The following is a 48,832-nucleotide window of genomic DNA, read 5'->3' as shown; positions in this document are numbered from 1 at the left end:
CTCCTTCCAGGAGAGGGAGCCGGTCGCGCTTCACGCCGATACGTCGGTTCTCATTGTACGGATCTCGGAAGAGACCGTTGCACGTGGAAAAGCCCGAATCAGACGTGATCGCGACCCACCACCGCGGCCAGAATGCTTTGCAGCACACCGTCGAGGGTGTCCCGGATGTCGGTGTTGCCAATTCGAATGACCTGAAATCCGGCGGCTTCGATTACCCGCGTTCGCTCCGCATCGCGATCGCGTTCAGCGGGACTGCCATGGGTCGCGCCATCGACCTCGACGACCAGCTTCGCTTTCAAACAGGCGAAGTCCACGACGAACCGATCGATGGGATGCTGTCGGCGGAATTTCCAGCCGTTCAATCTGGCCCCACGGAGAACCGTCCAGAGCTTAGCTTCCGCGCCCGTCGTGGTTCGTCGGAGGGACGTGGCGCGGTTCACCATTCGCTCCCATTCGCATTCCCGCTCGTCTTCGAATCGCGTGGCATGCGGAACAGTATGGCCACTCGATTGCCCCTCGTCCCAGACGCCAGAGTCTCCTCACGTCGCGCGGGCAGCACGGGTCCCCTCTTCTGGAAGGAAAGGGACAGGGTGAGGTGTGTGCCTTGTCCGGAGAGTTCGCACACCTCACCCCAACCCTCTCCTTCCAGGAGAGGGGGCCTGTCGTGCTTCACGCCGGCCCGATGGGGCCATGGAGGCGTCGCATGAACGTCTCAGCCCCGTTCATCCGCCGGCCCATCGCCACGGTTCTACTCACCCTGGGCGTGCTGCTCGCCGGGATCTTCGCGTTCCTGAAGCTGCCGGTGGCACCCCTGCCGCAGGTGGATTTCCCCGTGATCCTCGTGCAGGCGTCGATGCCGGGCGCCAGCCCCGAGACCATGGCGACGACGGTGGCGGCCCCCCTGGAGCGGCGGCTGGGCGCCATCGCGGACGTCAACGAGATGACGTCGACGAGTTCGGTCGGCTCCGTGCGCATCGTCCTGCTGTTCGGCCTCAACCGCGACATCGACGGGGCGGCCCGCGACGTCCAGGCGGCCATCAACGCCGCCCGCGCCGATCTGCCGACGGCGCTGCGCCAGAACCCCACCTACCGGAAGTTCAACCCGGCCGATTCGCCGATCCTGATCCTGGCGCTCACCTCCGACACTCTGTCGCCGGGCCAGCTCTACGATTCCGCCGCGACGGTGGTGCAGCAGAAGATGTCCCAGCTGCCGGGGGTGGGCAACGTCGACATCGGCGGCTCGTCGCTCCCGGCCGTGCGGGTGGAGCTCGATCCCACCGCCCTGTTCAACTACGGCATCGGTCTGGAGGGCATCCGGGCGGCCCTCGCTTCCGCGAACGCCAATTCGCCCAAAGGCGCCATCGAGACGGATACCCGCCACTACCAGCTCTACGCCAACGACCAGGGCCGGGTGGCGGCCGATTACCGCGACATCGTCGTGGCCTATCGCAACGGCGCGGCCGTGCGCCTCACCGATGTCGGCGAGGTGCTCGATTCCGTCGAGGACAAACGCAATCTCGGCCTCGTCAACGGCAAGCCGGGCGTGATCCTGTTCATCTACAAGCAGCCCGGCTCCAACGTCGTCGAGACCATCAAGGGCCTGAAGGCGGCGATCCCCCAGGTCCAGGCGGCGCTGCCGGGCGACATCGACCTCATGGTGACGGGCGACCGCAGCGCCACCATCCGGGCGTCGCTGGCCGAGACCGAGGACACCCTGCTCATCGCCGTCGGCCTCGTCATCTTCGTGGTGTTCATCTTCCTGCGTTCGGGCCGCGCGACGCTGATCCCGGCGGTGGCGGTGCCGATCTCCATCGTCGGCACCTTCTCGGCGATGTATCTCCTCGATTACAGCCTCAACATCCTCTCCCTCATGGCGCTCATCATCGCCACGGGCTTCGTCGTCGACGACGCCATCGTGGTGCTGGAGAACATCCAGCGCCACATCGAGCAGGGCAAGGCGCGGGTGGAGGCGGCGTTGCTCGGCGCCAGCGAAGTCGGCTTCACCGTCATCTCCATGAGCCTGTCGCTGGTGGCGGTGTTCCTCCCGATCCTGCTCATGGGCGGCATCGTCGGGCGCCTGTTCCAGGAATTCGCCGTCACCCTGTCGCTCGCGATCCTCATCTCCCTGGTGCTGTCGCTGACCACCACGCCGATGATGTGCGCGCTGCTCTTGAAGCCGGAGACGCACGATCCGGCGCGGCGCCAGAATTTTTTCCTGCGCGACCTCGAATCCGGCTTCGATGCGATGCTCGCCGCCTACGAGCGCACCCTGCGCATCGCGCTGCGCCACCGTCGCCTCGTGGTGCTCAGCCTCCTCGCGACCGTGGGGCTCAACGTCTACCTCTACGTCATCGTGCCGAAGGGCTTCTTTCCCGAGCAGGACACCGGGCAGATGATGGGCGGCATCCAGGCCGACCAGCGCATCTCGTTCCAGGCGATGAAGCAGAAGCTCGAACAGGCCACCGCCATCGTGCAGGCGGACCCGGCGGTGGACAGCGTCGTCGGCTTCACGGGCGGCCGGGCCACCAACTCGGCCAACGTCTTCGTGGGCCTGAAGCCCAAGGCCGAGCGCGATCCCATCGAGCAGGTGATGACCCGCCTGCGCCCGAAGCTCTCCCGGGTGGCCGGCGCCCGGCTCTACCTGTTCCCGCGCCAGGACCTGCGCATGGGCGGGCGCCAGAGCTTCGCCACCTACCAGTACACCCTGCAGGGCGACACGGCGGAGGAACTCTACGCCGCCGCCCCGAAGCTGATGCAGGCGCTCCAGAAGAATCCGATCTTCACCGACGTCTCGTCGGACCAGCAGGAGGGCGGTCTGGAAAGCCGCCTCGTCATCGATCGGGCGACCGCCTTCCGCTACGGCCTGACGCCGGACAAGATCGACAACACCCTCTACGACGCCTTCGGCCAGCGTCAGGTCTCGACCATCTACAACCCGCTCAACCAGTATCACGTCGTCATGGAGGTGGCCCCGCGCTACCTCCAGAGCCCCGACACCCTGAAGCTCCTCTACGTCTCGACCTCGGGCGGCAAGGCCAGGGGCTCGGCCACCACCAACGCGGTGGCCGGCACCGTGGCGGCGGCGGACGGCACCGTGAACACCAACGCGGCGGGCAACACCGCGACGGCCGGAGCCACGACCGACACCGCCACGGCCGCCGCCCTCGCGGGGGATTCCGCCCGCAACGCCGCCGCCAACGCCATCGCGGGCGGCAAGGGCGGCGCCTCGTCGAGCGCCCCCGTCTCCGCCGCCAAGGAGACCATGATCCCGCTCTCGGCCTTCGCCCGCCTCGAGACCGGCAACGCCCCCGTGCAGGTGAGCCACCAGGGTCTGTTCGTCGCCACCACCATTTCGTTCAACTTGAGCCCGGGCAACAGCCTGTCGGACGCGACGGCCGCCATCGAGCAGGCGATGACGGACCTGCGCCTGCCGGCCACCATCCACGGCGAATTCGCCGGCGGGGCCAAGAGCTTCCAGGAATCCTCGTCGCGCCAGCCCCTGCTGATCCTGGCGGCGCTGGTGGCCGTCTACACGATCCTCGGCATCCTCTACGAGAGCTTCGTCCACCCGCTGACGATCCTCTCGACCCTGCCGTCGGCGGGCATCGGCGCGCTCCTGGCGCTCCTGGTGTCGGGCACGGAATTCACCGTCATCGCCCTCATCGCGGTGTTCCTGCTCATCGGCATCGTGAAGAAGAACGCCATCATGATGATCGACTTCGCCCTCGACGCGGAGCGCACCCGCGGGCTGAACCCCCGGGACGCCATCTTCGAGGCCTGCCTCTTGCGCTTCCGGCCGATCATGATGACAACGCTCGCGGCCATGCTCGGCGCGCTGCCCCTCATCCTCGCGGGCGGGGAGGGGTCCGAACTGCGCCGCCCCCTCGGCATTGCCATCGTCGGCGGACTCATCGTGAGCCAGATCCTGACCCTCTACACCACCCCCGTCGTCTACCTGTACCTCGACCGCCTGCGCCGGCGCGCGCCGGCGGCCGGCGCGGCCCTGAGCCCGGCCGAATGAGCGTGGGTGGTCTGGCCGTGGAATTGTCAGTGGCGGGTCGTGCGCAGGAAAACCCTCCCCCCTCCCCCGCAGGGGGGGGAGGGAAGGGGGCGTCGCGTCTCACGGCCCTGCTGTTCCTCGCCACCACGGTCTCCGGCTGCATGGTCGGCCCGGACTATTCCCGCCCCTCCGTCGAGACCCCGCTCGCCTTCAAGGAGGGCGGCGCCCGCGAGGACAGCGCCGCCTATGTCGCGAGCCGCAAGGGATGGCGTCCGGTCGCCCCCAATGACGGCGCCGAGCGCGGTGACTGGTGGCGGGTGTTCAAGGATCCCGCCCTGGACCGGCTGATCCGCCTCGTCGACGTCGACAATCAGTCCCTACGGGCTCAGGTCGCCGCCTACGAGCAGGCCCGCGGCTTCGTCGCCCAGGCCCGCGCCGCCCTGTTCCCCACGGTGATCGGCGCACCCAGCATCGCGCGCACCGGTACGGGCGGAACGGCCCGCACCACCGTCTCCCTCCAGGGTCAGGCGAGCTGGGAACTCGACCTGTTCGGCCGTATCCGGCGCAACATCGAGAGCGAGGTCGCCACCGCCCAGGCGAGTGCCGCGGATCTCGCCCTGGTGCGCCTCACCATCCAGTCCGAGGTGGCGACGAACTACTTGAGCCTGCGCTATCAGGACTCGCTCCAGCGCGTCCTCGACGAGAACATCGCCGGCTTCAAGAAGAGTCTGGCCATCACCGAGAACCAGTATTCGGCCGGCGTCGCGGCACGCTCCGACGTCATCACCGCCCAGACCCTGCTGCAGACGACCCAGGCCCAGGCCATCGCCGTCGGCCTGCAGCGGGCGATCTTCGAGCACGCCATCGCCACCCTGGTCGGGCGCCCGCCCTCGGAACTGTCCCTGCCCGTGGCGCCGCTGGCCGCGCGTCCGCCCGCCGTGCCGGTCGGCATTCCCTCGACCCTGCTGGAGCGCCGGCCCGACGTCGCCCAGGCCGAGCGGACCGTGCAGGCCCAGAGCGAACTCATCGGTGTCGCGGTGGCGGCGTTCTATCCCACGCTCACCCTCTCGGCCTCGGGTGGCATCTCGGGACTGACCTCGAACGGCGTGTTCTCGGCGGCCAACCAGGTCTGGTCCGTCGCGGCCGCCGGTACGGAAGTGTTCTACGACGGTGGCGCCCGCGCGGCGGCCCTGCGCATCACCCGCGCGGCCTACGATGCGGCGGTGGCCAATTACCGCCAGACCGTGCTCACGGCCTTCGGCGAGGTCGAGAACGGGCTGTCCGGCGTGCGCATCCTCGCCCGCCAGCAGGCGGCGCAGGACGAGGCCGTGGCCTCCGCCCGGCGCGGCGTCGAGATCACGCTGAACGAGTACCGGGCCGGGACCCAGAACTATACCACCGTGGTGACCGCCCAGTCCCTCGCCCTCAACAACGAGGTCACGGCCCTCCAGATCCGCCTCAACCGCTTCACGACCGCCGTGGCGCTGATCCGGGCGCTTGGGGGCGGCTGGGACGTGCGCAGCCTGCCCACCGGAGACGACCTCCGGGACACCCGCCTGCCCGTCGATTCCGGACAGGCCGTCCGCACGGACGAGTGATCTGGATCGCCGTTCGCGCGCGGGGGGATTTCGATGGGACGCGCCGCGGCGGACGAAGTGGCCGCCGACGAGTCCACGAATGCAACCCAAGTTTGTAATTTATCTTGCGTGGGTAGTATAAGTTCTTGCTAAAGCAAAATCACGGGTTCGTGAAGCCTTAACCAGTATAGGTTATTGAGGGGCGGATACCCCTCAGCGAGATACTAGTATGTTCCGCAGATCGACATACACCGAGGCGCAAGCGAAGCTCGATGCCCTCGACCGCTCGCTGGCGATCATCGAGTTCACGCTGGATGGGACGATCCTGTCGGCGAACGAAAACTTCCTGGCGGTCATCGGATACACCCTCGCCGAGCTCAAGGGCCGCAAACACAGCCTCTTCGTCGAGGACAACGTGGCTGCGGGAGCCGACTACAAGGCGTTCTGGGACCAGTTGCGGAGCGGCAAGCACGTCGCCGGCGAGTTCATGCGCCTCGACAAGGCCAAGCGCCGGGTCTGGCTCGAGGCGACCTACAACCCGGTCTACGACGCGGCGGGCAAGCCCGTGAAGGTGGTGAAGTTCGCCTCCGACATCACAGCCAAGAAGAACGAGACCAGCCGCCTGCTGACGATGATCGACGACATGCCCGTCGCCGTCATGACGGCGGATCCGAAGAACGAATTCCGGATCAACTATTTCAACACCACCTCGCGCAAGACCCTCAGCACCATCGAACGCCATCTGCCGATCAAGGTCAGCGAGATGATGGGCTCGTCGTTCGACGTGTTCCACAAGAACCCGCACCACCAGCGCAGCATGCTGGCCGACGACAGCCGCCTGCCGCACCGCACGAAGATCAAGGTCGGGCCCGAGACCCTCGACCTCCAGGTGTCGGCGATCAAGGATCCTGAAGGGCGCTACATCGGCCCGATGCTCACCTGGTCGGTGGTGACGGCGCAGGTCGCCATGGCGACGGAGGTCTCCCGCGTGGTGGAGGCCCTCGGCATGGCCATCGGAGACATGCAGCAATCGGCCGAGGGGCTGACCCGCTCCGCCGACGAGGCGAGCGCCCGCGCCTCGTCGGTCGCCGCCGGGTCCGAACAGATGACGAGCGCCATCGGGGAGATTTCCGGTCAGGTCGGCGGCGTCTCGGAACGCGCCCGCCAGATCGCCACCCAGGCCGCCGCCACGGATGCCACGGTGCGCCTGCTCGCCGAGAACGCCACGAAGGTCGATGCCGTCGTCGGGATGATCAAGTCCATCGCCGATCAGACCAATCTGCTGGCCCTCAACGCCACCATCGAGGCGGCCCGTGCCGGCGCCGCCGGCCGGGGCTTCGCCGTGGTCGCGAGCGAGGTGAAGGCCCTGGCGGCGCAGACCGCGAAGGCCACGGACGAGATCACCCAGCAGGTCGCCGCCATCCAGGGCGCCACGGGGGACGCGGTTTCGGCCATCGGCATGATCACCGCCGCCGTGGGCGAACTCTCGGGCCTCACGCTCGCCATGGCGGGGGCCGTCGAGGAGCAGGCGGCCTCGACCCAGGAGATGTCGGGTAACGTCGCGGGCGTCTCGTCGGCGGCCTCGGCCACCGGTCAGCTCGCCGAGGCGGTGCGCACCATCGCCGAGCAGCTCGCCCAGCACTCGGCCGGCCTCGACGCGACCATGACGCGCTTCCTCAAAGCGAGCTGAGGCGGCATCGCGCGGACCCTGGACGCCTCATACGGGTAACCCCGCATCAGCGCGGCGGAACGCGGGTCCCTTCTCTTTCCCGGCCGGGCGCTCGCCGAGCGAACCCGGACCCGAAGGGCCGCGCCGGAGGCGTGCAATCCAAATCTGCCAACAGTCTAAAGTCTGGCGGAGCCCGTGTTTCTCGATCCCGGGTTCCGCTTCGCGGCCCCGGGATGACGGCGCGCCAAGAGACGGCATCCGCTAGGCTGGAGGGAATGGACGGAGCGCGCGGCGTACCCGGCGTCTGCTTCCGGAGCGGTCCACGCATTCCGGAACGGGGTGCGACGCAGTCGGTTGACGTGCCGTTCCGTGCGCGGGCCAGCGCCGGAACCACGAAGCGAGAGACCGCCGCGATGCGCACCGAACCCGCCTCCGACACGCCGCCGCCGAGCGACAGCCCCGCCGCGCCGCCCTGCACCCTGGTGATCTTCGGCGCCTCCGGCGACCTGACCAAGCGCCTGCTGATGCCGGCCCTCTACAACCTCTCGGCCGGCAAGCTCCTGCCGGAAGGATTCCGCATCGTCGGCGTCGACCACAACGAAAACACCGATGCGGGCTGGCGCCAAAGCCTCGGCGAGACCCTGCAGTCCTTCACCACCGACCACACCGCCGAGTTCCACCCCGACCATATCGACGCCGATGCCTGGGGCTTCGTGCGCGAGCGCCTCCACTTCCGGCAGGGCGATTTCTCCGACGCCGCCACCTTTAAAGACCTGGCGGGGACGCTCCACGGCAACGTGGTGTTTTACCTCGCCGTCTCGGCGCGGTTCTTCGGTCCCATCGTCGAGCAGCTCGGGGCGGCCGGGCTCCTGAAGCAGGCGGACGGCGCCTTCCGCCGGGTGGTGGTGGAGAAGCCCTTCGGCAGCGATCTCGCCTCCGCCCGGGCCCTCAACGCAACGCTGCTGGCCCAGGGCGACGAGAGCCAGTTCTTCCGCATCGATCACTTCCTCGGCAAGGAAACGGTCCAGAGCATCCTGGCGCTTCGCTTCGCCAACGGGCTGCTCGAGCCGGTCTGGCGTGCCGAGCATGTCTCCGCCATCGAGATCACCGCCGCCGAGACCATCGGGGTCGAGGCGCGCGGCGCGTTCTACGAGCCGACGGGCGCCTTGCGCGACATGGTGCCGAACCACCTGTTCCAGCTCCTGTGCATGGTCGCCATGGAGGCGCCCGAGAGCCTCGACGCGGAGGCCGTCCGCGACGCCAAGGGGCGGGTCCTCGCCGCGATCCGGCCGATCCCACCGGGGGACGCCGTGCGCGGCCAGTACACGGCCGGAACCGAATTCGGAGACGTCGTGGCCGGCTATCGCGACGAGCCGAACGTGGCCGAAGCTTCGCGCACCGAGACCTACGTCGCTCTCAAGCTCACCATCGATACGCCGCGCTGGGCCGGCGTGCCGTTCTACCTGCGCACGGGCAAGCGCCTCGCCGACCGGGTGACCGAGATCGCCGTGCATTTCCGCCCACCGGCGCAGTCCCCGTTCCGGGCCGGGCCGGGCGCCGACCCCGCGCCCGATCTCCTGCGCCTGCGCATCGACCCCGAGCAGGGTATGAGCATCGGCCTGAACGCCAAGCGTCCGGGCCCCGAGATGCGCCTCGGACGCGTCGTCGCCGCGTTCGAATACGGCGACTTCTTCCACGAGACCCCGAGCGTCGGCTACGAGACCCTGCTGTACGATTGCATGACCGGGGACGCGACCCTGTTCCAGCGCGCCGACGGCATCGAGGCGGCCTGGGCCGCCGTCGAGCCCCTGCTCCAGGCGTGGCGGGACGCGCCCGTGGCGTTCTACGCCGCCGGCAGCGACGGTCCGGAGGAGGCGGCACGCCTCCTCGCCCGCGACGGCAATGCCTGGTTACCGCTCGGCAAGGACTGAGCGCGCCTCGGCCCGGCCCTTGCCCCGGGGGGCTTTCTTCGGGGCGGTGCCGGGGCCGACCGCCCGCGCGGGCACGAGGTCGCGCAGGTCGTCGTGGTGGAGGAGTTCGATGTTCGTGGCCGCCGCGAGCTTGCGCGCCGCCGGCGTGAAGCCGGCATTCGATACCACCGCCGCCCGGTCGCCCGACCAGTAGCGCAGGGCGGCGGCGACCTCCTGCACGGCGGCGTTGCCCACGGGTTTGCCGTAGCGCTTGCACTGCACGACGAGGCGGATGCCGCCGTGCTCGGCGACGATGTCGGCGCCCTGGTCGCCGCTGGCCCGGGTCGGCCGCGCGTTCCACCCCGCCTCGCGCAGGCGCTCCGTGCAGAATCGCTCGTAGGCGATGCCGTCCTCCGGGGCCTCGTCGATGTCGGGCAGCGGATGGGCGGCGGCGATGCGCTCGATGGTGGTCAGGATCGTGTCCCAGAGGGCGTCCCCCTCCTCGCCGTAGCCCCGCGCGTCCAGGGCCGGCAGGACCGTGCGCTCGGCGAAGTATTCCCGCTCGCGCACCCAGCCGTCGTCGATGCGGTTGCCGTAGGCGTCGACGAAGCATTCCTGCCGCCGCCGCAGGGCCAGGGTGGCGGCGTGGGCCCGGATGGTGGCGCGCACGAGGCGGCGGATGCGCCGGGGTCGGTCGAGACGGTGCAGGCCGATGAGCGCGAGGCATGCCCCCGTCGCGGCGAGAGCCGGGCCGCCGTACACGAACGCGGCGGCGCCTCCCGCGAGGCTGGTCCAGAACAGGCGTGCGACGAGGCTCGACCGGCCCGGCATGGAGAGAGATCCCGGCGCGGCTGCCGGGACGCCATGGCCGGGCTGCCATGGCCGGTCCGGGCCGCATCGCGAAAACCGTAAGCGCGCGATCGTTGCGCGATCTCTAACGGCTCGGGGCGTCCTGCATTCGGCGGTGGACAGGCCCTCCGGGCGCGTCCACCGTCGCGGCGATCAGGCGTCGGCGGCGACGCGCGGACGGCGGCCGCGAGGCGCGGCGGCCGGCTTGGCTTCCGGCACGGGGTCGGGCTGCTTCCGGCGTTGCTGGCCGAGGCCCATGTTCTTGGCCAGTTCCGAACGGGCGGCCGCATAGTTCGGCGCAACCATCGGATAGTCGCTCGGCAGGCTCCACTTGGCGCGATACTGGTCGGGCGTCATGTCGTAGCGCGTGCGCAGGTGGCGCTTGAGCGACTTGAACTTCTTCCCGTCCTCCAAGCAGACGAGATAGTCCGGCGTGATCGAGCGCTTGACCGAGATGGCGGGCGTCAGCGGCTCGCTCTTCTCTTCCACGACGGGCGTCTTCAGACGTCCGAGGGTCGCGTGAACGGACGCGATGAGGTTCGGAAGTTCGACGGCCGGCACGGAGTTGTTGCTGACGAATGCGGACACGATGTCCGCCGCAAGCTCGATGTAGTCCGTCACTGCCTCGTCGTCCGCCTTCATGTTCAACCCCCGTTGGCGCTCTGCGCTGAATTTTGTCGATCCACGACGTCTTACCGTCATGGTCGCTCGAACTAGTCAAAAAAACGTGACTTCAGGGCTACTATGACGCCGCAAGCAAAAGTTCAAGTGGCATGGACCTGTTCGGTGATGGCGGCGGCTTTGACTACCTAAGCGAAATACCACAACGCCATGTGGGAGATTGCCCAAGGATGCGGGCTGATCATCGCTCGGCATCGAGCGATCGGTGCGAAGTGAATTCAGATCAGCCCACGGCCCCCACTAGCCGGACACGCGATTTTCATCGCGAGATCAAAGGAGTTATTATTTTTTGTCGAGAAACGAATTAAATTTCATTCATTGTCATAATCACGTCGAAAGCCGAGACCGAATCGGTCCGACTCACGGTTGCACGAGCCCGTCCGCGCGGGAGCGGGGGCCGTAGGTCTTGAAGCGCTCCACCGTCCGGGCGATCTCGTCGTCGGGCAGGATGATGGGGGCGCCGACCTGCAGGGCGATGGCGTATTGCCGGGCGAGGGTCTCCATCTCCACGGCGAGCCACAGGGCCTTCTCCAGGGTCGGCCCCGTGGCGATCATGCCGTGGTTGGCGAGCAGGCACCCGCCCCGCCCCTCCAGGGCCTCGAGGGCGTGGGCCGAGAGGGCGTCCGTGCCGTAGGGCGCGTAGGGCGCACAGCGAATCGTCGGCCCGCCCACGGCGGCGATCATGTAGTGCACCGCCGGGATCATGCGTCCGCACAGGGCGAAGGCCGTGCAGTAGGTCGGATGGGCGTGCACCACGGCGCCGATCTCGGGGCGCCGCGCGAGGATGTCCCGGTGGAAGCGCCATTCCGACGACGGCGCCAGCCGGTGCTCCCAGGTGCCCGTGAAGGTCATGGGCACGATGTCCTCGGCCCGCAGCGCCTCGGCCGGGATCCCCGTGGGACTGACGAGGAAGCCCGCCCCGTGCCGCACCGAGACGTTGCCGGACGTGCCCTGACTGAGGCCGAGGGTGATGAGATCGCGCATGGCGGCCACGACCGAGTCGGCGGCCCGATTTTCGTCCGAGCCGGGCAAATGGGGGTTGTGTTGCATGAGATAAGCTCCAGACCTGTGGGGCGGGCGCCGCCGGGCGAATCCGTTCCGGAGCGCCCTTGACGGCTCCGGCGATCCGCGAAAGCTGCGCGCCCATGAGTACATACCGGTTCGATGCGCTGCTCGCGCCCCGCACCCTCGCGGTGGTGGGGTTGGAGGGGGCTGGCGCGGCCCTCGGCATCGCCTGTCTCCACAATCTCGTCCGGGCCAAGCCCGGCCGTGCGGTCTGGGTTGTCAATCCGCAGAAGTCCCTCGATTCCGACGATGTCCTCTGCGTCGATAACATAGATCAATGTCGCGAGACACCCGACCTCGTGATCATCGCCGCCGAGCCGGCGGATCTCGTCGCCTGGGTCGCCGCCGCCGGGCGCCGGGGCGCGGCCGCCGCCCTGATCCTCACCCCCGACGTGCCGCCGGAATGCTGTGAGGCCGTGCGGACGGAGGCGCGCCGCCACGGCCTGCGCCTCCTCGGCCCCGGCAGCATCGGCCTCGCCGTGCCCCCGGCCGACCTCGATGCCAGCCTCCTGGCCCAGGCGCCGAAGGCCGGCGACCTCGCCCTCGTCTCGCAATCGGGCAGCGTGGCGGCCGGCATCGTCGCCTGGGCGGCCCGGCGCGCCGTCGGGTTCTCGGCCGTCCTGTCCCTCGGCACCGCCTGCGACATCGACATCGCCGACGCCCTCGACCATTTCGCCGCCGACTTTCACACCCGCGCGATCCTGCTCTCGCTGGACACGATTCCCGACGCGCGCAAGTTCATGTCCGCCGCCCGCGCGGCCGCCCGCGCCAAGCCCGTGGTGGTGCTGCGCGCCGGGCGCCACCGGGCGGCTCCCCGCGCCATCGTCACCCACACGGGGGCGCTCGCCCGGCCGGACGCCGTCTACGAGGCCGCGTTCCGCCGCGCCGGCCTCCTCAGCGTCGATAGCCTGGATGCCATGTTCGCCGCCGTGGAGACCCTCGGGCGCCAGCGCCCGTTCCCCGGCCACCGCCTCGCGATTCTCGGCAACGGGCGCGGCATCGCGGCGCTCGCCGCCGACCGCCTCGCCGACCGGGGCGGCACCCTGGCGCAGAACAGCCCGGTGGAACTCGGCATCGCCGCCGGGCCGGAGGCCTTCGCCGCCGCCCTCGAACCCCTGCTCACCGAGCCCGGCCACGACGCCGTGCTGGCCGTCCACGTCCCCACCGCCAACTCCGGCAGCGCCGAGACGGCGGCGGCGCTGGCCGAGACCGTGGCGCGGGTGCGCAAGACCAGTGCAGGGATGGGCGGCCAGCGCAAGAAACCGATCTTCGTCGCGCAGATCGGCGACGACCCCGAGGCGGCGGCCCGCCTCGCCGCCGCCGGCATTCCGGGCTTCGCCACCGAAGCCGACGCCGTCGAGGGGTTCCTGCACCTCGTGCGCTACCGCGAGGCCCAGGACGACCTCATGCGCACCCCGGATTCCCTGCCGCGCGACTTCTCGCCCGATGTCGCGGCCGCCCGCGCCATCGTGGCCCGCGCCGTGGAAGCCGGCCAGACCTGGCTCGATCCCGTCGCCGTCGCCGGCCTGCTCGCCGCCTACCGCATCGATAGTGCGCCCCTGACCCTCGCCCCCGACGCCGATGGCGCCGCCACCGCCGCCTGGCCGATCATCGCCGCCGGCGGTGCCGTCGCCCTGAAGGTGGTCTCGCCCGACATCGTCCACAAATCCGACGTCGGCGGGGTTCGCCTCGATCTCACCTCGGAGGCCGATGTCCGGGCGGCCGCCGCCGACATTCTCCGCCGCGCCCGGCGCCTCAGGCCGGATGCGCGCATCACCGGCTTCGCCGTGCAGCCGATGATCCGCCGGGGCCAGCAGCGCGAACTCATCGCCGGGCTTGCCGAGGACCCGACCTTCGGGCCCGTGGTGGTGTTCGGGCGCGGCGGCACCGCCGTCGAGGTCATCGACGACCGGGCGCTCGCCCTCCCGCCCCTCGACCTGCGTCTGGCCTCCGAACTCATCGACCGCACCCGCGTCGCCCGGCGCCTCGCCGCCTACCGCGACGTCCCGGCCGTGGACCGCCACGCCGTCGCCCTGGTCCTCGTCAAGCTTGCCCAGCTCGCCGCCGATTGCCCGGAGGTGCGCGAACTCGACATCAACCCCCTGCTCGCCGATGCCGGCGGCACCCTGGCCCTCGACGCCCGCGTGCTGGTGGCGCCCGTGCCCGCCCGCGCGGCCGCGCACCCGCGTTTCGCCATCCGCCCCTATCCCGTGGAGTGGGAGCGCCGCCTCACCCTCAAGGGCGAGGCGATCCACGTGCGCCCCGTGCGGCCGGAGGACGAGGCCCTGTTCCTCACCTTCTTCCAGTCGGTCAGCGCCGAGGATCTGCGCCTGCGCTTCTTCGCCCCCGTGCGCGACTTCAACCACGCCTTCCTGGCAAAACTCACCCAGCTCGACTACGCCCGCGCCATCGCGTTCGTGGCCCTCGACGCCGCCGGCCGCATGCTCGGCGCCGTGCGCCTCCACGCCGACGCCAACCACGACACCGGCGAGTACGCCATCCTCATCCACGGCGACCGCCGCGGCACCGGGCTGGGCCTCGCCCTCATGAGCCTGATGATCGACTGGGCCAAGGCGGAAGGGATTTCGCGGGTGGAGGGGACGGTTCTGCGAGAGAATCGCCCGATGTTGGCCGTGTGCCGGCAGCTTGGGTTTACGGTGAAGCCGGACAAGGAGGATGGGGGAGTGATGAAGGTGGCGTTGGATATTAGGCGCTGAGATTGCTCTGCAAAACGCGGTTCACATAAATTTTTTGTAAATCCTCACTCACTCGGATCGATGCCAAATGATATAAATCTAGAGCTTTTGAATAATTCTCCGAATTGCTTGTGGGGACAATGCTGTCAGGAGGAGAGCTGGATGACTTAGCTGACGGGCGTTGGGTTGAAGCTTGGTCTCCGTTCTGAGCCAAAATCTGGGTCGTTATCAGGGAGTTGCTGGCTTCCGACAAATTTGCCTTTTGTGTGAGCTGGAAATATTCCACGGTCCCGCCGTTTAGCTCCTGAAGTTGTTTAACTCGAGCATTCATCGTCGCGATGCCGTCTTCGCCCTCAACAGGCGTATCTGAAACGCGTGTGCCGACTAACCTCGCAGTTACCCCGTTCGCAAAGACTCGGGCGATCAGTTTTCCGTCTTTCCTGAGATCTGCATATTTGTTCCACGTAGGATCGGATGTGTCGATTGGAATCGGAGCAGGCTTCCTTTTGGCCGGCGAGTCTTGCAATGTCGCGATTGTTTCATCCGATGACTTATTTGTTGAAGATATATTAGATTGAGATTGTGCAGGAAAATTCGGTGTGAGGGCGGAGATCATGAGTTGGTCATCCATCTTCAAGGGATAAAATTCGATATAAGGCCATCTTGTACTAGTTTTTATAATTGGCGTCTTAATCGGGCTATCTTTGTTTTAAATCGCGGTCGCGCGCGGGGAAAAATAAGGTCATCTCAAAATGAATCATCTAGATTTTATTGTAGGCAATCTTCATTGTAGTGAAAAATCATGATTTATATAAAAAAGATGATAGTTCGTCGCGCAGTCGTGTCCGTCGCTAAATTTCTGCTGCGCCGCCGGATGTGGAGCGAAAACAGCAATAATCGGTAATTTATGAGCGACCTCATTCTACTGACGCTCTATTGTTTCGGTGGTGCGTGAAATGCGCGTCCTTGCCACTGCCAGGAGAGGGGGCGTTACATCCACTACAATCGAAGCCATAGAGCGGAAATAGGTTAGGCGATTTCCGACTCGGTTGTAGGGAAGCTTTTAGAAAAATAAAATTTGATAAGCTCCGGATATGAATATCGAGAGGATGATTGGTTTTTGTTTTGGTTCAGAAGTTGCGCTGTGACCAGGGAGTCGCTGGTTTTTGACTGGCTCGCCGTCCGGGTATCCTGAAGATACTCCACCGTTCCACCGTGAAGTTCCTGCATCTGCTTGAGGCGCGTATTCGCCAGCGTGATTCCGTGCCCGTCCGCTTTGAGGTCATCCGGAACCTGCGTGCCGTTCGGTGTCTCGAGCAGGCCGCTCGTATACAGGGTGGCAATGACTTGGCCGTTTTTCTTGAGGACGGCATACCGCTTCGACGGATCGTTGTCCGCATCGACTTGGCCTGGAGGGGGCGGAGACGGGGCTTTCGACAGTTCTCGCCACACCGCGATTTCCTCGTCCGACATCTTCCTCACATTTGGGGCGTCGGATAGTTTTAGAAATGGGCCTTCGACTTTGAGTCCGCCGTCCATGATTTGATTTCCCGTTTTCAAGGAATGAAAAGCGCGAAGACTGGAAAACCAATCTCGTGATGATGATGAATTTCTGGATTGCAAGCGTCCTCATCGGCTGAGCGAAAATTGTCCAGTCTGGTCTGAACTGGTTTCGCTAAGCCCCTGTGGCGGACGGCAATCTCGACTGAATCGGTCTTCGCGATCGCCGCCCATTGTTGGATCGGCAGCCCAGTATTTGTGGCGCGTTAAGGTTAAGGTTGTATTGATTCGCGATGCAACTGCCGGCGTCGCCGACGACGAAGGCGCTCGCGAGAGATCCGATCGTGCTGGGCCGAATTCGGTTGATCCGTCTCGTCCGTGCCGAGTGCGCGTCGTTCTCATCCCACGCGGAGTCGTCACAGGTGACGTAATGAACTGCTGAAGGTCTCCGGGCTCTGGCGGCGCAGGGGTCTCGGAATTTTCGCCATGCTGGCCTCGCTCAAAGAAACAGCAGGTCACCGCGTTCGGTGCCGGGTTTGCTAAATCTCCACGAAGCGCGTACAAACTAGAAACCAGCCCAAAACCAGTTGTGTCGGCGCCTCGCTTCGGAGACGAAGTGGGAACCTCGATGCTTGGCATTGGTTTGGTCGAGGTGGCCGCGCAGATTCGCGTGGACCTTGAGAGATGAGCCCGCAAGGGCGAAGGAATACGATGGCTGTTGGTACGGTTAAGTGGTTCAACGAGACCAAGGGTTTTGGCTTCATCCAGCCGGATGACGGCGGCAACGACGTGTTTGTGCACATCTCGGCCGTCGAGCGCGCTGGCATGCGCGGCCTCAACGAAGGTCAGAAGGTTTCCTACGAGATGGAGACCGACAAGCGCAGCGGCAAGCAGTCCGCCGGCAACCTTCAGTCCGCTTGAACCACATCGGGTGAGGGGCGTCGCGCCACGCGCGGGACCCCGGCCCGAGGGTATTGAAGGCCGCTTCCCGCCCGGGAAGCGGCTTTCTTTCTAAGGCATCGTCCCGAAGGCTCCGGCTTTCAAGCGACGACGATGCTCCGAGACGTCGCTCTGCCGGCTGAGTGCCGGCGCAATGCAGGATGCTGTGTGAGCCAATTCAACCAGAACTCCATGACCGACCGCCTCAAGGCGGCCACTGAAGCCCGTGAGGCGGCCCTCGCCCGCTTCCGTGATCGCCCCGCCGCCGACGACCCCGCTGTCCTGGCCCGCAAGGCCGAGCGTGAGCGCATCGTCCGCGAGCGCGAGGCCCGGACCCGTGCCCGCGACGAGGCCCGCCTCGCGGCGGAAGCCCAGCGCCGGGCCGAGGAGGAGCGCGAGCGCGAGCGCCTCGCCGCCGAGGCCATCCGGGCCGCCGAAGAAAAAGTCGAACAGGCCGCCGCCGCCCGCCTCGAACAGAAGGCCCTGCGCGACGCCCGTTACGCCGCCCGCAAGGCCAAGGCGCGCAAGTAGCGCCCGGCTCAGGCCGGACCACACGGCGCATTTTCGGGTTCGCGCCGGTGCCGAGCGTCCCATCCCGGGATGCTCCGGCGCACGGCGCCGCTCATGCGCCGCCCCCGGCGCGATGTCCGCGCCGACCCGGCGCGCTCCGCGCGCCGACGAGACAGGAGACACCCATGTCCCACAAGTTCAAGCTCGGCCAGCGCGTGCGCCGTGCCCGTCTCGGCTACGCCGAGGCCAAGACCGACGTCGGTGACGTGTTCGAGATCGTCCGCCTCGTCCCCGAGGACCAGACCGGCGAGCCGTTCTACCGCATCAAGTCCGGCACCGGCGAGCGCGCCGTCCGGGAAGGTGAAATCACCCTAGCGCCTTGAAATCGTTGGCCTAAAGGGCGCCCTCACGGATCGCCCCGGGGTCGGCCAGCGTGTGGAGCAACCGCGCCGCGCTGTGGGCGAACCGCAGGGTCACGGCCTTGCGCCGTGCCCCGCTCAGAACGTGTTCGGCCGGATCCCGCAGGATCGCGGCCCCGAACGCGTCGGCGACGATCAATCCCGCATCCTCTGGCGTCAGTGTCGTCGAGAGCGTGTCGGGGATCGCGAAGTAGAACCGGTCACAATAGTCGCGGTAGTCCGGCCATTTCCGGTCTGACCGGAAGTCGGCGACGCTCGACTTGATCTCGATGATCGTCAGACGTCCAGCCGGACACAGGGCGATGACATCGGCCCGGCGCCCGTTCGCGAGCGAAAACTCCGGAATCGTCACGTGTCCGAGTTCCGAATACAGACGGCGCACGCCCCGTTGCACCTGGAGCGCCGTCGGCGACTGCCGGCGGTCGGGGGGGAGAATCGCGTGAGCCAGGGCTGCGGACATGGGTGTTCCGAATCGGGACTGTCCGTCTCTTCAAATCAGTCCCGGCCCGGCTTGTCACCTGCGACCTCGCCGCACGGCTCCTCTTAGCCTTTGAAATAACTCAACAATCCCGCGCCCGGCGCCAGCATGGCGAAGGCCCAGACCAGGGCCGAGAGCACGTTCGCCACCTGGAACGGCAGGCGCTTGACCCCGAAGATGCCGGCGATCAGGGGCACCACCGCCCGCGCCGGCCCGAAGAACCGCCCGATGGCGACGCCCCCGGCCCCCCATTTGTGACAGAATTCCTCCCCCTTCGCCACCATGGCGGGGTAGCGGGTCAGCGGCCACATGCCCTTGGCGCCCTCCTTGTAGTGATGGCCGAATTCGTAGGAAATCCAATCACCTAGGGCCGCCCCGAAGGCGGCCGCCAGCATCACCGGCACGAACGGAATCCCCACCGTCCCCATCAGGGCGCCGATGCCGAGCAGCAGCACCGTGGCGGGCACCAGCAGCGACAGGAAGGCCAGGGATTCGCAGAAGGCCAGCACCCCGACGATGAGCGGCGTCCACCCCTGATGGGCCTCGACGAAAGCGAGGGTCGAGGTCTTGAGGGCTTCGAAGTCCATGGGATCCTGGAGGGTGCGAGGTCGCGAAGAACGAGTTAAGGGAAGGCGTTACGCTGGAGGACCGGCCCGCTTGAACATCCTCTCGATCCAGTCCCACGTCGCCTACGGCCACGTCGGTAACGCATCCGCGGTGTTTCCGATGCAGCGCCTCGGCGTCGAGGTCTGGGCCATCCATACGGTGCAGTTCTCCAACCACACGGGCTACGGCGCCTGGCGCGGCCGGGTGTTCGACGGTCCGGCCATCGAGGAGCTGGTGGCCGGGATCGCCGAGCGCGGCGTGCTCGGCCAGTGCGACGGCGTGCTGTCGGGCTACATGGGCTCGGCCGATATCGGCACCAGCATCGTGCGCGCCGTCGCCACCGTGCGCGCCGCCAACCCGCGCGCCCTCTACGCCTGCGACCCCGTGATGGGCGACACCGACCGGGGGATCTACGTGCGCCCGGGAATCCCGGAATTCATGCGGAATCAAGCCCTTAGGGTCGCCGACATCGCGACCCCGAACCAGTTTGAGCTGAACCACCTCTCGGGGCTCCCGTCCAACACCCTCGACGCCGCCAAGGCGGCGGTGACGGCCCTGCACGTCCTCGGGCCCCGCGTCGTGCTGGTGACCTCGCTCGCCACCGAGGCGACGCCGCCGGGCAGCATCGACCTCCTGGCGGGGGAGGGCGGCCGGTTCTGGCTCCTGCGCACGCCCCGCCTCACCCTCGAGGTCAACGGCGCGGGGGACGCCATCGCGGCCCTGTTCCTCGTCCACTATGCCCGCACCGGCTCGGCCGCCCTGGCCCTCGGCATGGCCGGTGCCTCGGTCTACGGCCTCCTGCGCCGCACGGCGGAAGCCGGCTCCCGTGAGATCCTCACGGTGGCGGCACAGGACGAGTTCATCGCGCCGAGCGAGACGTTTCCGGTCGAGCCGGTCTAACCTCATGGGATTGAAGTGAAAATGACTCGCCGCTTCGTCACCCTCGACGTGTTCACCGAGACCCCGCTCACCGGCAATCCCCTGGCGGTGGTGCTCGACGCCGAGGGGCTCGACGGGGCCGCCATGCAGGCCATCGCGGGCGAGTTCAACCTGTCCGAGACAGTGTTCGTGCTGCCCCCCGACGATCCACGTCACCGGGCGCGCCTGCGCATCTTCACCCCGAAGGCCGAACTTCCCTTCGCCGGCCATCCGACGGTGGGCACCGCCGTGCTCCTCGCCCTGACGGATGCCCGCGCCGGCCTTGCCGACGCCGTGGCGTTCGGCCTGGAGGAGGGGATCGGCACCCTCGCCTGCGTCGTCGAGGCGGGGGAGGGCCGGGGACAGGCCCGGTTCCGCATGCCGGTGCTGCCGGATTTCGTCGGCGACGGTCCGTCCCGCGAGGCCCTGGCCGCGGCCCTCGGCCTCGAACCCAAGAGCATCGGCTTCGGCCTGCACGCGCCGAGCCGGCATCGCCTCGGCCAGACCTTCCTGTTCGTACCCCTGGCGTCGTCCGAAGCCCTGACGCGCGCGCGCCTCGATCCGGCGGCGCTGCGCCGCCTCGGCGAGCCGGCGGCCCTGTATCTCTACACCCCCGACCCGGCCGGCCACGTGCGACACTTCCAGGCTCGGATGTTCGCCCCCCATCTCGGGGTGCCCGAGGACCCGGCCACGGGCTCGGCCGCTGCGGCCTTCGCCGGGGTAATGATGCAGTTCGAGCCCATGGGGGAGGGCACGCACGACCTCGTGCTCCATCAGGGCGTCGCCATGGGGCGCCCGAGCGAGATCCGGGTACAGCTCGCCATCGATGCCGGCGCCCTGCACGCCGTCGAGGTCTGCGGTTCGGCCGTGATCGTCATGGAGGGGAGCTTGCGTGTCTGAGGCGTTCACCCTCACGCGCCTGACGCGTCTCGACGCCCGGCTCGTTCCTTACGACTGGGCCTGGGCCCGGGACAACGCCGCCGCCATCGCGGCCCATTGGGACGTGCGGAAGGCGGCCAAGCCTACCCTGTTCGATGGCCGCGTGCTCCTCGCCTGCGCCTGCGCGGTGACCGACGGCGCCTGCCGGATCGACCTGTTCGAGGCGGCATTCTCGGAGTTCCTCGCGTTTCGCGAAGGCGGTTCGCCCGATGCGGCCGTCACCAACGCGTTCGCCGCCGTGGTGCCGTGGTCGCGTGATGGGGCCGCTGTGCTCGGCGTGATGGGGCGGGACTCCGCCAATGCCGGCCAGATCTACTTCCCATGCGGGACGCCAGACCACTCGGACGTGCGCGAGGACGATCGGGTCGATCTCGTCGGCAGCGCCGCCCGCGAGTTCCGCGAGGAGACGGGTCTGCGCATCCCGTCCGATGCCGCGCCCGAATGGCTCCTCGTCAGCGGCGAGCGACAGCATGCCTTCCTCCACCCGGTGCACTTCCCGGAAGAGGCCGCCTCACTGATCGCCCGGATGGAGAAACACCGGGCGGCGGAAGCCGAACCGGAACTCGCCGGTTTCGTCGCCGTCCACTCCGGCGCCGATCTCGACGCGGACCGGATGCCCGGCTTCGTGCGGGCTTACCTCACGGCATCCTACCGGTAGCCGTAGCGGGCCTTGGCGGCGGCGAGCAGGCTCAGGGCCTCGCGTTCGTTTCCGGACCCGCACGCCTCGGAAGCCCGACGCAGGTCGGCGCTGAAGCGTTCGCCCACCGGCGCGTTGAGGTTGCCGGTGGTGACATCGCTGTCGACGACGGCCTGGGTCCGGGCGATGCTGGGGCCGCATCCGCTGCCCTGCGGCAGGACCGGAGCGACGACGGCCGCCGGGGCCGCCACGACCGGTGGGGTTGAGGCTCCCGGCTTGCAGGCACCGACGAGGGACACGGCGAGGAGCGTTGCGAGCACACGGCTCGTGCGATGCGATGACACGACGGCCTTCCCCAGAATGGCACAGCTTGAATGCGGCGTGGGTTGTGCCCCCTTGGGGCCGGCTGGGTCAATCTCCCCTCGATGCGCGCACCGCCGTGGGACGTGTCCGCGGCGGCGCGCCTGTGGATGTTCGTGTCCCGTCCCTAAAGGACGAAGGCGACTACTTCGCCTTGTCGGCGATGGCCTTCAGACCCGACTCGTAGATACCCGTGATGGCGTCGACGGCGACGGCATCGGGCGCACCCTTGGCCTTGAAGCTTCCGGTCCACGTCACGGTGGCGCCGCTCGCCTTGGGGGCGACGGAGAGGGTCGAGCTGTAGTCGCTCACGGGCAGCGGGCCCGAGACGATGGCGTAGGTGTAGGTCATCTTGGCGTCGTCGCGGGCAGTCTGCGACTCGACGATGGTGCCGCCGCCCTTCAGGCTCAGGGTGCGCAGGGTCTTACCCCCGTCCTTGGACAGGACGCATTTCTCGATGGCCGGGTGCCATTGGCCGATGCCGCAGAAGTCGCCGATGACCGACCAGACCTTGGCGGGGGGCGCCGTGACATCGATGGTCTTGGTCACATCGAGGGCGAGACTCGGTGCGGTTCCGGCAAGCAGCGCGCAGACGGGCAGGGCGAGGGTGATCAAGAGACGGCGTGACATAGCGGCGTTTCCCCTTGGTTTTCTGATGACCGTATCGCTCGGAAAGCCTTCGCGGTTTCCAAGACAAACAGGAAAGCTAGGCTGGAGCCGCTCCAAAGCAATGACCGCCGGACGCGCGGCGAGCCTCGATGTGATGTTACGTCACCACGCACGCGTTGCGTGCGTCGCCCCACGCGGACGGCCCTCGCGCCGGTCCTTGTCAATCCGGACAGTGAGAGCTAGAGAAGCACGATCCGCGATCGCTCGGTGCTTTCGCTGCGCACGATTGCCCTTCGGGAGAGACGAGCCTTGGCCAGCGCCGGCTCTATGGTCAGCCGCACAGACGCCGCCTTCGCGGCCCTGCGGCTCCGTGCGCGTGTCTCCGTGCTGCTGTCTGCCGGCCTCCTCCTTATCCGCCCCTGAGGGCCGTCCGGGCGTGCGCCTGGGCTCTCAGGGGACGCGTTCTCACCAAGCCCCGTCCATGAATTCAGGCTCCACCGCGATGCGGGAGTCGTTTTCGGGCGCCGCCTCCCTTTGGGGTCGTGCGCCGCCACAGGATCAGCCCATGACCGCCTCCAGCATGCCGACGCAAAAAGACCGCGTTCTCATCTTCGACACCACCCTGCGCGACGGCGAGCAATGCCCCGGCGCCACCATGACCCTGGACGAGAAGCTGGCGGTGGCCGAGCTCCTCGACGCCATGGGCGTGGACATCATCGAGGCCGGCTTCCCCATCGCCTCGAACGGCGACTTCGAGGCCGTGGCCGAGATCGCCCGCCGAGCCAAGCGCGCCACCATTGCGGGCCTCGCCCGCGCGATCCCGGCCGACATCGCGCGCGCTGGCGAAGCCGTCCGGCACGCGCGCCGAGGCCGCATCCATACCTTCGTCTCGACCTCGCCGATCCACCTCGCGCACCAGATGCGCAAGACTCAGGACGAGGTGATCGAGATCATCCTGAAGACCGTGTCTCAGGCCCGCGACCTCGTCGAGGACGTGGAATGGTCGGCCATGGACGCCACTCGCACGCCCATCGACTACCTGTGTCGCTGCGTCGAGGCGGCGATCCGCTCGGGCGCCACCACCATCAACCTGCCGGATACAGTGGGCTACGCCACGCCCGACGAATACCGGAGCATGTTTCGGAGCGTCCGAGAGCGTGTGCCGAATGCCGACCGGGCGGTCTTCTCGGTGCATTGCCACAACGATCTCGGGCTCGCCATCGCCAACTCCCTCGCCGGCGTCGAGGGCGGTGCCCGGCAGGTCGAGTGCACCATCAACGGCATCGGCGAGCGCGCCGGTAACGCCGCTCTGGAAGAGATCGTCATGGCGATCCGCACGCGCGGCGATGTGATGCCCTACGAGACCGGCATCGAAACCACGATGCTGACGCGGGCCTCCAAGCTCGTTTCGCACGCGACGAACTTCCCCGTGCAGTACAACAAGGCCATCGTCGGCCGGAACGCCTTCGCCCATGAGAGCGGCATCCATCAGGACGGCATGCTCAAGCACACCGAGACCTACGAGATCATGACGCCGGCCTCGGTGGGCGTCTCCAAGACCTCCCTGGTCATGGGCAAGCACTCGGGCCGGGCCGCCTTCCGCTCCAAGCTCGAGGAGCTCGGCATCACCTTGAGCGACAACCGGATGCAGGATGCCTTCGAGCGGTTCAAGGCCCTCGCCGACCGCAAGAAGCACGTCTACGACGAGGACATCGAGGCCCTCGTCGACGAGAACCTCGCCACCGCCCACGACCGCATCCGCCTGGTGTCGCTCTCGGTGATCGCCGGCACGCACGGCCCGCAGCGGGCCACGATGAAGCTCGCCATCGACGACCGGGTGGTCACCGAGGAGGCCGAGGGCAACGGCCCCGTGGACGCGGTGTTCAACGCCATCCAGGCCCTGGTGCCGCACGTGGCCGAACTCGAACTCTACAAGGTCGATGCCGTGACCGAGGGCACCGATGCTCAGGCGGAGGTTTCTGTTCGTCTCAAGAGCGGCGAGCGCAGCGTGACCGCCCGCGGTGCCGATCCTGACACCCTCGTGGCCTCGGCCCGCGCCTATCTGTCGGCTCTCAACAAGCTCTCGGCATCCGCCGTGCGCTTGCATGCCCAATCCCCGGCGACGGTTTCGTGAGGCGCCCTTAGCCGGGTTCGAAAAATCGCCCCCGGGGGGTGGACACCCCCGGGGGGCTTTGCTATCAGCCACCTCGTCGCGGCGGACTTGGTGGGCCGCAGCGACCGCCGAAAGGCGAGGGTGCATAGCTCAGTTGGTAGAGCAGCTGACTCTTAATCAGCGGGTCCAAGGTTCGAACCCTTGTGCACCCACCAAACTAACCCAATGATCTCGGCATGTTAGCGGCAATGGCGGCTAGCACTGCACCCCAGCCAATGCGCTATGGGGTGCACTGGGGGTGCAGGCTGCTTCAGCTGCCCCGTTCTCCGAAACCAGCTCGATCCCAACCGGCGCGGCCATCGCCTCACGCCTATGGGTCCTTCCGAGCCCCCTGCGCCACGATCCGCATCATCGCATCCGGCAACGGGCGCTGAAGCTCCAGGGCGATCTCTGTTGGCGCCGCAAGCCACGTGCTCCACTCCTCCGGCGTCGTCAGCAGCACCGGCATGGCCTTCGGGTGGATCGGTCCGACGACGCCGTTCGGCTCGCAGGTGAGGAACGAGAACAGCCGGTGCTCTTCCTCGACGCGGTCCGTGTTCTCAGCCTTGGTGCCCCGCACGCCAGTCCAGGGGCGCCAGACGCCCGCGAACGCGAACAGCGGCCGGTCCTCGTCGAGGGCGAACCACGTCGGCGTCTTCTTCGGCTTGGTGTCAGCGTACTCGCTGAACGACGAGACCGGCACAAGGCATCGAAACTCCGGCTTGAGCCAGGGCTGCCAGTGCGGGCTTCTCATATTCCACGCATGGTAGGAGGCTGCAGTCCACCTTTTGGTAGCACGAGCCCCCTCCCAGTATGGTCAGTGCTTGGCCGGTTTGCGCGGTGGCGACTATCCCTCCCTACTGGATCCCCGCGCGAGCTGCGTTCAAGGCCATGAGCTTTGCAAGTGCCTCATCGACGGCGATATCTTCCGGCCAGCCGTAGGCGGCGGCCACAGCTCGGTCGAGTTCAGCGTGCGCATCGATTAGCCATTGAGGTCTCTCATTATAGAGTTTTGTCAAAGTCCGCTTTTTGAGGAAATCGGCTGCGGTGACGTCTAGTGGAATTATGCGATCTGGAAAGCCTGGTACAACGTCCGGCACAATCCGCACACGATCCGATGGATTTTGCCAAGCGGAGCGAAGTTTATGCAGTTTGCAGGAAGCTTCTGCAATACGGCGGGCATTCGGTTCATTTGAATAGTCTTTAGCACTAATGTTCGGCGTCAAATTCGGTGGGAACGGATATGTTTCGAACGTCGAAGTCGGTGTGTACCGCGGTCGATCTTCTAAGCTGCTACCCAATCGTAACGACCACTCTTCATGGAAACGCGAGTGCAAAACGCCCATCGTTGTGTCGTCATCGCGTGCAATAGCTATGATCTGTGAGTCCGGTATAACAATTGGGTCAATCCAACTGAATATTCTATGCTTTGCTACGCGCGCCGTTCCAATATAGCGTGTAAGATCTTTAGTTGCATGGGCTAGTGCCGGTCTGTCTCTGATGTGTTTCCACCAATTACGAGCTATATCTGCGTTCCTATTATTTGATCGTTCGGGTTTAATGTGTCGTAGAATATGTTCGAATGGCCCTTCATAAAAGGCTGCTTCATTGTCGCTGCCCATCGCGTTAAAATCGATGATCCACATATCCAACGGGCGTCGCACGATGTCGAGCCCATTAATCCATGGGCGAAGCACGTCAGAATTCGGGCGTCCATTGACGTTCAGCGGTGCCGATAGCCATGCCCTAGCTAAATCACCTCGCACATCGAACGCGCCGCCCTTTATGTTTCCCATGAAAGAAATTTGTTGGTTTTCGGTGAGCCGTTTTACACGAGTTAGATCCAGGCCCTTACCAGTCAAGTCTGGATTAATGCACTCAACAGACCGCCCATCTAGCTCGGTTGCCTCACCCGGTAAGCTCTCGCCAAAGCAGACAAGCGCCACTCGAACTGCCGCGCCGTCTACGATCCATGGCTCATCAGCCCAGGCAGAAAATATAGGCATGTCGCCTGCAATACGCTCCAAGACGCGTCGGTTAGCACCTCCCCGTATTGAGTTTGTTGTGACTAGCCCAACCCGACGCGTGTCCCCTCTCTCAACTTGGAAACGTGCCTTCTCGAACCAGTACGTTACGAGGTCGGCCTCAGCGGGTACGCGCCCTCGATATGTATTGAACAGTGCCTCGACATGCCTGTCGCCGAGGTTCCGACGCAGCATTTTGCCGCCGAGGAAAGGTGGATTTCCGATGATGAACTCTGCCCTCGGCCACCTAGCCTCAACTGATGGGGCTACTGTTGAAGGGTTCGGGCTATCCATCAGCGCATCCCGGCATTCGATAGTTTCAAGCCGCCGCAGAATAGGCTCGGGTCGAGAATAGAAGCCGTTGCGCACTGCCCATTGGATGTCGCCGATCCAAACTGTGGTGCGCGCTAACTCTGCCGCCAGGGGATTAATCTCTAGTCCACGCAGGATTTCTGGGCCAACCATCGGCATGCGGGGGGATAGACCAAAGACTTCGCATTCTTGATTGGCGGAGTGCTCTAGATCTTTCACCGCGTGCAGTGCCATGTATAGGAAATTGCCTGAGCCACACGCTGGGTCGAGTATCTCCAGCGTTCGCAGTCGCTCTAGGAACATCGAGCGGCGCTCTTCAGCCCGCTGCCATTCTTTCGCCTTCGGCCCCTTCTTGCGTGCCCGGTCCGTCAGTCGCTCGATTTCTGCCCTGGCCGTATCCCACTCCGCGCGCAACGGGCGCATCAGAACGGGCTCGATGATACGCAGGATCTTCTCAGCGTCGGTGTAGTGCGCACCAATCTGTGCACGTTTGTCCGGGTCGAGAAACCGTTCAAAAAGCGTGCCGAAAATCGAAGGGTCGATATGTGCCCAGTCCTGGCGCCCCGCCTCGATCAATAATTGCAAGTCGCCCTCATCGAGTGGCAGCGCGGGCTGCTCATCGAATAACCCACCGTTGATGTGCGGCAGGCGCTCCAGTCCGAACCGGCCGCCCTTTTGCAGCACGGCGAAAAGGGCATCAAAGAGCGCATTGGTCTCGTGCGGGCGCCCTGCGACCTCTTCCAGCGCGCGGCGGAAGTAGCCGGTGGGCAGTAGGCGCACATCCTCGGCGAAGAACAGGAAGGCAAGGCGGTTAACGAAGTGGGCGACTGCTTCGGGGGCGTGGCCGCGGTCGCGCAACCTTAGCGCGATGCTAGAGAAGCGATCGGCGGCCTTCCTGGTAAGGTCGGCTCGGCTGCCGCCTTTGCGAAGTCTGGTCGGCTCGTGGAAGGCTGCGCGCAGGATCTCGAGTTTGCTAGGCTCGCGCAGGTCATCGAGGCTAATGTCGTAAGAAACAGGGACAGTGTTCGTCCACGCTGTAACGACACGAAATTGGTCGGTGTCGCAGGCGATATGCAGTGGCGGGCTTTCCAGGGCCAATGCATAGCGAGCAAGCTGGTCTAGGGCATCTCCAAGGTTGCGTTTTCTCTTTTTGTATTCCCAAGCAAAATGCTGACGCTTCCATACATCGGCGAACCCAAGACCGCCGCCAGACTTCTGTAAACCCTTTTCGAAGGCGAAGTGCTCGCCGCGGGGATCTGCCTCAATTGGGGTAGGGTGATCGAGTAGGCGGCACAGGTCATTAAAGTGGGATTGGGCCGTGGCGCGTTCAGAAAGGGCAACTGGCTTCCACCGATCGATGAACTGCTGTGGTGTCACGATCCCCTCCGCCGGCACGGTTGCGGTTGCGCCGGATTTCTGTGGACTGTTCTCATCAGATATTGACAAACTCAAGGTCGAAACCAGGGGCGCCGAGCGTTCCTCGTCTTGTGTTGGGCCGCCGCCACAGCGGTTGATGCGCCATCGCTCCGCTCAGGCTACCTTACCTTCATGCGGCTTAGCGGCCTCGTTCTCCGAAGCCTTCTCTCAACCAGCTCGATCCCGACCGGCGCGCAGCACCGCAAGCACCACGCTCTGGCGTCGGGCCGCGTCGTTGAGCGCCATGAGATCCGCGCCGCAGGCCGCAAACACTGCGCTCGCCAGCGTCTCGCGGCGGCGCCACTCGGCCTCGGTGATCCCTTCGGCCTCGGGATCGCCCACCACGCGGTACAGGGCGCCCTCCAGGCTCCACGCCCTAGCTCCACCGCTCTCGGGCGCAACCGGCCGTCCAGCGGCATCCTCGGCGATCCCTGCCCGTATCCAGGCGCCGGGGGGCGGCGTAGAGGGCGAGCATGGCGTCGAGGGCTTCGGTCACGGTCATAGGCTGGGCTCCGGTCATGCTGCCTCGCAATCGGTGTCGCTGCCACGCATCCAACTGGCCTGCGAGCCATGGGGGTTCTCGGGAGCCCCCAGGGACGGCTCGGCGTCGGCGCCGTCCTCAAGGTCCGCTTCGCCGTCGAGGGCGTCGAGGATGGCGAGAAGCCGTTCGATGGCGTCTTCGATCTGCGCCCGCATCTCAGTGGCTCTCGGCGCGGCGAGCCGCGTGGGCGCAGGCCCAAGCGAACGTCAGGGCCTCGGCCATGCAAGCCTGCCATGTCCGGGCGGGGCGATTGAGGCGTTCGCACCGGGCGTTGGCGACCGCGTAGGCCATGAGGGCACGGCGGTCGAAGCCGCCGGCCGTGGTCCGGAACCGCGCGCCTGCCTGCGCCCGATTGGCCTCGGCTTTCGCCTCGTTCACCGAGGCGATGTAGGCCATCCGCACAGCTGGCGGCGGGCAGTCGTTCCGCAGGCGGTGGATGGCGTCGGACCAGGATCGGGAGTGGTGGAGGGGCATCGGGGCCTCGCTTCTAGGTATTAAACCTAGATGAAGCCCTCTAAAAGCCATGTAAATACTTTTAAGGGTGTGATATCTAGATATGGCAATCCGAGGATGAAATGCTTACTACCAGCAACCAGCTAAAGGCCGCCCGTGCCCTGATAGGGATGGAACAGGCCCGCCTCGCAGAAGTGGCCGCGCTCAACGTCAACACGATCCGCAACATGGAAGCTGGCGGGGCCGGAGCCATTCCAGGGCGTTCAGTGAACGTCCAGGCCGTTCAACGTGCCCTGGAGGAAGCTGGTGTGGAGTTCCTAAACGGAGATCAGCCTGGTGTCCGCCTGCGGAAGCCACTGGCAGGCGCAGGATCATGACGGCGCTCGAAGCATTGAACGATGCAATGACGGGTCCGAAGTCGCTAAGCTGTCGCCTTGGGCTTCACCAGGGGACATAGGGGGATGCCCGTAATAGCCCGGTGCTGGCCTCAGCCTTCCGGCCGGAAGCAATTATCATCGGCGCTTATCAAGAGCGCCAAGAAAGCGAAATCCTCGTAGACCCTTCCCGCCATCTCACCAGCATTCAAATCCGCTTTATCTAAGTCTTTGTCTGGCGAATTTTCTGTTAAATCGATAAATATTCTCGATTAATATTCACGTCTAGGGTTTCAAACCCAAACTTACCTCCAATGGGATTAACTAGATACTCAGCGCCACTGTTTGATTTGGTGGATATTTTTATTCTAGACGTATTTCCGTCTGCCCAATTTACTTCGTACTCTTTGTTTCCTTTACCTTTATGCCGTCCAATGCCAATCAATAAGATGCAATTATCTGATATTCTACGGTAGAAGATTGTGCAATTTCTGTTTGGCTGTGTTCTGTGTTGGCAGTTGAGGCGCAATGATGATGGGCCGGATCCAATTTTTACATTCCTGATCGGCGCATCATTCTTCCAACTGGACTGCGCTACATTCTTGATCCATTGCCAGTCGCTGCGGTCAAAGCGCGGGGGAAGCCAAATAGGGGGTATAATAGTTTCACAGTTGTAGTCGCGGGCAATCGAGTTAACGGAATGAACTTTCTCATCATTATAAGCCGTTTGCATAGAGAGATCACCTATAAAAATATCGACCAGGCGCAGCGGTTATCCGCTATCTAATTGCTTCAATGATCCGGCGTAACGCTGCCATAACATATTCACGCGAAGTTGCTTAAGTTAATCGCGTTCCCACGATGCTTCTAAAGCGCCCTCTAATTCAAAATGAAGTTCTTTGAAAATTCTGGTTATCTGAGCTAATGCTCCACCCACTATCTCGAGATTTATTATCGACCATTCCTTAAGATGTTGTTGCCCTTTAATGTTTTCGGGATATCGAAATATTTGTCCGTTCGGATCGACCTCATGAAAGCATTCAATCAACTTTCTTATAAAAATCATGTCGTCTGCATTTAGTCTTCTTGCATACGGCGTAATCTTCTCTTCTAGAATAAGCCAATTGTCCAAAATTGAATGATTTTGACGGTAGGTCAGGTTCTCGTTTGTAATTTTATTGATCGTCGCGATTGCATATTTTGCAAACAATTCAATTCCATGGCGAAAATTGAAACAGGCAGGATAAACTAAAGTGTCGACTACCGCATCAAATTTCGCTGACCGATCAATTATCACCTTCGCTGCTTCAAGAAATCCATGAGAGTAATCATACAGATCATAGGGGCCTCCATTGTCGCCAACGCAGGCGTTCATGTGCTGATTGCGTCCTGCACGAAACAGGGCATTCTCACGGAAGAGGGGCATATCGATCATGCACCTCATATAGCACATTCAGTTGTAGAACCTACTCTGAAACCACCTCAGATGCCTGCCGCCACCCGCTTCACCAGCTGTCGGATCGCGCCGCCCCGCTGGATATCGTCCCCGATCATGTGGACGATCTCGTTGCGGCTCGGGACCGGCACCTGGTCTCGATCCACCACATAGACGCTGGTCTCGGCTCGGGCAGAGCTGCCGAACCGCGTCGGCTCCACGGGGGGCGCCTTCGCCATCACACCCGCACCCATGGCGTTCATGCGGTCCAGGCTCTCCCGGCCGATCACGTCCACGGCCGAGCGCTTCAGGACGAACTCTCCCGGCATCAGGGTGCGGGGCACGCTGTCCCGGTTCGGAACCCCGCCCGTGACCAGGCCGCCAGTCGCCATGCCCGGTGCTGCCGGCGCGCTGAACAGGTTCCCGAGGATCGAGCTGATCCCACCGGCCGAGCTGACGCCCGAGCCGCCGCCGCTCATGTCCCCGAACAGGGATTTCATGATCTCGTTGGACGCGGCCTTGCTCGCGATCTGCGCCATGTCGGTGAGGATCGAGGTGGCGAACGTCTTGAAGGCATCCTTTCCCTTGATCGTGCCGGTGGCGAGGCCCTGAAACAGGGTCGCCATGCTGGTGGACATGCCGGACATGGATTGCTGCCAATACCCGGACATCTGCTGCGCCGCCGTCTTGAACTCACCTGTTTTGCGGTCGATCATCCCGGCCGACGTGAAGAAGTCGAGGGAGCCCCGGCTGAGCGCCGCGCCGTAGTCGTCGCCGCGCGCCTCCACGCCCTTCTGGAGGCTGGCGTTGGCCGCGTACTCGCCCTCCCGCTTCTTCAGCTCGGTGATGCGCTCCTGGATCGCGGCGCGGCCGGTCTCGCTCACCAAGCCCTTATCGCGAAGCTGGCCGAGCTGAGTTTCCAGGGCCAGTTCCTCCGCGCGGATCGCGGCGGCCTGGCCCTCCAGCTTCAGGCGTTCGGCGGCCTGGCGCGCGGCGGCCTCGGCGGCCTGAACCTCGGCGGCCGAGACCTTGCCGGCGGTCTCGTCGGCCTTGAGGTAGTCGGCCCGCGCCTTGGTGCGGTCGGCCTCCTCCCGGTAGGTCTTCAGCGTGGCCTCACCGATGGCCTTCGCGTTCTCCTCCACCAACTTGGCGGCCCGGTCGGCATAGGACCGCTGGATGCGGGCTACCTGGTCGCCCTGCTCATCCGGGGCCAGGGCGGTGAAGCGGTCGGAGGTCTTCTCCCGCTCCAGGTCTTTGTCCCGGAGGGCAGCAAGATCGGTGATCGTGCGCGTGGCCGGCGCGAGGTCGGCCGTCCGGCCCACGGCCCGGCGGTCCAAAGCGAGCTGGTCGGACAAGCCCTGCTCATCCCGAGCGAGCTGCCGTTGCTGGAGGGCAAGGCGCTTCTGGCGGATTGCCCGCGCGTTCGCCTCGTCCACGGTGGCGGCCTCGGCCCGCGCCTTCCGGCCGGCGGCCTCGCCCTCGTCGAGCGCGTCCCCGGTGGGGATCACCAGGCGGTCGGCGCGGGTGGCCTTCGCGTTGAACGCGGCTAGGAGCCGGGTGGTGAACTCCGACGACGTGTCGCCCTCTCGGCCGCCGTTGGCGGTGATGGCCTGTCGAGCCCGAGCGGCGTTCACTCCGGCATCCATCAGCGCCTGGACCGCGCCCTTGCCGGGGTTCGCGAGAAGCGCCGAGCCGCCGGTTTCGCCCTGGTTGTACAGAACATAGCGGTTGTCGTCGGACAGGTTCAGGCCCTTGCCCCGGAGGGTCTTATCGATGGCATCGAAATACCGGATGGCCGCAAGGGCCGACTGCGCCACGTTCGTGGGATCGGACAGGCCGTAGTCGGCCGCCGTGCCCTTGGTGAACTGGTAGACGCCCCGCGCACCCGTCGAGCTGACGGCCCGAGGGTTGAAATCGCTTTCGAACGCACCGAACCGAAGGAGCGTGCGAAGCCGGTCATTCCGGCCGGCGCCCTCAGCCGCGTCCGCCACCTGGCGGGCGACGGCGTTTGCCTCCTCACCAAGAGCCGGTGCGCGGTTGAAGCCGGTCGGGGCGGTGACGGCCTCGCGCGCCAGGCGCAGGCTGGCCTGCCGGTCCACGATGTCGACACCCTGCTGAATGAGGTCGCGCACCTTCCCGGCCAGCTCTGCCGCCTTATCCACGGTGGTGGCCGGGTCGCGGATTTGCTTGTTGAGCTGCGCCACCTGCGCGTCGAGGACACCCTTCTGTCGGCCGAGCGCGCGTTCCTGCGACGCCAACAGGCTCTCGGTGATCCGCTTCCGGGCCTCGGCCACGCGGTCGGCGTACCCGGCCAGGCGCGCGTCCAGCTCCTCGTTGGCCTGCGCCAAGCGCTCCTTCAGCTCGGGCCGGCTGTCCACCTCATCCGGGTTGGCGGTCTCGGCCTCGATCAGCTTCCGGGCGATGCTGCGCTGGCGCTCGACCAGGGCCTTCACCTGCGCCTCAATCTCGCCCGGCTCGGCCGTGTCTCGAGTGGCGCCGGCCCGCTTCATCAGCGTGTCGATCTGCGCGGCGGTGTTCTTCCGCTCGGCCTGAAGCTCGCGCGTGAGGTCCGGGCGGATCGAGGCCGCGATTTCGTCCAGCTCCTTGGTGACGCCCCGGCGCAGGCTCTTGAGCTGGTCGGTGATCCGGGCGCCGGCCTCGGTCACCGTCTTATCGGCGGCACCGGCTGAGCGCAGCTCACCGAGATACCGATTGAACTCGGCCTCCAGGCTGGCGGCCTCGGCTTGCGTGTCCCGGATCGCCGCGACGATGCCGGCCTTCCGCTCAGTGCCCGAGCCCGTCACGGAACGGCTGCGCTCGGTGAGGTTCGCCTGGAGGTCGGCGGCCCGCTGGCCAAACGCCTGAAACTCCGGGGTCTGCTGAAGGCGCGAGACATCGGCCCGGCTGGATAGCTCGGTGAGCTTCCCCTGCGCCGCGATGGTGCCGGCATTCGTCTTCACCGCGTCCGAGAACAGCACCGCGATTTTGTCGAGCTTGTCCAGGTTGTCGGTGATGGCCGCCAAGCGGCCGGTGTTCGATCCGTCGAGGCGCAGCGGCGCGGCCTCGCGCTCCAGCCGCTGGCGCTCGTCCAACACGATCTGCTGATAGCGCGACACGCCGAGCGGATCGTCCCCGCCGAGCGAGGCCGGGTTGCGGATCACGTCCAGCAACGGCTTCAGGGCGGTGAGACCGGCGCGGGCCAAGCCGGCGTCATCCGACCGGGAGCCACGGGGTGCCGCCGTGGGGAAGCGCGGGTCTGAGAATTCGGGAGCGTTGCTGCCGAGCGCGTCGGCGATGCGCTGATCCGCGCCGCGCCGGTCCACGTTGCCCTTGGTGACCAGGGCGTCCAGCTCTTTCGCCGTGACCGCGAACTGGCGCTGAAGAAGCTCGGTGTTCTGCCCTTGAAGCTCGGTGCGCAGGCGGCGGTAGGCCGCCACCAACTCATCAATGCTGGCCGCGTTGGCCGAGATGGTCAGCCCGAGGTCGCCGAACGCCTTCTGAGCCTCCAGGATGGTGTTGCGGCGAAGGACGGGATCGGCGTTTAGCTTCTCGCGACGTTCCATCAGGAGCCCGAGCTGCTGGTCCACCCCGGAAATGCCGGTCTCGATGGACTGCTGCTGCGCCAGCACCTCGTTGCGAATGGCGCGCACCTGGTCAAGGGCGTCCTTCGCACGCTCGGTGTCGGACATGATCCGGGCGAGATAGGCGCCGCCAGCGATGGCCGCGCCAGCCGCCGCGAGCGCCAGCACCGCCGGGTTGGCGAGACCGGCCAGGAGTGGGGCAAGGCTTGCCGCGAGCGTCCCGAGGCGCAGGCCGGCGGCGGCCACCGCGATGGTCCCGAGCCCGGTGCCGACCACGGGGAGGACGATGCCGAGCTTGCCCGCGGCATCCGCGAGAGCCGCCGCGCCGTCCACGGCGCCGGTGAGGCCCGAGACCATCGGGCGAAGGCTGCGATCCAGCAGCGCGAAGGAGACGTTGCCGAACCGGGTGAGGCTCGCCGTCAGGCTTTCGTTCGCCTTGGCCGCGCCCTCGGCCGCCGCGTTGGACAGGGTGAGGTCGCCACCGAGACGCTTGATCACGTCCACCTGGCCGAGCATGGCCGAGTAAGCAGAGGCCGCCCGGAGGTCCAGGGATCGCAGGGCCTCGGCGCCGCCGAAGCCGGCCTTGCGCAGGTTCTCGATGACGCCGATGAGGCCGTTGGCCTTCAGGTCCACGTCGGCCATCGAAAGGCCGACCTGGCGCAGGCCGTCCTTCAGCTTGTCGGTGGGGGCGGTAAATTCCTGGAAGAACTGCCGGAGGCCGGTGCCGAGCGTGGAGCCGGACTTGATGCCGGCTTGGGCCATACCGCCGAGGGCCGCTGTCAGCTCGGTGAAGCTCACCCCGCTGTCTCGGGCCACGTTGGCGGCGTAGCTCACGCCAAGCTGAAGCTGCTCCATGCCGAGCTTGGTACGGTTGAGGGCGCCCACGAACACGTCGGCCACGTCGCCAGAGCGGGCAGCTTCGATGTTGTAGGCCCCCAGCACCGAGGTGATCGCCTCGACCGACTGCTGGAGGGTGGACCCGGACGCGGCGGCGAGGTCCAGCACCGGCTTCAGGGTCTGGCCGACGCCACGGGCCGAGAGGCCAATCTGGCCCAACTGGATCGAGACGTTGGCAAGCTCGGTGAGCGAGAACCGCGAGGTCGCCGCGACGGCCAGTAGCTGGTCCCGGAAGCTTCCAAGCTCGGTGTTCGTCGTCTCGGTGATCGCCTGGAACTGGCGGAGCTTGTCATCGAACTCCGCGATGTCTTTCAGCCCGGCGCGCAGCATCGTGATGCCTGCGCCGATAGTGGCGTAGTTCGCCGCTATCTGTGCCTGGAGGGGGAACAAGCCGCCGGCACCACCGGCTCCACCGGCTGGTGAACCACCAGGGGAGAGGGGCGGGACGCCACTGCCGCCGGCACCGCCTTGGCCCGAACCCGGTGCGGGCGCTGAAGCGGCGGCACGCGCCGCTGTGAGGGCGGCGGTGGCGGTGCGGAGGTCGGCCTCGGCGGTGCGAAGCTGGTCCCGAAGGCCCGACTGGAGGCCACCGTCCGCGCGACTGGCGGCCAGCTCGGCCCGGAGGTTGGTGACCATGTTGAGCAAGGGCTCAACCGTCCGGGTCGAAGCCGAGAACTGATCCGACAAGCCGCGTGCGGCAATCACGGCCTCGCGGAAATGCTGTGCCGTGCGTGCGAGGCCGGTGTTCAGGGTCGCATCGTCCAGGACGATATCGACATCGATCTGTGTGCCGTCAGCCATTGATCTGCGCCGCAAATGCCAGCATGTCGGACACGCTGTTGAGGTCTTCGGTAGGGGCGGACTGCTTTGCTCCGAAGACCTGACCGGCCGTGAACAGAAGGCTTTCGGTGAAGGACATCGCCTTCACCATCTCGAATTGCACCTTCAAGTCCGTGAGGCGGATCAGGTCTTCGAACGTGTACGACCAATACACGGTCGGAAGGGCGCTCGGCTTGACGCCGAGCGTGAAGATGATCGTGTCTACGAAGCTGAGGGCGCCAAACCATTCAGCGACGATCCGACCCCCGTCAGCCGCTGGCCGTTCGTCTGGAGCGAGGCCAGGTGCTTCTCCAGCCGCCCGAGAAAAAAATCGGCCAGGTGCTCCTTCGCGAAGTCCAAGGCGGCCTCCGCATCCTCGATGCTGAGGTCCGGCGGGATGATCCACTCGGGGTCGGTGCGCCGGCCGCGCTCGTCGCGGGGCGACAGGAGGATGTCCAGGACAGCGGTGCGGGTGGGAGCGTGGAAGTCCACCTCCGGGAGCCGTTCGAAGCTGCCGACCAGCTCTGCCAGCTCGTTCAGGCGGCCGAAGAACATGGTCACCTCGGTGGACTTGCTACCGATCTTGATGTTGAGGGTGGGGGCGGGCGAAGAAGTTGACGGCATCTTGTTGTCTCCGAGACTTGCGTCCTAGAGAAATGGTTATTGTACCGCGCCAATCAATGGGCTCGAAGATGTCAAAATCGGAAAGTAAATTGCCATCTACTTCGCGGATATACTAGCGCTTTTTGGCGCCGCGTTCGATCTGGTCCAACACCCGCGCCACGGCGACGTGAGACCATGCCGCCGCGCGCGGCGCGGCAATACCGGCCTCGGTGAGCCGGGCCGCCAGGGTGCGCAGGGAGGTGGCCCCGGCCGCGCGCAGCTCATGGATGACGGGGGCGAGATCGACCGCGCGCCGGACTGTCCTGGCGGATCGAACCCGAGCGGATGCCCGGCCGGCGCTCGGCGCCAAGGCGATGAGGTGGTGCGGCATAAGGGATAGGTGGGCGCGGCGAGGGCGCCGGGCAACCTAAGCGGCCTCTCGCTCCAGCGGCTGAATGGCGTCCACCTCGGCACCCATAACGTTGCGGGCCATCAGAAGATCGAAGCGGCTCTGAAGGTTCACCCACACCTGCGGGTCCATCCCGAAGAACCGCCCGAGCCGCAAGGCCGTGTCGGCGGTGATGCCGATCTCCTCACGGGCTATGCGCTCGATCCTGGTGCGCGGGACGCGGCACGCCTTCGCGATGGCGTAGGCCGTCAAGTTCAACGGGATCATGAACTCCTCTCGCAACACCTCGCCAGGGTGCATCGGCGGGAGAACGGTGTCGGTCTCGTATTCGGTGCTCATTCCACTTGTCTCCTAAGAGGCGGGCGATGCCCTGAGTGGTCGTTCAGTGGTAGTCGGTGATCTCCACGTCTTCCGCTCCGGTCTCCGTCCAGCGAAAGCACAACCGGAATTGATCGTTGATCCAGATGGCGTGTTGCCCGGCTCGGTCATTGACCAAGGGATGTAGCTTGTTGCCTGGCGGGACCTTCAAGGCGTCGAGCGAGGTTGCGGCGTCGAGGTAGTTGAGCTTGCGCCGAGCTGTTTTGAGGATGTCGGCGGGGATGCCCTTCGGGTGGCGGCCCTCGAACACTGCTCTGGTGCACTCGTCAGCGAAGCTTCGGATCACGACGCGGTCCCCGTCATGCCAGCTGGTATCGCATGGCGATACGTTCCAGTCAACCGAAAGGTATCGTTTAGTGATACATAACTTGCCGGCGCTGGAGCGCGCATGGCTTGCCGCCGGGGGCTCGGGCACGGTAGCTCAGCCTCCTGAAGAACCAGGGAGACGCGCCGTGTTCAGTCATATGGTCGTTGGAAGCAACGACTTAGCCAAGTCGAAGGTGTTCTACGACGCGCTGTTCGCGGCGACCGGCGGCGAGCCGGGGACGACGGACGCGCTGGGCCGCTTGGTCTACGCTCACCGGGGAAGCCGGTTCGTCGTCACCAAACCGATCAACGGTGAGGCCGCGACCGCTGCGAACGGCGGCACCATCGGGTTCCTCATGAACAGCGCGGAAGAGGCCAAAGCCTGGCATGAGGCCGGTGTCGCGCATGGCGGCACGTCCGTGGAGAACCCGCCGGGCGAGCGCAACACGCCGATGGGTCGGATCTATCTCGCCTATCTGCGCGATCCGGACGGCAACAAGCTCTGCGCTCGCTACAAGCTCCCGGATTGACGGCGCCGAGAGGCTACACCCTTAGGTCAACGAACTGTCCCTGTCCGGCCGGTGCCGGCGGGGACGCCGTTTCGGCGACGAGGGTAGCGACAGCTTTCTGCGCGTCGATCTGCTGACGGGCAACAGCGGTGCCAATCGACTGTGCGAGGGCACCGGCTTGCATCTGGACGGCTTGGGCGGCGATGGCGGTCATGGCGCATCGTGGCCGGTGACTGGTGAATGTCGGGTTACGGTCGCGCCTCGATCCGGGCCAGGGTCCGGCTCACCGCCATGGGTGACCAGGTGGCGCCTCGAGGCGGAGCGATGCCTGCCTGGTTTAGGCCAGCCGCCAGGGAGCGGAGGCTGGTGGCCCCGGCCGCGCGCAGGTCGCTGATGATGGGAGCGAGGTCGGAGGCCCGGCCCTCGGCCCTGACCTTCACCGCCTCCACTCCCTTGGCCTTGGCTTCGGTGGACAGGGTGGCGCCCCGGTCGCCTCCGAGCTTCACGCCTCGGGCCTTGGCAGCCGCGAGCGCCGCCTTCGTCCTGGAGCTGATAGCGCGACGCTCCTCCTCTGCGACCATGGCCATGATCCCGACCGTGAGCCGGTTGGCGCTCGGCATGTCGGCCGCCACGAACTCGATCCCGGCCTTCTCCAGACCGAGAAGGAAGCCGGCATCACGGGACAGCCGGTCCAGCTTTGCGATGAGGAGCCGGGCGCCGTAGACCCGGCACGCCTGGATCGCACGCTGGAGCTGAGGCCGGTTCGCGTCGGACTTGCCGCTCTCAATCTCCACGAACTCGCCAGCCACCGTCCAGGCCCCGCCGTTCAGGTAGTCGGACACCGCCCGCTGCTGAGCCTCAAGCCCGAGGCCGCTGTCCCCCTGCCGCTTGGTGGACACCCGGAGGTAGGTGACGAACTTGCCTTGGGCCATCGGTCTCGCTCATGTCACGAACCAATCATCGAACGTAGACTGGTTCGTGACAGGTTGTGACAGGGGTGCCCCTTTGGGGTCAAGAAAACAATCTAACTATTCAATGAGATAAGGTTCTTGACTTTATAGCCCATGGATGTGTGGGTACTTTTATTGATAAATAAACACTTGTTAATATACACTATGCGTCACGCATACTTCCGGAAAATTTGGGATTTATCAAGATGATAACAGAGAAGCCAGGTAGGCCTGGAGCCCGGCGGGGGTGAACCGGACATCACCGACAACCGGGCCGGCGGCGCGCGCGTAGGTGAGCGCCCACCGCCGCACCTCCTCCGGGTCCGACACGTCGGTGTCGAGATCGCGCGCGAGCGAGAGCCGCCAGGTGGTGAGGGTGTCGAGCTGGTCCCCGCGCCGGGCCGCGAGCCACACCAGCACGTGGTCCACGCGGTAATTCAGCGGCGCTCCCGGCGCGCGCCGGAACCAAGCCGGCGGCATCGGAGCCGGTGTGAGGCGGCGGGAGCGCCATGTCGCCCATAAGCCCCTGTCCAGGTTCAGGGCGGCGGTCAAGGCGGAGGTGGAGATAGGCGCCCACGTGAACAGACCCGGAAACACCGCCTGAGAGGCCGGTGGGAGCCGGTTCAAGGCGGCGGGAGGCTTGATGTTAGTAGCACCCTCCGAAATCGCAGATCGCAGATCGCAGTACATTTTAAATTCTCCGGACGTTTTTCTCACCCTTATGAGGGCCAGAGCGCTTGCCGCTCTGGCCCTCCTCCCTGGTGAAGCAGCGCAGACGCCAGAACCTTTTTCAAAAGTCCTGCGATCTGCGATCTGCGATCACGGACAGCTCTCCGAAGCCGCCTCCTCGATCATCCGCTGGAATAGTGCATCTCGCCGTGCCGTTGCCTCGTCTTCGAGCTTCCGCTTGAGTTGAGCATCCATGAACGCAGTGGTCACGTTAGGCCCGGCATCACCAACCGGCCGCAAAAACTCACCCTTCAGATCCTCACGGGATGCGGTGCGCCAATGGGGGACGCTGCGGATTGCCCAAGGGCGGACCTTCTTTCCGCCGCCGATGACCAATTCCATGTGGTCATCGCCATCCATATTCACCTGACGTGCGCCCACGTCTCGCATCGCCTTCGCGACTGACCGGGGGTTCAGGCGCCCCAGATTGGTCACCCATGTCGAAGCCTTCAGGGCACCGACCACCTCCTTCACCTCAACGATGTCCCGGTGGAGTGGATAGGCGCCGGCTTGGATCAGCTCAGCCAAAACCTGCGCCGTTGGTGTACGGCTCTCCTCCGTCGCCACCTCCTTCGCCTTCGTCATGGGCGGCGCACCCTTGGCGTTGAAGCCCTCCAGCGAGACGGTGCGCAGGTGTTCCGCGAAAGCCGCCACCAGGCTGTCGTCCTGGTCCAGCCGGTCGTGGAGCCGCTTGAAGAAGGTCCGGTTGACCATCTTCTCCTCCTCCGTATCGGGGGTCTCGGGGGTGGCGCAGACGAACCAGCGGCGGTCACCACGCGGCAGGACCATCGGGGCAGCATCGTTCGACGCCAGGAACATGCCGCGCGGGGTCCGGCCCCGGAAGCGGCGCACGTTCTTGTCGTGGGCGTAGTAGAACTCCTCCGTCAGCAATGTCTTCGTCTTTTCGAACACCTCCAGGCGCTCACCGTGGTGGGCCTCCTCGATCATCAGCACCTTCGCGTCCACCAGGCGAGCCGTCCACTCCTGGCCCAGCTCGACGCCCTCGATCTTGCGGGCGTTCTTGGCACCGATCATGGTCACAACGATGCGGTGAAGGGTGCTCTTGCCGGTGCCGTAGCCGCCCGTGACGATGATGCCGTGCTCTATCTTCTCGCCGGGGTGCTGGATCAGGTGCGCCAGGTACTGGATCACGTGCTCACGTGAGCACGTGTCCGGGAGGAACCGTGCGAAGAAGTCCAGGATCGGCTGGTAGTCGCCGGCCGCCGGTTCCACGCCGCCGCGCTGCCAGAGGTTCACCGAGAAGGTGCCGTCTGGCTCGGGCAGGACGAGCTGCGCCACCCCGGCCCGGTAGTCCCGGTGCATCACCTTCGGCATGGTCGGGGACTTCATCAGGGCGTCGTGCGGCGCGGACCCGATCTTGGACTTCACGCTGTCGCCGAACTCCTCCGGGTCCAGCTTCTCGCCGCTCGCGAGGTGCAGGTAGCTGCGCCCCTTCACTACGAACACCACACCCTGCTGGATGGCGGCCATGGCGCGGCCCTGGTTGGCCAGAGCAAGCGGGGTGCGAATAGCGGCCCTGAAGGGGCATCGCGCGCAGCCCTCGAACGGGGGTGAGGTGGCGTCGCCGTCCGCCACGGTGCTGCACCAGGTCGGCCCGGTCGCGGCCTCCAGCGCCTGGTCGATCTTCGTCTCCGTTTCCTCGAAGGTGTAGTCCGGGTGACGCTTGGACATCTCGTGGACCCAACGGCGACCGTTCACGGTGCGGGCCACGACACCGACCATCCTGTACCACCAGGGCTCGATCAGCTTCTCCTGCACTACATCGCAGTGCTGGATGAAGGCGCAGCCGGCCAGGACCGGGGCGAACTCGTCTGGCTTGGCCTTGCCCGAGACCAGGTGCGCCTTCGTCGCCTCTGCGCGGATCATCTCCGCAACAGTGCCCTTGCCGGCGCCGGGGACGCCACGCGACGCCATGGCGAGGTCCGGGGCCAGCATCTCGGCCAGCTCGGCCCGGTCGTACCGCCCACCCTGGTGGATGAGGGTCACCGACTTCAGGTACGGGGCGGTCTTGTGGTTCAGTGAGCCCGGCGCTTTGCAGACACGGGTGAGGTCGGCGGTGCCGTCCAGGACGTAGCCGTGGGCCTTGAAGGTGTCGCGCAGACGCTTCTGGATGGCCCTGGACAGCATCTTCTCCGCCGACCGCTCCTCCGGGGTGAGGATCATGGCCGGGTGGGCGTAGAGCCAATGCGGGTGACAGCCGCCGCCCGTGTGGACCAGGAGCGTCGGCGGGGGCAGCTTGGCCTCCGCGATGAGCTTCAGGGCCTCGTTGGCGTCGGCCGGCAGCTCGGCCGCCGGGGTCGAATGCGGACCTTCGCGGGTGTCGATGTCGGCGAACAGGCCGCCGACGAAGATGATGCCCGCTTCCTTCCCGCGCTCACCGGCCGCCGGTGCCTTCTCCTGGAGACCCCGGCAGACGTAGACATCACCGCGCACGCGCAGCTCATCGTGCTTCGCGGCGGCGCCCTCCAGGTCGGTCACGGGGAACGTGTAGGTCTCGCTCTCGGTCTTGCTGAGCTTGAGCCACATCGTGACGAAGCCCGCCTCGGCGCCCTGGAAAAGCTCGCTGAGAAAGCCCTTGGTGTTGTTGCTTTCGGAGGGCGGAATGGTCATATTCATGAGAGAAGTTGTCCTGTGAAATGTGATCCGGGGTCAGGTGTTGGTCGCACCTGGCCCCTTCGTTTGCCTGGTCACGCCGCTCGCTTGAGGGGCTTCTTCAGTTTCGGATAAGGCGTGGTCGCCGGAACGGCATGTTGATCGGCGCCGATGACGTAGTATTCCCCTGAGAACGGCTTGCGACCCGCGCAGTGGGGCACTCGGGAACCGTCCCCGTCACTGTGTTCGTGCAGCTCGCCACAGAGAGGGCACTGCACCACCAAGAAGGTGTACTTCCCGCGCTTGGCTTCGCGCCGTTGGGTCGCCAGTGCCATGGGCTCCGCAATGTCGCCCTCGGGGGTGTGGTGGATCATTTCTCCGATGATGAGTGGTTCACGCGGCATTGCTCTGCTGTCCTGTGCTGTCGATCTTCTTCTGGATGTCCGCGACGCGCACCCGGACGGCGCCCCCGATCTTCACAAGATCGAAGTGCCGGCGAATGCTCCGCGCACTGAGATCGAGCATCTTCGCCGCCTTCGGCAGGCTAACGAGTAGCTCGGGGCTGGTGTCGATGTTGTTGGTCTTCGTCATGTCTTCCCCCTCGACAGGATCGGACCGGATGAAGTTAGCCAGCCCAAAGTATAGATGGGAGGCGATATATCTGCCTACAAGAGACAAATATTGACAGAATTTGCTAGTAGATTGGGGTCAACTCCACCGAGGAAGTAGGTCGACTTCATTGCCCTGCTCCCACCTCGAGGCACGACTGATCGACCGCCCGCGTCAGGGCGAGGCCGAGCGACAACGGCCATCGATGCGGCCGCGCGTCGCCCCCTACCTGGCGGTCCGGCTCTCCAGCCAAGCGTCGAGGTCGGCACGACGCACGCCAATGAGCCTGTCGGAGATGCGGACCACGCGCGGCCCGCGACCTGCCTCTCGCAGGCGGCGCATGGTGCGGGTGGACATGCGCGCCTCGGCACATGCTTCGTCCAGGCGCAGTACGATCCTGTCGGTCGTGGGGGTTTCGTGGGGGCGCACTTCGCCCGTGGTCATGCTCTGTTGCACGACAGCCTCCAGCTCTCGGGTTCTAAGGAGAGCTGGGGATCGGCCCGCGCGGTAGTCCGGGGCCTTGCGCTAGCCCGCACCCAGCCGCGGACCCGCAATGTTCACTATGAATTTGATACTACGCGCTATCTATGGACCCATAAGCGGGCACGCAAGGACAAAATCAGGCGAAAGCGGTCAACCTGTGCCCGCAAGCTTCAGGACGTAGACCGCCCATGCGTCGAGCGCGGCACGCTTCTCGGTCGCATACGATGCGCGATTGTAGATCCCCGCTACACCGGTCTTCGCCCCAGACGCATGGTTGAGCACCGCCTCCACGACGTGAGGCAACACGCCGATGCCGGCCATGCCGGTGGCGGAAGACCGGCGAAGATCGTGGATGCGCCAGTCGGTCACCCCCGAGCGTTCTTCGATCCCCATCCTGCCTTTGGTGAACCCGGAGAAAGGCCCCTTCCGCTCGCCGAACAAGAGGTCTCGACCCTCCCGCTCGGGCACCCCGGCCAAGATTTCCAGGGCGACGGCCGACAAGGGAACATCATGCGGGCGTTTGTTCTTCGTGCGCTCGGCTGGCAAGCGCCACACCGCACCCTGGAGGTCTAGTTCTGACCACCGCATCGCGGCGACTTCTTGGCGACGCTGACCCAAGAGGATCAGCAGGCGCACGATCCGGTCGAAGTCGCGGGGCTCGGCGGTAGCCCGCCATACGGCCGCCAGCTCCGTATCGTTGAGTACGCGGTCTCGGGCCGTCTCGGCCGTGGCCTTGTTGGTGCCGATGACAGCATTGGTCTCGGTCAAGCCTTCGCCAACCATCCACGTGAAGAAGGCCGAGAGGGCCGCCCGCGCCCGGTTGGACGCGAACGGGCCGGAGGTCTCCGCTATGCTGCCGAGCAAGGCAGCCACGTGTGCCCGGCGGATATCCGCCAGCGGCAAGCCGTGGAGCGGCTGGGCCTGTACGTCTAGATACCGCCGCACATCCCTGAAGCTCGATGCCCGGAGGCGGCTTTCCGCACGTGCAAGGTAGCGCGGCAGCTCGCTGCCGAAGGTCACTGCCGCTCGAGCCTTAGCCGCCGCCCGCTCCGCATGGTGATCGACGCCGAGGGTCGCACTGGCCATCCGGTCGGCGGCGGCTTTCCGCGCGTCCGTCAGGGACAGCACCGTGACCGACCCCAGCGTGAAGATGCGCGAGGCTCCTCCCTTCCGTGGTGGGCGGACAACCCATGCCGCATTGCCACTCCGGCGAAGGCGTAAGCCGAGCCCGTGGGTCTCAGTATCCCAGACCACGCGCTCGGTTTGTCCCTCACCGATCTTCAGCGTCGGAATGAGCGTTTTCGTCAGACGGACAAGATTGTCGGAAGTGGCGCGACGGGGCATGCGAGTTTGGGGTGCAGTGGGGGGTGCAGAGAGAGGTATCACAGATGCCCGCCTCTGCCTCCCCCTGGCCACGAAAGAAAGAGGGTCAATCAGAAAAATCAATCAGAACAGTATCTTGCGTCGGACTTCGGCTGGCCGGAAGGGGACGCAAGCGGACAGTACCGGACCGCTTCCGATGTCTCTTAATCAGCGGGTCCAAGGTTCGAACCCTTGTGCACCCACCAAACATTTCAGAGCCTTAGTAGGCAATGCCTTCGATCAGTTGGAATTTCGTTGGAATCGGGTGTTTATGCCCCATTCGCGAAGTGGCTGATCACCCCCAAATGTGACACCTTCCTCAACTTGGACAGCCCGTCGCGATTGTAGCGCTCGTGGTGCTGGTATTCGTGTGGGTCGCCGCGTGCTGCAGGCGCACGCTGTCCGCGCCCGCGTCAGAGCCCTCGGTGATTCCGCCGGCCAGCGCGTCCATGTTCCACACGCCGTCCGGAACGCCGGCCGCGTGCGTGCATTCTCGCCAGATTTCCCGAAACTGCCGAGCCCGCCACGGACGTCCCGTCGTTTTGCAGACGATCATCGGGCCGATGCGCCGTTGCGATGGCACGTGCCGCAGTTCCTCCACCACCATGGGCATTGACCTTGCCCCCTGGCTTGCCCTCCTTCTGAAGCTAGGGTCCGTCGAGTAAGAGACGGATGATAAGAAGAACCGGTTCAGCGAAGGGCAGATCATCGGCATCCTGAAGGAGCAGCAAGCCGGGTTGCCGGTTGCTGAGATTTGCCGTCGCCACGGCATCAGCGACGCGACGTTCTACACGTGGCGCTCGCGCTTCGGCGGCATGGAGGTGTCGGACGCGTTACGTCTGAAGGCGCTCGACGAGGAGAACGGCAAGCTCAAGAAGCTCCTGGCCGAGGCGATGCTCGACGTGGCGACGCTGCGCGAGGCGCTGGGAAAAACTTCTGACGCCCGGCGCACGGAGAACAGCCGTGAGCTGGGTCATCGAGGAGAAAGGCTATTCCCAACGTCGCGCTTGCGGGCTGATTGGCCTTGAGCCGAAGACGTACCGCTACGCCTCGACCCGTGGTGACGATGCGGCCGTGCGGGTACGCCTACGCAGCCTGGCCAGCGAGCGTCGTCGCTTTCGCTACCGGCGCCTGCTCATTCTGCTGCGACGGGCAGGCCTCACGCTGAACTACAAGAAGCTGTTCCGCCTCTATCGGAGGAGCGGCTGGCGGTGCGCAGGCGGGGTGGGCGCAAACGAACTCTCGGCACGCGAGCGCTGGCCGCTGTGCCGCAAGAGCCGAACCAGGGCTGGAGCGTCGAATTGGTCGCTTCGCGCCCGCCTTCGGCTCGTGTCCGACACGCTCAACGACGGACGCTGCTTCCGCATCCTCGTCGTGATCGATGACTGCACGCGGGAGTGCCTGGCGCTGGTGGTCGACACGTCGCTATTCGGCTGGCGCGTGGCGCGCGAACTCGACCGGATCATCGCGGGCCGGGGCAAGCCGTTGATGATCGTGTCGGACAACGGCGCCCAGTTGACCTCGCACGCCATCCTGCTCTGGCAGGAAGTGCGTGCAGTCGAGTGGCATGACATCGCGCCCGGCAAGCTGCAGCAGAACGGCTTCGTTGAAAGCTTGAACGGGCGCTTGCGCGACGAGTGCTTGAACGAGCATCTCGTCCGGAGCCTGCCGGCGGCCCGGACCCTCATCGAGGCATGAGGTGGACGACAACACCTGCCGCCCTCACACGAGCCTCGGCGGGCTCACCCCGAACGCGTTTGCAGCCTGGTCCAAGCAGGACCAGAACCAGAACGGACTCTGGTTATGAACGGGAGCAAACAAGGGGCAAGGTCAATCCGTTGCCGCATGGACGAATACGAAAACGGCGGAGCTTTCGCTCCGCCGTGGTCCCGTACTGTGATGCGGTTTCGGGAGATCTCTACAGACCGATCATGGCCTGGGCCGTCCCAAAAATGGTAAAGATCAAACCGGCGAGAAATGCGCCGGCCATGAGGTACGAGACCCCTGTCAGAGCTAAGGACAGGCCCTTCCTCAAGCGACTTAGCATCGGTTTCCGCCCGAGGTCTGGCCATACTGCTGGACCAGGAAGTTCTGCTGGTTCGCGTTGCCCTCGGCAGCCGAACTCATTGGGCAATCGAAAGGCGTGCGCGTCTGCGGGACGATATCTATCGAACCCATGACTTCAGAATTGGAACTAAACGAAGTATAGCGGGCTGGGCGCTCAGTGGCCATTGTGGACGAGATCGAAGCAACGCCAAGCACGACGGCAGAAGCGGCAGCAGCGATACGGGTCATCATCGTGGTCTCTAAGCTCCTTCACAGCGCAAACCTGGGATCAGGTCTGTTTCCCTCTGTCTGCTAAAGATATAGCGACGCACTTCAGTTCCGGACGTGTCGATACGCACCTGATGTTCTGGTTCGAACGGAGCTTGGGTCGGCTCCGGACAACAGCCTGCGAAACGTCTGTCGAAGGCGCTTCGCTTCAAAACGATGGCATTGGTACGATCACGGATGTCCTCTGTGTTCGATCCCGCAGCATGGTGGTACCGTCGACCACCATGCTGCGAGGATGCGCCATGGACTAAATTCTCCAAGGCACGAACTCGCCTATCGCTGTTGGCGTCGAGCCGCGTTGCCTGCCGGCTCACGCGTGAGATGGACGCCCCGCCGGCATGTGATCGGATCGGGCGGCGGGGCCGTCGTTCACATACCGTCAGCATCTCGGCTTCCTGGGGCGCCAGGAACGGGGCGCACTCCTCAAACACGAAGCGCGCCCCTCCTCGGTCCGGCGCCTCACGACGTCGAAGCCGAAATGGGTAGCCCAGGTGTCCTCTTGTTCAAATGGGCGGATGAAGGTTCCGGCGTACTCACTGGTAGAATAGGAGCAATCTTAGGCTCCGCCGAAGCGAACGGAGAACAACATGGGTGCAGCTTCTCCCTCGATGCCCGCCATCGATGTCGCTTTCGAGCGCATCGACGAGGTCGCTCGCCTTGCGACGCTCCTGGCGGATCAGGTGCTGAATGCGCAGCTTTTGCGGCGCCCGGTTCCCGATGATCATATCCGCTCGCTCTGCGAGGCGGGGCTGTTGCTGAAGGAGTACGGCGTCGAGCTGCCCTCCCTCCTCGAACAAATCTTGCTCGTGGCTGAAGCGGAAGAGTCGAGGAGCCCGGCGGGATCGGAATCGGGACCGGCGACCGCCGACAACGACACGGGCCAGCCTTCGCAACCATTCCGACAGGCGTCGGGCTAAGGCAGCTCGCTCGTGCATCTGCAACGACACCGAACGTCCCCCCTGCTTTTCCGGTTTGTAGCGTCAGCTCCGGTTCCCCGACGCAACGATCATTGGCCAGATCGGTGAGCCGCTGGACGATTTTGCCGCGAGCCGGCTGGCTCGTCGATGCGGTCGGTTGGAGCAAGAGCGGGGCTGGAACGCACAGAGCTAGGCGGAGCACGTGGGGCGTATCGAACAAAAAGCCCGCCACGACTGGAGCCGGGCGGGCTTTTTGTTCGATAC

General features: G+C 65.5%; 45 protein-coding genes, 1 tRNA gene and 2 pseudogenes. 16 read left to right on the top strand and 32 right to left on the bottom strand.

What is annotated here, in order from left to right:
* Positions 1–98 precede the first annotated feature (98 nt).
* Positions 99–443 (bottom strand): endonuclease domain-containing protein, encoded by a 345-nt coding sequence (locus MFF01_RS20660; RefSeq protein WP_238228220.1) that lies wholly within the window; start codon positions 441–443, stop codon positions 99–101.
* Positions 444–703: 260 nt separating this feature from the next.
* Between MFF01_RS20660 and MFF01_RS20655 the strand changes: the two genes are divergently transcribed.
* The 4 genes from MFF01_RS20655 (at position 704) to zwf (ending at position 9,177) form a co-directional block, all read left to right on the top strand.
* Positions 704–4,021, top strand: a complete 3,318-nt coding sequence (locus MFF01_RS20655; protein ID WP_238228218.1) for an efflux RND transporter permease subunit — start codon at positions 704–706, stop codon at positions 4,019–4,021.
* The gene (locus tag MFF01_RS20650) at positions 4,018–5,598 is read left to right on the top strand and encodes an efflux transporter outer membrane subunit (protein WP_283207218.1); all 1,581 of its coding nucleotides are present in this window, start codon (positions 4,018–4,020) and stop codon (positions 5,596–5,598) included. Before MFF01_RS20655 ends, MFF01_RS20650 begins: the two co-directional genes overlap by 4 nt.
* Before the next feature lie 208 nt (positions 5,599–5,806).
* A complete protein-coding gene (locus tag MFF01_RS20645; protein ID WP_238228216.1) occupies positions 5,807–7,267 on the top strand; it encodes a methyl-accepting chemotaxis protein in 1,461 nt (486 codons plus the stop codon).
* Positions 7,268–7,659: 392 nt separating this feature from the next.
* On the top strand, positions 7,660–9,177 hold the full coding sequence (gene zwf, locus MFF01_RS20640) for a glucose-6-phosphate dehydrogenase (RefSeq protein ID WP_238228214.1): 1,518 nt from the start codon (positions 7,660–7,662) through the stop codon (positions 9,175–9,177).
* Here zwf and MFF01_RS20635 read toward each other — a convergent pair.
* The 3 genes from MFF01_RS20635 to MFF01_RS20625 form a co-directional block, all read right to left on the bottom strand.
* Positions 9,157–9,987, bottom strand: a complete 831-nt coding sequence (locus tag MFF01_RS20635; RefSeq protein ID WP_238228212.1) for a restriction endonuclease — start codon at positions 9,985–9,987, stop codon at positions 9,157–9,159. The two genes, zwf and MFF01_RS20635, sit on opposite strands and share 21 nt — an antisense overlap.
* Before the next feature lie 171 nt (positions 9,988–10,158).
* Positions 10,159–10,647, bottom strand: a complete 489-nt coding sequence (locus MFF01_RS20630) for a Ros/MucR family transcriptional regulator (RefSeq protein WP_238228210.1) — start codon at positions 10,645–10,647, stop codon at positions 10,159–10,161.
* 399 nt (positions 10,648–11,046) lie between these two features.
* Complete coding sequence (locus tag MFF01_RS20625) at positions 11,047–11,736, bottom strand: class II aldolase/adducin family protein (protein ID WP_238228208.1); 690 nt, start codon at positions 11,734–11,736, stop codon at positions 11,047–11,049.
* A gap of 95 nt (positions 11,737–11,831) precedes the next feature.
* Here MFF01_RS20625 and MFF01_RS20620 point away from each other — a divergent pair, with 95 nt between their 5' ends.
* Positions 11,832–14,468 carry a bifunctional acetate--CoA ligase family protein/GNAT family N-acetyltransferase gene (locus MFF01_RS20620; protein WP_238228206.1) on the top strand — a complete coding sequence of 879 codons (2,637 nt, stop codon included), beginning with the start codon at positions 11,832–11,834 and terminating at the stop codon, positions 14,466–14,468.
* Here the strand turns inward: MFF01_RS20620 and MFF01_RS20615 are convergent.
* Positions 14,458–15,063: a hypothetical protein gene (locus MFF01_RS20615; protein ID WP_238228204.1), complete on the bottom strand. Its 606-nt coding sequence runs from the start codon at positions 15,061–15,063 to the stop codon at positions 14,458–14,460. The two genes, MFF01_RS20620 and MFF01_RS20615, sit on opposite strands and share 11 nt — an antisense overlap.
* Before the next feature lie 413 nt (positions 15,064–15,476).
* Entirely contained in the window at positions 15,477–15,986 is a 510-nt protein-coding gene (locus MFF01_RS20610; protein ID WP_238228202.1) for a hypothetical protein, read from the bottom strand.
* Between the two features lie 672 nt (positions 15,987–16,658).
* Here MFF01_RS20610 and MFF01_RS20605 point away from each other — a divergent pair.
* The 3 genes from MFF01_RS20605 to MFF01_RS20595 all read left to right on the top strand — a co-directional run bounded on the left by MFF01_RS20605 (position 16,659) and on the right by MFF01_RS20595 (position 17,779).
* Entirely contained in the window at positions 16,659–16,868 is a 210-nt protein-coding gene (locus MFF01_RS20605) for a cold-shock protein (RefSeq protein WP_238228200.1), read from the top strand.
* A 186-nt stretch (positions 16,869–17,054) separates the two neighbouring features.
* On the top strand, positions 17,055–17,417 hold the full coding sequence (locus MFF01_RS20600; RefSeq protein ID WP_283207217.1) for a DUF6481 family protein: 363 nt from the start codon (positions 17,055–17,057) through the stop codon (positions 17,415–17,417).
* Between the two features lie 164 nt (positions 17,418–17,581).
* On the top strand, positions 17,582–17,779 hold the full coding sequence (locus tag MFF01_RS20595) for a hypothetical protein (protein ID WP_238228198.1): 198 nt from the start codon (positions 17,582–17,584) through the stop codon (positions 17,777–17,779).
* A 10-nt stretch (positions 17,780–17,789) separates the two neighbouring features.
* Here the strand turns inward: MFF01_RS20595 and MFF01_RS20590 are convergent, their stop codons facing one another.
* Both MFF01_RS20590 and MFF01_RS20585 read right to left on the bottom strand, forming a co-directional pair.
* Positions 17,790–18,275, bottom strand: a complete 486-nt coding sequence (locus MFF01_RS20590; RefSeq protein WP_238228196.1) for an MmcB family DNA repair protein — start codon at positions 18,273–18,275, stop codon at positions 17,790–17,792.
* A gap of 83 nt (positions 18,276–18,358) precedes the next feature.
* Positions 18,359–18,880, bottom strand: coding sequence for a DedA family protein (locus tag MFF01_RS20585; RefSeq protein WP_238228195.1), 522 nt, complete (start codon positions 18,878–18,880; stop codon positions 18,359–18,361).
* A 70-nt stretch (positions 18,881–18,950) separates the two neighbouring features.
* On the opposite strand from MFF01_RS20585, the gene pdxY reads away from it, so the two are divergent.
* From pdxY to MFF01_RS20570, 3 genes are read left to right on the top strand one after another with little or no spacing between them, the layout of a single operon-like run.
* Positions 18,951–19,799, top strand: a complete 849-nt coding sequence (gene pdxY / locus MFF01_RS20580; RefSeq protein ID WP_238228194.1) for a pyridoxal kinase PdxY — start codon at positions 18,951–18,953, stop codon at positions 19,797–19,799.
* Between the two features lie 21 nt (positions 19,800–19,820).
* The gene (locus tag MFF01_RS20575; RefSeq protein ID WP_238228193.1) at positions 19,821–20,717 is read left to right on the top strand and encodes a PhzF family phenazine biosynthesis protein; all 897 of its coding nucleotides are present in this window, start codon (positions 19,821–19,823) and stop codon (positions 20,715–20,717) included.
* The gene (locus MFF01_RS20570) at positions 20,710–21,414 is read left to right on the top strand and encodes an NUDIX hydrolase (protein ID WP_238228192.1); all 705 of its coding nucleotides are present in this window, start codon (positions 20,710–20,712) and stop codon (positions 21,412–21,414) included. The genes MFF01_RS20575 and MFF01_RS20570 overlap by 8 nt, the downstream gene beginning before the upstream one ends.
* Here the strand turns inward: MFF01_RS20570 and MFF01_RS20565 are convergent.
* Together MFF01_RS20565 and MFF01_RS20560 are read right to left on the bottom strand one after the other, a co-directional pair.
* Positions 21,405–21,692, bottom strand: coding sequence for a hypothetical protein (locus MFF01_RS20565; protein WP_373319829.1), 288 nt, complete (start codon positions 21,690–21,692; stop codon positions 21,405–21,407). The genes MFF01_RS20570 and MFF01_RS20565 overlap by 10 nt on opposite strands.
* 205 nt (positions 21,693–21,897) lie before the next feature.
* Entirely contained in the window at positions 21,898–22,383 is a 486-nt protein-coding gene (locus MFF01_RS20560) for an SRPBCC family protein (protein WP_238228190.1), read from the bottom strand.
* 544 nt (positions 22,384–22,927) lie between these two features.
* On the opposite strand from MFF01_RS20560, the gene MFF01_RS20555 reads away from it, so the two are divergent.
* The gene (locus tag MFF01_RS20555; protein WP_238228189.1) at positions 22,928–24,496 is read left to right on the top strand and encodes a 2-isopropylmalate synthase; all 1,569 of its coding nucleotides are present in this window, start codon (positions 22,928–22,930) and stop codon (positions 24,494–24,496) included.
* A 118-nt stretch (positions 24,497–24,614) separates the two neighbouring features.
* Positions 24,615–24,690 (top strand) — tRNA-Lys (locus tag MFF01_RS20550).
* A gap of 155 nt (positions 24,691–24,845) precedes the next feature.
* Here MFF01_RS20550 and MFF01_RS20545 read toward each other — a convergent pair.
* From MFF01_RS20545 to MFF01_RS20485, 12 genes and pseudogenes are all read right to left on the bottom strand, one after another.
* Positions 24,846–25,271: pseudogene (locus MFF01_RS20545) on the bottom strand (SOS response-associated peptidase family protein); the annotation flags it as partial.
* Between the two features lie 100 nt (positions 25,272–25,371).
* Positions 25,372–28,227 (bottom strand): class I SAM-dependent DNA methyltransferase, encoded by a 2,856-nt coding sequence (locus MFF01_RS20540; protein ID WP_238228186.1) that lies wholly within the window; start codon positions 28,225–28,227, stop codon positions 25,372–25,374.
* Positions 28,228–28,434: 207 nt separating this feature from the next.
* On the bottom strand, positions 28,435–28,611 hold the full coding sequence (locus MFF01_RS20535; RefSeq protein ID WP_238228183.1) for a hypothetical protein: 177 nt from the start codon (positions 28,609–28,611) through the stop codon (positions 28,435–28,437).
* Positions 28,612–28,782: 171 nt separating this feature from the next.
* The gene (locus tag MFF01_RS20530; RefSeq protein WP_238228182.1) at positions 28,783–28,962 is read right to left on the bottom strand and encodes a hypothetical protein; all 180 of its coding nucleotides are present in this window, start codon (positions 28,960–28,962) and stop codon (positions 28,783–28,785) included.
* Position 28,963: 1 nt separating this feature from the next.
* Entirely contained in the window at positions 28,964–29,281 is a 318-nt protein-coding gene (locus MFF01_RS20525) for a hypothetical protein (RefSeq protein ID WP_238228181.1), read from the bottom strand.
* A gap of 1,197 nt (positions 29,282–30,478) precedes the next feature.
* Positions 30,479–31,069, bottom strand: a complete 591-nt coding sequence (locus MFF01_RS20515; RefSeq protein ID WP_238228179.1) for a hypothetical protein — start codon at positions 31,067–31,069, stop codon at positions 30,479–30,481.
* A gap of 47 nt (positions 31,070–31,116) precedes the next feature.
* A complete protein-coding gene (locus MFF01_RS20510) occupies positions 31,117–36,348 on the bottom strand; it encodes a phage tail tape measure protein (RefSeq protein WP_238228178.1) in 5,232 nt (1,743 codons plus the stop codon).
* Positions 36,341–36,490: a hypothetical protein gene (locus tag MFF01_RS20505; RefSeq protein WP_238228176.1), complete on the bottom strand. Its 150-nt coding sequence runs from the start codon at positions 36,488–36,490 to the stop codon at positions 36,341–36,343. Before MFF01_RS20505 ends, MFF01_RS20510 begins: the two co-directional genes overlap by 8 nt.
* 98 nt (positions 36,491–36,588) lie before the next feature.
* Complete coding sequence (locus tag MFF01_RS20500) at positions 36,589–36,990, bottom strand: hypothetical protein (RefSeq protein WP_238228175.1); 402 nt, start codon at positions 36,988–36,990, stop codon at positions 36,589–36,591.
* Between the two features lie 112 nt (positions 36,991–37,102).
* Complete coding sequence (locus tag MFF01_RS20495) at positions 37,103–37,360, bottom strand: hypothetical protein (protein WP_238228173.1); 258 nt, start codon at positions 37,358–37,360, stop codon at positions 37,103–37,105.
* A 36-nt stretch (positions 37,361–37,396) separates the two neighbouring features.
* Positions 37,397–37,717, bottom strand: coding sequence for a HigA family addiction module antitoxin (locus tag MFF01_RS20490; protein ID WP_238228172.1), 321 nt, complete (start codon positions 37,715–37,717; stop codon positions 37,397–37,399).
* A 43-nt stretch (positions 37,718–37,760) separates the two neighbouring features.
* Positions 37,761–38,171, bottom strand: coding sequence for a type II toxin-antitoxin system RelE/ParE family toxin (locus MFF01_RS20485; protein WP_306421623.1), 411 nt, complete (start codon positions 38,169–38,171; stop codon positions 37,761–37,763).
* Positions 38,172–38,208: 37 nt separating this feature from the next.
* On the opposite strand from MFF01_RS20485, the gene MFF01_RS20480 reads away from it, so the two are divergent.
* Entirely contained in the window at positions 38,209–38,592 is a 384-nt protein-coding gene (locus MFF01_RS20480) for a VOC family protein (protein ID WP_238228171.1), read from the top strand.
* Positions 38,593–38,605: 13 nt separating this feature from the next.
* Here the strand turns inward: MFF01_RS20480 and MFF01_RS20475 are convergent, their stop codons facing one another.
* The 9 genes from MFF01_RS20475 to MFF01_RS20435 all read right to left on the bottom strand — a co-directional run bounded on the left by MFF01_RS20475 (position 38,606) and on the right by MFF01_RS20435 (position 45,924).
* Positions 38,606–38,785: a putative motility protein gene (locus tag MFF01_RS20475; RefSeq protein WP_238228170.1), complete on the bottom strand. Its 180-nt coding sequence runs from the start codon at positions 38,783–38,785 to the stop codon at positions 38,606–38,608.
* Between the two features lie 34 nt (positions 38,786–38,819).
* Positions 38,820–39,503: a recombinase family protein gene (locus tag MFF01_RS20470; RefSeq protein WP_238228169.1), complete on the bottom strand. Its 684-nt coding sequence runs from the start codon at positions 39,501–39,503 to the stop codon at positions 38,820–38,822.
* Positions 39,504–39,722: 219 nt separating this feature from the next.
* Positions 39,723–39,950, bottom strand: a complete 228-nt coding sequence (locus MFF01_RS20465) for a hypothetical protein (protein WP_238228168.1) — start codon at positions 39,948–39,950, stop codon at positions 39,723–39,725.
* Positions 39,951–40,340: 390 nt separating this feature from the next.
* Complete coding sequence (locus MFF01_RS20460; protein WP_238228167.1) at positions 40,341–42,887, bottom strand: primase-helicase family protein; 2,547 nt, start codon at positions 42,885–42,887, stop codon at positions 40,341–40,343.
* 71 nt (positions 42,888–42,958) lie between these two features.
* Entirely contained in the window at positions 42,959–43,267 is a 309-nt protein-coding gene (locus MFF01_RS20455; RefSeq protein WP_238228166.1) for a hypothetical protein, read from the bottom strand.
* Complete coding sequence (locus MFF01_RS20450) at positions 43,257–43,454, bottom strand: MerR family transcriptional regulator (RefSeq protein WP_238228164.1); 198 nt, start codon at positions 43,452–43,454, stop codon at positions 43,257–43,259. Before MFF01_RS20450 ends, MFF01_RS20455 begins: the two co-directional genes overlap by 11 nt.
* A gap of 243 nt (positions 43,455–43,697) precedes the next feature.
* Positions 43,698–43,928, bottom strand: a complete 231-nt coding sequence (locus MFF01_RS20445) for a helix-turn-helix transcriptional regulator (RefSeq protein ID WP_238228162.1) — start codon at positions 43,926–43,928, stop codon at positions 43,698–43,700.
* Between the two features lie 177 nt (positions 43,929–44,105).
* Complete coding sequence (locus MFF01_RS20440; protein ID WP_238228160.1) at positions 44,106–45,299, bottom strand: tyrosine-type recombinase/integrase; 1,194 nt, start codon at positions 45,297–45,299, stop codon at positions 44,106–44,108.
* Positions 45,300–45,636: 337 nt separating this feature from the next.
* Positions 45,637–45,924, bottom strand: a complete 288-nt coding sequence (locus MFF01_RS20435; RefSeq protein WP_238228158.1) for a hypothetical protein — start codon at positions 45,922–45,924, stop codon at positions 45,637–45,639.
* Between the two features lie 97 nt (positions 45,925–46,021).
* On the opposite strand from MFF01_RS20435, the pseudogene MFF01_RS20430 reads away from it, so the two are divergent.
* A pseudogene (locus MFF01_RS20430) lies at positions 46,022–47,124 on the top strand (IS3 family transposase).
* Between the two features lie 233 nt (positions 47,125–47,357).
* Here the strand turns inward: MFF01_RS20430 and MFF01_RS20425 are convergent.
* The gene (locus MFF01_RS20425) at positions 47,358–47,615 is read right to left on the bottom strand and encodes a hypothetical protein (RefSeq protein WP_238228155.1); all 258 of its coding nucleotides are present in this window, start codon (positions 47,613–47,615) and stop codon (positions 47,358–47,360) included.
* A gap of 644 nt (positions 47,616–48,259) precedes the next feature.
* Here MFF01_RS20425 and MFF01_RS20420 point away from each other — a divergent pair.
* Positions 48,260–48,568, top strand: a complete 309-nt coding sequence (locus MFF01_RS20420) for a hypothetical protein (RefSeq protein WP_238228152.1) — start codon at positions 48,260–48,262, stop codon at positions 48,566–48,568.
* The last annotated feature ends 264 nt before the right edge of the window (positions 48,569–48,832 follow it).

The organism is Methylobacterium adhaesivum (assembly GCF_022179065.1).
Taxonomy (GTDB): Bacteria; Pseudomonadota; Alphaproteobacteria; order Rhizobiales; family Beijerinckiaceae; genus Methylobacterium; species Methylobacterium adhaesivum.
Note: the sequence above shows the minus strand (reverse complement) of the source record. Positions and strands in the feature narration are given on the sequence as shown.

What these genes read in the sequence shown, in the direction of transcription:
- MFF01_RS20660 (WP_238228220.1), bottom strand. Translation starts at nt 443, where the DNA reads ATGGTGAACCGCGCCACGTCCCTCCGACGAACCACGACGGGCGCGGAA.
- MFF01_RS20655 (WP_238228218.1), top strand. Translation starts at nt 704, where the DNA reads ATGAACGTCTCAGCCCCGTTCATCCGCCGGCCCATCGCCACGGTTCTA.
- MFF01_RS20650 (WP_283207218.1), top strand. Translation starts at nt 4,018, where the DNA reads ATGAGCGTGGGTGGTCTGGCCGTGGAATTGTCAGTGGCGGGTCGTGCG.
- MFF01_RS20645 (WP_238228216.1), top strand. Translation starts at nt 5,807, where the DNA reads ATGTTCCGCAGATCGACATACACCGAGGCGCAAGCGAAGCTCGATGCC.
- zwf (WP_238228214.1), top strand. Translation starts at nt 7,660, where the DNA reads ATGCGCACCGAACCCGCCTCCGACACGCCGCCGCCGAGCGACAGCCCC.
- MFF01_RS20635 (WP_238228212.1), bottom strand. Translation starts at nt 9,987, where the DNA reads ATGCCGGGCCGGTCGAGCCTCGTCGCACGCCTGTTCTGGACCAGCCTC.
- MFF01_RS20630 (WP_238228210.1), bottom strand. Translation starts at nt 10,647, where the DNA reads ATGAAGGCGGACGACGAGGCAGTGACGGACTACATCGAGCTTGCGGCG.
- MFF01_RS20625 (WP_238228208.1), bottom strand. Translation starts at nt 11,736, where the DNA reads ATGCAACACAACCCCCATTTGCCCGGCTCGGACGAAAATCGGGCCGCC.
- MFF01_RS20620 (WP_238228206.1), top strand. Translation starts at nt 11,832, where the DNA reads ATGAGTACATACCGGTTCGATGCGCTGCTCGCGCCCCGCACCCTCGCG.
- MFF01_RS20615 (WP_238228204.1), bottom strand. Translation starts at nt 15,063, where the DNA reads ATGATCTCCGCCCTCACACCGAATTTTCCTGCACAATCTCAATCTAAT.
- MFF01_RS20610 (WP_238228202.1), bottom strand. Translation starts at nt 15,986, where the DNA reads ATGGACGGCGGACTCAAAGTCGAAGGCCCATTTCTAAAACTATCCGAC.
- MFF01_RS20605 (WP_238228200.1), top strand. Translation starts at nt 16,659, where the DNA reads ATGGCTGTTGGTACGGTTAAGTGGTTCAACGAGACCAAGGGTTTTGGC.
- MFF01_RS20595 (WP_238228198.1), top strand. Translation starts at nt 17,582, where the DNA reads ATGTCCCACAAGTTCAAGCTCGGCCAGCGCGTGCGCCGTGCCCGTCTC.
- MFF01_RS20590 (WP_238228196.1), bottom strand. Translation starts at nt 18,275, where the DNA reads ATGTCCGCAGCCCTGGCTCACGCGATTCTCCCCCCCGACCGCCGGCAG.
- MFF01_RS20585 (WP_238228195.1), bottom strand. Translation starts at nt 18,880, where the DNA reads ATGGACTTCGAAGCCCTCAAGACCTCGACCCTCGCTTTCGTCGAGGCC.
- MFF01_RS20575 (WP_238228193.1), top strand. Translation starts at nt 19,821, where the DNA reads ATGACTCGCCGCTTCGTCACCCTCGACGTGTTCACCGAGACCCCGCTC.
- MFF01_RS20560 (WP_238228190.1), bottom strand. Translation starts at nt 22,383, where the DNA reads ATGTCACGCCGTCTCTTGATCACCCTCGCCCTGCCCGTCTGCGCGCTG.
- MFF01_RS20555 (WP_238228189.1), top strand. Translation starts at nt 22,928, where the DNA reads ATGACCGCCTCCAGCATGCCGACGCAAAAAGACCGCGTTCTCATCTTC.
- MFF01_RS20530 (WP_238228182.1), bottom strand. Translation starts at nt 28,962, where the DNA reads ATGCGGGCGCAGATCGAAGACGCCATCGAACGGCTTCTCGCCATCCTC.
- MFF01_RS20525 (WP_238228181.1), bottom strand. Translation starts at nt 29,281, where the DNA reads ATGCCCCTCCACCACTCCCGATCCTGGTCCGACGCCATCCACCGCCTG.
- MFF01_RS20515 (WP_238228179.1), bottom strand. Translation starts at nt 31,069, where the DNA reads ATGATCGATATGCCCCTCTTCCGTGAGAATGCCCTGTTTCGTGCAGGA.
- MFF01_RS20510 (WP_238228178.1), bottom strand. Translation starts at nt 36,348, where the DNA reads ATGGCTGACGGCACACAGATCGATGTCGATATCGTCCTGGACGATGCG.
- MFF01_RS20500 (WP_238228175.1), bottom strand. Translation starts at nt 36,990, where the DNA reads ATGCCGTCAACTTCTTCGCCCGCCCCCACCCTCAACATCAAGATCGGT.
- MFF01_RS20495 (WP_238228173.1), bottom strand. Translation starts at nt 37,360, where the DNA reads ATGCCGCACCACCTCATCGCCTTGGCGCCGAGCGCCGGCCGGGCATCC.
- MFF01_RS20490 (WP_238228172.1), bottom strand. Translation starts at nt 37,717, where the DNA reads ATGAGCACCGAATACGAGACCGACACCGTTCTCCCGCCGATGCACCCT.
- MFF01_RS20475 (WP_238228170.1), bottom strand. Translation starts at nt 38,785, where the DNA reads ATGACCGCCATCGCCGCCCAAGCCGTCCAGATGCAAGCCGGTGCCCTC.
- MFF01_RS20470 (WP_238228169.1), bottom strand. Translation starts at nt 39,503, where the DNA reads ATGGCCCAAGGCAAGTTCGTCACCTACCTCCGGGTGTCCACCAAGCGG.
- MFF01_RS20460 (WP_238228167.1), bottom strand. Translation starts at nt 42,887, where the DNA reads ATGAATATGACCATTCCGCCCTCCGAAAGCAACAACACCAAGGGCTTT.
- MFF01_RS20455 (WP_238228166.1), bottom strand. Translation starts at nt 43,267, where the DNA reads ATGCCGCGTGAACCACTCATCATCGGAGAAATGATCCACCACACCCCC.
- MFF01_RS20450 (WP_238228164.1), bottom strand. Translation starts at nt 43,454, where the DNA reads ATGACGAAGACCAACAACATCGACACCAGCCCCGAGCTACTCGTTAGC.
- MFF01_RS20440 (WP_238228160.1), bottom strand. Translation starts at nt 45,299, where the DNA reads ATGCCCCGTCGCGCCACTTCCGACAATCTTGTCCGTCTGACGAAAACG.
- MFF01_RS20435 (WP_238228158.1), bottom strand. Translation starts at nt 45,924, where the DNA reads ATGGTGGTGGAGGAACTGCGGCACGTGCCATCGCAACGGCGCATCGGC.
- MFF01_RS20425 (WP_238228155.1), bottom strand. Translation starts at nt 47,615, where the DNA reads ATGATGACCCGTATCGCTGCTGCCGCTTCTGCCGTCGTGCTTGGCGTT.
- MFF01_RS20420 (WP_238228152.1), top strand. Translation starts at nt 48,260, where the DNA reads ATGCCCGCCATCGATGTCGCTTTCGAGCGCATCGACGAGGTCGCTCGC.